Raw genomic sequence first — 40,610 nt, 5'->3', positions numbered from 1 at the left:
CGGCGGCATGGGCCCGAGCCCGCGCCGCGAGAAGGTCGATCCGTGGTTCCTCAAGCCCTACGAGCCGACCAGCGCCCCGCGCAAGGACACCGCCGCGCCGGTGGCCCAGGCCAAGCCGGGCAAGCAGAAGCTGGCTTTCCTGCTGGGCGGCGTGCCGAAGCAGTGAGCGGTGTGCGCTGAATGAACGAGGGCCGGGGTGCGATGCATCCCGGCCCTTTGTGTTTGATGTTTCGCGACGCCCGTCGTAGGGTGGGCGGGTCTCCCGCCCACGCGGTGATAGTTGGCAGCAAGGTCATCGAGCCGGAACACGGAGCCGATACCAACCAAGGCGTCGGCGGCGGAGCCGCCAACCCAACAGCGTCAGGCCATCAAGGCGCTCTCTTGAGCGCCGCCTTGATCCGGTCCAGCAGCTCCTGGTGGTGATAGGGCTTGGCCAGCACGTCCAGCCCCTCGCCGCGCCCGCCGCGCCCGGGCAGCTCGTCCATGTAGCCGGTGGTCACCAGCACCGGCAGCCCGGGCCGCTTCTGGCGCGCCGCGGCGATCAGCTGCAGGCCGTTCATCCCGCCCGGCATGATCACGTCGGTGAACAGCAGGTCGACCTTGGCGCCGCCGTCGAGCAGCGCCAGCGCGCGCTCGCCGCTGGGCGCCGTCAGCACCTGGTAGCCGGCCATGCTCAGCATGCCGTCGGCCAGCTCGCGCACGTCGTCGTTGTCCTCGACCACCAGGATGTGGCAATCGCCGCCGCGCGGCAGCACCGGGGCTTCCTCGTCCGCCGCCCCGGCGCCGGGGCGGGCCTGCTCGCTGACGGGGAACACCATCCGCACCCGGGTTCCCTCGCCGGGCGCGCTTTCGATGTCGAGCTTGCCGCGCGACTGCTGCACGAAGCCGTGCACCATCGCCAGTCCCAGCCCGGTACCCGGGCCCTTGGTAGTGAAGAAAGGCTCGGTGGCGCGGCGCCGTACATCCTCGGTCATGCCTTCGCCCTGGTCGAGCACGCAGATGCAGACGTAGTCGCCGTCCGGCAGCTTGAGGTCGCGCCGGCGTTCCGCGCTCAGGATGGTGGTGCCGACCGTCACCGCGCCGCCCTGCGGCATGGCGTCGCGGGCGTTGATCACCACGTTCAGCAGCGCCATCTCGAGGTAGACCGGGTCGACCGTGCAGGCCGGCAGGCCGGGCCGCAGGTCCAGGCGCAGCGCCAGTTTGTCGCCCAGGGTGCGCACCAGCATGTCGGAGAACTCGACCACCAGGCTGTTCAGGCTCAGGCTGCGCGGCTCCAGGCGCTGCTTGCGCGCGAAGCTGAGCAGCTGCTGGGTGAGCTTGCCGGCCTGCATGGTGGCGCGCTGGGCGCGCCGGATCGGTTCCAGCGCGCCGCTGCCCGCGCCGGCGCCGAGCAGGGCCACCTCGAGGTTGCCATTGATGACCTGGAGCAGGTTGTTGAAGTCGTGCGCCATGCCGGCCGAGAGCTGGCCGATCGCTTCCATCTTCTGCGACTGCAGGTAGGATTCCTGGCGCGAGCGGCGTTCGGTGATGTCCATCTGCGAAGCGAAGAAATAGAGCAGCTTGCCGTCCTGGTCGAAGATCGGCCCCAGGTAGAGACCGTTCCAGAAGGGCGTGCCGTCGGCCTTGTAGTTGAGGATGTCGACGGCGACCGCGCGCTGTTCCGCGACGGCCTGGCGCACCTCGGCCACGGTGGCGCGGTCGGTATCCGGCCCCTGCAGGAGGCGGCAGTTGCGGCCCAGGACATCCTTTTCCTCGTAGCCGGTGAGGTCGAGGAAGGCGTTGTTGGCGAACACGATCGGATTGTCTTCCTGGCGCGGATCGGTCACCACCATCGGCATGCGGGTCATCTCGACGGCGGCGAAGAAGATATTGCCGCGCTCCTCCAGGCCGCCGTGCTCGATATAGCTGGCCTGCCAGTGCTTGACGCCGGGATTGCCGAGCGGATTGGCGATACTGCCCTCGACCTCGCCGTCGGCCGGCACGCCCATGCTTTGGCCGCCGCCCTGGACGTCCAGCGGTTTTTTGAGCGTATCGTCTTTTTCGGGGCCGAGTACCATGAAGCGCAATCCTGGCGAAAGTTTGGCTCCACTCTAGCGGGTTTGGCCTGTGCGGCTCCGTTCGAGAGCGCACACAGGCCCGGACTCCGACCTGCCTCTAGCCGCCGTCGCCGATGCTGACCTCGGCGATGCCGATGCCCAGTGCGCGGTCGTCCGCCCACTGGCCCAGGCTGCGCGGCGTGGTCGGGCGCGGCACCTCGATCGCCAGGCTGCGCTGGGCGCCGTCCGTGTACAGGCGCAGCTTGACTTCCTGCAGGCTGGGGCCGAGCCGGAACTGCGCGCTCTCGCCGCCGATGCGCAGGGTGAAGGGCAGCGTGGTGTTGTCGGCGAAGGCCTGGGCCTTGAGCAGCACGTCGGCCACTTTCGGCAGCGGACGGTCGAAATGCAGCACCACCTGCTTGCCGGTGGACCAGCGTCCCCAAGGCTCGGCGACCGACAGGCCGTCGGCGCCGCGCACTAGGCCGCCGTAGGGACGGGACAGGTGGAAGGCGCCGAGCGAACGGAAGTCGCCGGCCAGGCGCCACAGCGCATAGTCGCCGGTCACCGCCGCCGGGGTCGCCGCGCCTTCCGGCAGCGCGTGGCGGCCGATCACGAGCAGCCACTTGTGGCGCGCCGGCAGCTGGTAGGCATCGATCGGCGCGTCCTTCGGCAGTTCCAGCATGCCCGTGTCCTGGTGATCGATGTGGAACTGGGCGCGCATGATGTCCATCATGGCGCTGCCCGCCACCGTGACCTGGCCATGTTCGGCTTTCGGGATGGTCCGGTAGGCCAGCTTGCCGGCCGCGTCGGGCGGCCAGTCGCGCCGCACCTGGCTCAGGTAGCGGTCGTTCTCGAAGGCGCCGATGGCCAGGGTGAAGGGCACCGCCGCGAACAGGAACAGCGGCGCGGCGAAGCGGCTGCCGGCCGCCCACAACAGCAGCACCGCCAGGTTGACGGCGGCCAGGGTCCAGCCCTGCCAGGACTGCAGGTTGAGCGCGGCGATTTCCGGTCCGTCGATCGGCGTCGGCGAATAGCGCGGCAGCAGCACCAGGGCGGCGAGGACCGCGGCGCCGACCAGGGCCGCCACCAGCCAGGCCAGGCGCGGATGCTGGCGCCGCTCCTGGTGCCTGCCGAGCGGCGCGGCGGCGATCAGCAGCAGCAGCGGGAACACGAAGCTGTAGTAGCGCAGGTGCAGGCGCACCACTTCGAGCGGCCCCAGGCCGGCGATCGAGGCGGTGTACATCACGGTGACGCCGGCGGCCGATCCCAGCATCAGGAAGCTGTACAAGGTCAGGCGGTTGAGCGCGGCGTCCGCCTGGCGCCGTGCTGCGCCACTGACCAGGGCCAGGGCCAGCATCGCCATCGGCAAGGGCAGCAGCACGGCCAGCACCATGAGGTGGCCGCGGCCGTTGACGAAAGCCGGCGGCGCCAGGGACAGCAGGGAACGGCCGGCGCCGGAGTGGGCGGCGGTGGCGTAGAAACTGCCGAACAGGCTCAGTCCCGGCTCGCCGGCCAGCACATAGCCGACCCCGAACTTGGCCAGCACGGTGGCGACCGCGGCCAGCACGGCCGAGATGAAACCGTCGGTCAGCCAGGCGCCGCGGGGTTCGCGCAGCCAGGCGGCGCAGGCCAGGTAGAGGCAGAGGGCGGGCAGCAGGAACAGGGCGTGCACCTTGACCAGGCTCATCACGCCGAGCACGGCGCCGCTCGCCAGGCCGAGGCGCGCCGCGCTCCAGCGGGTATGGTTGAGGGCCATCCAGCTCAGGACGATGAAGCCGAAGTAATACATGGCTTCCGGCATGAACAGGGCCGTATACAGATTGAAGGGCGCGAGCAGGGACAGCAGGGTGACGGCCACCGCCGCCGCGGGGCGCGCGACACGCCGCCCGATCAGGTAGACGAAGGGGCCGGCGCCGACGAAGAGCAGGGCATTACCGATGCGCACGCAGTCGAGGAAGCCGCTGCCGCAGGAGGTGCTGGCGCTGAACAGCCAGAGATAGAGGTAGGACGGCACGATGGCTTCGGCCAGCGGCTGCAGGCGCGCCATCTTGCTGTAATACCACTCGTCGGCAAAGATCACCGGATTCAGGCCCAGGTGGCGGTGCAGCAGCCAGGCGAACACGGCGGCGAGACCGGCCGCCAGGCATAGCCAGGCGAGGCGGTCGCCGGCGGCGCGCGGGAGGGAAGCGGAAGCCGGAACGGCCGGGGTGGGTTGTGTTCTCATCATGGCGGCAAGGGGGCGGCGCGCCATGCGCGCAGCGCCTCGTTCATTGATTCCCAGGTAAAGAATTGGCGTTTTTCATAATACAGCGCACCCGCATGCGGGCGCTCCCTCAGGCGGGCCGGGTCCACCGGCTGCAAGGCCTGGACCCCGCGCAGCAGGTAATGCAGCAGCACGAAGGGGAACAGCCCGATCCAGGTGACGCGCTGCGAAGGATAGGACAGGCACAGGCGCAGGTAGCGCAGCCGCTCGCGCCAGGGAATGGCGCGCGCGCTCACGGGACCGTTCTGCGGCAGCGGCGCCAGCACCCGGAACAGGGGGCCGGGCAGGCCAGCGGCCTGGTACAGCGAATACTGCCAGGTGCGCGCCAGCAGGCCGTGGCGGCCGGCCGCGTCGAGGGCGAGCGCGTGCAGGGCGTCGTGGTCGTGGTGGCCGCCTTCCCAGGCCGTCACGTGCAGCGAGTCGACCTGGGCGAACGCGCCGATCCAGGCGGCGATCCAGGCGCCCGCCGCGTGCAGGTGCGCGGGCAGGCGCGCGTCGCCGATCCCCAGTTCCTGGCCGGCGAACGCCACGTCCTCGCGCGCCACGCCCAGGCGTGCCAGGACGGCGAGCGATTCGGCGTTGCGCCGGGCCGCCGTGGCGCCGGCTGTCGCGCCGTCGGTCAGGTAGGCGCAGGCGACCCGCAGGCCGCGGCGGCGGCAATCGGCGATACGCGCGAAGACGCCGAATTCGTCGTCCTGGTGCGCGAACAGGAACAGCGCGGCCGCGGGCTCAGTAGGCATCGAAGTCGAGGAAGCTGAACTGGATGCGGCTCGGGTCGAGGGCGCCGACGCGCGCGCTGAAGGAACGGTAGATCAGGTTCAGCGGCGAGGGCCGCAGGCGCATCGGGATGCTGAGGTAGTTGCCGTAGCGGCTGGAGGCGTCGGGCGCCAGGCCGATGAAAAGGCGCAGCGGCGACAGCATCGGGCCGCCGGCCCGGGGCGCCGCCGGCTGCTCCAGTTCGGCGTAGGCGGGCAGCCCGGCGCCGAAGGCGGCCGCGTGGAACTGGCTGCGTCCGTCCCGGCTGCGCGACCACACCGGATTGTGCGGGTTGGCGCAGCGCCAGGCCAGGGCCGCGTCGCTCCAGCTGCGCTCGAAGGACAGCTCGCGCGCCGGCGCCTTGGGCGCATGGCGCAGGGCGCCCAGGCCGATGCGGGCTTCCAGAGGACGCACCAGCTGGAAACCCAGCTTGCGCACGAAGCCGGGGGTGCTGTTGGCATTGGCCACGCCGTAGACGCCGTCGTAGCCGCCCGCCATGCCGGCCTCGAAGGTCATGGCGGCCAGCTTCGTGAACAGGCCCTTGCCCTGGTAGTCCGGGTGGGTGGCCGTGTTCAGCGACAGCAGCACCGGCACCTCGCGCCCTTCGACCCAGGCGCGCGCCGGCACGCACACGTAGTGCGCCGCCAGGCGCTCGCCATCCCAGGCGTCGAAGCCGACCGGCTGGCCGTCGGGATTGTCGACGTAGAGCCAGGACAGGTAGGCGGGCGTGAACTTGGCGACGCCGGGGAAGCAGGCCCCGAACAGGTCGCTGTAGCGGGCCAGATGGTCATGGTCAACCTGAACGGGAGCGAAGCGCATCACTTGAAGATCCAGTATTTGCTGAGCAGGTAGCCGTTCACCGCCACCAGGGGCAGCGAGACGATCTTCCCGGCCAGCGGGTTGTCGACGAAGGAAGCGGCCAGCGTCACGCAGGCGATGGTCAGGAGGTAGTTCAGGCCGACCACGCACAGGTAGCGCGCGAAGTTGGCGGCCGACGCCGCCTGCTCGAAGGTGACCCGGCTATGGAAGGCGTAGTTCACCAGCAGGCCGGTGCCGAAGCCGGCGCTGGCCGCGGCCGTGTGGTGCACGCCGCTCGCCAGCAGCAGCTGCATGGTGCCGACATCGACCCCGGCGCACAGCAGGCCGCCGATGAGGAACACGGCGAACTGGCGCCGGCGCAGGGCGTCAATCATTGCGGACCTGCTGTTCGCGGCGCCGGAACAGGGTGCGCTTGTGCAGGGGACGGCGCGGGACCGAGGCGATGTCGTAGGCAATGAAGGCCAGGATCAGCTGCACGCCCATGATCACCGGCAGCGCGGCCACCATCACGGTGCCGGCCGGGGTCGAGCTGCCGGCGCGCGCCGAGCTGATCCAGTGCGAAATGCCGTAGGCGCTGCCGAACAGCGTGAGCAGCACGCCCAGCGGCAGTTCGAGCGAGGCCAGCGACATGTTGCGCAGGTAGTAGTTGTAGAACAGGCGCTTGAAGAAGTTGCGCACGTTCTTGGCCAGGAACTCGGTGACCACCTTCGACACCTTCAGATTGCTGACCTCGTCGCCGTAGAACGCGTCCATCGGCACGTCGACCGCCACCGCGCCCAGGGTATTCAGGCGGAACAGCATGTCGCTCTCGAAGAAGTAGCGCTTGCTGATCTTGTCGAAGGGCAGGAAGCGCGCCGCGTCGGCGTGGATCGCGGTGTAGCCGTTGGTCGGATCGAACAGGTCCCAGTAGCCCGAGGACAGCTTGGTCATGAAGGACAGCATGGCGTTGCCGAACAGGCGTACCGGCGGCATCGACCCCAGGCGCTCCAGGTTGAAGAAGCGGTTGCCCTTGGTGTAGTCGGCCTCGCCGGCCAGGATCGGCGCGACGAAGGTCGGGATCAGGCGCGCGTCCATCTGGCCGTCGCCGTCGATCTTGACGATCACGCGCGCGCCGTCGGCGATCGCGGCGCGGTAGCCGGTCAGCACGGCGCCGCCCACGCCCTGGTTCTCGGCATGCTCCAGCACCACCACGCGCGGATCGCTGCAGTTGGCGCGCACGAAGTCGCCGCTGTGCTCGGGACACTTGTCGTCGATGACGTAGATGCGCGCCACTTCCGGCCCGATGCCCGCGATGACGCCGAGGATGTGGCGGATCACGCGGTAGCTCGGGATCACGACCGCGATGGTGTCGCTGCCGGCGTCCGCGCCGGGAATGCGATGCGCGCTTGCGCTTGCGCCGATGGTTTGCGGTGCGTTCATGGGGCGCTGTCTCCGGTGCCCGGCAGGATGCGGTACCACTGCTGGCGCACCAGGGCATCGAGCACCTGTTGCGCGCTCTGGTCCCAGGTCAGCCATGGCATGTTCGATGAGGGCGGCGCCTTGCCCTCGGCGTGCAGGGCCAGCCAGCGGGTGACCGCGCCGGCCAGGTCCTCGGGCGCCAGGCCCTCGAAGTAATAGGCGTGTTCGCCCGCGACTTCGCGGAACACGGGCAGGCTGCGCGCCAGGATCGGAATGCCGTGCTGGGCCGCCTCGATCAGCGGCAGGCCGAAGCCTTCGCCTTCGGACGGGGCCAGCAGCGCGGAGGAGCTGGCGTAGAGCTTGAGCAGCATCTCGTCCGAGATGCCGGGCAGCCAGAACAGGCGCCGGCCTTTTTCAGGGTGGCTTGCCATGCGGTCGACCAGCTTGTCGACCATCCAGCCCTGCTTGCCGACGATGACCAGGTTGGCGTCCACGCCCTGCCGCCACAGCAGCTCGAAGGCGGCCAGGGCCTGAGTATGGCCCTTGCGCGGCTCCACCGTGCCCACCATCAGGAAGCTGGGGCGTTCGGCGAGGGCCTGCAGCACCTGGTCCGCGTCCGGCGGCAGGCCGAAGCTCGGGGCGCTGGCGTCGATGTCGGCGCCCAGGTGGAAGTGGCCCAGCTTGAGCGGGGCGCGGCGTTTCAGGTTCTGGCGCCCGATCCAGTCGGCCAGCTCGTCGGCGACGGCCCGCGAGATGCACAGCACGCCGTGCGACACCTTGTGCACGGTGCGCAGGAAGTCGCCGAAGTACTGTTCGGTCCCGAAGGGGAAGACCTCGGGGCGCAGCATCGGCAGCACGTCGAACACGACGAACACGACCTCGAGCCCGCGGTCGCGCATCGACAGCAGCTGGGCTTCGTTCTGGGTGGTGCCGGTGGTGAACAGGTCGAGGCCGAAGAAGACGTCCCCCGGACGCAGCTCGGCCGGCGCGTCTTCCATCGGCAGGTCCGGTTCGCCCACCAGCTTGATGCCGAAACGGCGCGCGTAGTGGTAGGGGCGGTTGCCGCCCAGCGAATACACGGGTTCGATGCGGAAACCCGGCGGCGGAACGGCGATCATGGACAGCAGGATGCTGCGAACCACGCGCTGGATGCCGGTCTTGAGGTCGGACTGGATCAGGGCCGAGACATCCACCAGCAGCTGGCGCTGGGCGGACGGCGGGCGGTTGAAGGCGATCGCGGCGGCCAGGTCATGCAGCTCGGATGCGGGACAAAGCGGGGCGGCCGCGCGCACCGTGGCGGCGTAGGCCGCGTGGCGGCCGCGCCGCGCCAGCCGCTCGATGGCGTCGTGGTACAGGGCGCCGACGTGGGCGGGTGCGTGCTCGCGCGCCATGTGCTCCTGGGCGCGCTGCGCCAGGCCGGCGCGCAGCGCGCCGTCGCCGCGCAGGCGCTCCAGGGCCGTGGTCAGCTCGTAGTTGGGGAATTCGTCCTGCAGCTTGATCAGCAGCTCATCCGCGATCGACGCGGTCGATCCGTGCGCGTTGACGATGGTGGGCACGCCGTACAGCAGGCAGTCGAGCACCGAGGCCGAAGTCTCGCCGCGGGTGCTGCTCCTGAGCTGCACCGCGCAGTCGCAGGCGGCCAGCCAGTCGGCATAGGCGGCGGCGTCGACGAAGCCGGTGATGCGGATGCGTTCCGCAGCCGGGCTGGCCGCGATACGGTCCATCAACTTGGCGCCATAGGGGCCGGGATCGTTCTCGCCGACGAACACCAGGTGGCAGGCCGGGTCCTGGGCCTGTGCCGAGGCCAGCCAGGCGTCGAGCAGCTCGGCATTGAGCTTGGTGCGGCCCAGCATGCCGAAGGTGCAGACCGCGTAGTCGCCGTCCTTCAGGCCCAGACGCGCACGCGCGGCGGCGCGGGCATCAGGCGTGCCGGATTCCGGAGGGCGGCCGCGCAGCAGCGGGATCGTGGCCCAGCCGTCGGCGGCGCCCGGGCCGTACCAATGCGTGGCCAGCTCCTTCGGGAAATCCGAATGGACGATGACGCCTTGCGCGCTGTCCAGCACACCCTTGTTGAGCGGGTACTTCCAGATGGCCGGGTTGCGGCCGTCCTTCATGTGGTCGAGCAGGCCGCTGTAGCCGTGCGACTCGTACAGCGCGCGCAGGAAGCCCTTGTCCAGGTAGCCTTCTCGCTCCAGGTTGTCGAGCACGCCGGAGAAATAAAAGTCGTGCAGCACCACCACGCCCGGCACCTCGCGCACCAGTTCGAACATGTGCTGGTGGGCGTGCGAATTGCCGAAGTGGTAGAGCACGCGGTCGACCGCGTGCGCGTTGGCGCGCAGCCAGTCGGGATCGCGCAGAGGCAGGCCGGCGAGGCGCGCGTCGTCCACCTTGTCCTGGGCCACGACCAGCTCGATGTCGTAGTACTTCGCCAGCTCCGGCACCAGTTCGGCGCTGTAGTCGGCGATGCCGGATTTCTGGGGCGGGAGCGGCGACACGTAGGCCAGGCGCGGGCGCGCGGCCGGCGCCGCGGGGCCATTGTGCTCGGCGACGGTCGCGCTCAGGGCGGTCCACAGCTGGTGCGGATCGGCGCCGCGCGGATCGGCATGCAGTGTGTGCCAGGGCGCCTCGCCAAGGGCGCCGGCGGCGCGCGCGCCGCGCTCGATGGACAGCGTCACGCCAGGTTCCAGGCCGCCCAGGGCGTGGCGGCGCAGCAGCTCGCGCGTGCGCCCGCCGGAAGGGATGTCGAAGGCGCGCACGCGCGCCGGGCCGAGGGCCGGCTCCAGGCGCAGGCTCTCCAGCGCCACCGGGTCGTGCAGCGGGGCCGCGGCCCACAATTCGTGAGCGCCCGGGTTCTGGCGCGCCAGGGTCAGGGCAAGGGCGACGGCGGCCGGGTCGACGCGGCCATGGTGGCCCAACAGGTCGATGACGATGCGCATGGTTCAGGAATCCGTATGAAGGCGGCGGGCGCGCTGCAGGTCGGCCAGCACGGCGCGCACCGATGCCGGCAGGCCGCGCAGCTCGTCGGGCACCGGGGCAACGCCTTCCGGCAGCGGCTCGGGCGGGGTTTGCTTGATGGCGGACAGCGAGGCGGACACGCGCCGGTTGAGCGCCGGGAAGCGCAGCAGGACCGGGATCAGGAGCCGGCGCAGCGCTTCGCTGCGCGTCAGGCGGGTGACGATGCGGCGCAGGCGCTGCGGCCGGCGCAGCGCCTGCACCAGGCGCCCGGCCAGGCGCAGCGGGCGGGTCACGCGCCACGAGGTGCTGGCATGGATCGCGATGATGGTCGCTTCCATGCTCTTGGCCCAGGCCAGCAGTTTCTCGGCATTGGCCTGTTCCAGTGCCACGGTCTGGGTCAGGGCGCCGATCTGTGCGTCGGCGTGCATCTTTTCCTGGGCCGCCTGCTCGACGCGGGCGTTGGCCACGTCGAGCCGCTCCTGCAGCTCGCTGGCATGCTCGAGCGCGTCGCGCAGCGCGTCGTTGGCCGCGCGGCCGTTGCGCCAGGCCGCGTCCAGGTGGTGCGAGATGAATTCATCGAACACATTGGGCTGGATGCCGAACTTGTCCAGCAGCTCGGAATGTTCCTGGGCCACGTAGTAGCGGTTCAGGCCATCGAACCAGGCATAGCGGTAGCCCTGGCCGAGCACCAGCGGCTCCCAGCTCGCGTGGTTGGTCTCGCGGCTGTTCGGCAAGGTCGCCTCGATCACCAGTACCCACGGGCGCCAGCGCGCGAAGTCCATCCCGCGCAGCACTTCGCCCTCGAAGCCTTCGACGTCCACCTTCAGGAAATGGATCTCGCCGTGCACATGCTCGGCGCAGACCGAGGCCAGGGTGCGCACCGGCACCTTCAGCTCGGTGACTTCGTGGCCTTCGGCGCGGTGCAGTTCGGCCACCGATTCCTCGGGCGAGGCCCAGCCGCGCACGGCCGGCACGTCGTACAAGGTGAGCTCGCCGTTGGCGGCGCCGGCCGCGATGGCCAGGTTGACGTCGCGCGGGCGCTGTTCCAGGAAGGCCTGGTGGAAGGAGGGCAGGGGCTCGATGCTGATGCCATGCCAGCCGCGGTCGTAGAAGGCCTTGGTGACCGAGTGCTCGACCGGATCGTTGGCGCCGACGTCGATGTAGAAGCCGCCCTGCACGTGGCCGAGGGCGCGCCACAGCAGCACGTCCTCGCTGTTCTGGGAATAGGAAACGAAGTAGTCCTGGTTCATGCGCTGGCGTCCTCGAACAGGTTGCCGAAGCCGGCGCGGCGCGCCAGGGCGGCGGCGGCGGAAGGCTTGTCGTACACGAACAACAGTACCAGGGCCTGGGCCAGCAGGTCGTCGGCGTGTGCGCCTTCGCGCACGAAGACCGCGTCACCCCAGCCCAGGCGGTCGCGCGAGCGCTGGCCGGCGCCATCCACGCTCGGATAGCGGCACAGCGAGTAAAAGTCCAGCAGGTAGAAGCCGGCCGCGCGCAGCAGGGTCTCGATCTCGGAGAACAGGCCCTGGCCGGCATAGATCGGCGCGAACGAGACTTCGCAGTGCACGACGTTGGTGCGCGCCAAGACGGCGCCCGCATGCCGCAGCACCGGCAATTCGAAACCCTGGATGTCGAGTTTCAGGAAGTCGACCGGACCGGTCTGCGCCAGGACGTCGTCGAGGCGGCTGGTCGCCACGCGCTCGGTGCGCAGGGTGTGCAGGTGCTCGAGGTCGAGCAGCTGGCCGGTGAGTTCGCGGTTAAAGGGCAGCAGCGAGCAGGTGGCGTCGTCGTTGTTGATGTGGAAGGTCTGTTCGGCGCCGTCGCCGATGAAGGTCGGGTAGAGCGTGACCCGGCTGTCCGGGTTGCGCAGGCGGCTGGCCTCGATCTTTTCCTGCTGCGGCTCGAAGCCGATGATCCGGTAGGGCAGGCCCTGGCGGGTCAGCGGCGCGTAAATGTGCTCTTCGGTCTCGAGCTCCTGGGCGCCGATGTCGACCACGGTGAGCGGGCGCGCCAGCAGCTTCGCGGCGGCCGCGGCCACGCCGCGCTTCAGGTCTTCCAGGCTGCCCTGGTCGCCGTGCGACTGGCGGTATTCCTCGGACGCCATCAGCGCGGCGACGAGTTCCTGTGCGCCGGCGCCTTCGGCCAGGCGCGCGCCCCAGTACTGCAGGCCGGCCGGATCGGGTTCGCGGCCCAGGAAGCCGCGGTACAGGCCGCGCACGACGGCGGCGTGGTCGGCGGCGCGATTTTCGGCATGGTCCTGGTCGGGATGTGCGCTAGTGTCGGACATGGATATCGGTAGGTTGGGTCAGCGGACGCTGAACTGCAGCTGCGGATGCAGGTTGACCAGGCCGCCCCAGGTGATGGAAGCGGGATTCGGGGCAACCACGAAGCTGTGCACCTCGTGCAGGTAGTTCAGCACTTTCTCGAACGAGCCTTCGCCATGGCCGCCGGCGCCCAGGCCAACGGTGATGGTGTATTCGTCCGGGAACAGCGACAGGTTCAGGGAAAAGCTGGCGGACAGCACCGCACCGGCCGCGGCCGGCCCAGGCGCGCGCCGCATGCAATAGCTGTTGGTCTCGAACAGGGTGGCGCCGAAGCGGTTGCGGATCTTGAAGCCGACGTGGGGGTCGAGCACGCCCTCGTGCAGCAGGTAGTCGATCTGCAGCGCCGCCGGCTCGTCCGCCACCAGTGTCGCGCGCTCGTGGCCGTGGCGGTCCAGCAGGCGCACCCCGACGCAGTCGGCCGCCGGGGTGGTGATGCTGCCGGTCTTGCCGGCCAGTGCGTGCATGTGCTCGCGCGCGACGGGTTGGGCGGGGGCGGTGTGGATCTGGATCGCGTCGGGCGCCTGGTCGGCGCGCCCCAGCAGCTCGGCCTGGTACAGGTCGAGGGCGTCGGCCGGCGCGCCGTCGAAGGCGACGCGGCCGCCGCGCAGGAAGATGCAGCGGTCGCAGATATTGAGGATGGTGCCGGCGCTGTGCGATACGAACAGCAGGGTGGTGCCGGCCTGGATGAAGCGCTCGATGCGGCTGTAGCACTTCTGCTGGAAGAACACGTCGCCCACGGCCAGCGCCTCGTCCACGATCAGGATGTCGGGACGCACGCAGGTGGCGACGCTGAAGGCCAGGCGCACCTGCATGCCGCTCGAGTAGACCCGTACCGGCTGGTCGATGTAGTCGCCGATGTCGGCGAACTCCAGGATCTCGGGCATGCGCGCCTCGATCTCATCGACGCCCAGTCCCAGCAGCTGGCCCGCCAGCACCGCGTTCTGGCGGCCGGTGAAATCGGGATGGAAGCCCATGCCCAGCTCGAGCAGGGCGGCCACGCGCCCGTGCAGGGTGACGGCGCCGACGGTGGGCTGGGTGGTGCCGGTGATCAGCTTGAGCAGGGTGCTCTTGCCGGCGCCGTTGACGCCGATCAGGCCGACCGATTCGCCCGGCCGGATGGTGAAGTCGATCTCCTGCAGCACCCACTTGAGCGCATGGCGCGGCCGTCCCGGCAGCATCCAGTCGGCCACCCGCGCCCAGCGCGAGCGGTACTGCTTGTAGGCCTTGCCCAGGCCTTGTGCGATGATCGCGCCCATTACAGCTCGTCCACCATTTCGCCGGCGCGCTTGCGGAACATGCGCAGGCCCAGCACGCACAGCAGCAGGGCCAGCACCAGCACCGGCGCCAGTGCGCCCCAGTCGGGCCATGCGTTCTTCACCAGGATGCCCTGGCAGGCCCCGATCAGCGGCGCCATCGGGTTGAAGGCCAGCAGCGGGCGCACGTGTTCCGGCAGGATCGAGGCTGGGTAGACGATGGGCGTGAACCAGAACCAGAACTGCATGGCGATGGTCATGAACTGGCCGACGTCGCGGAAAAAGACATTCAGGATGCCGCTCACCATGCCGATCCCCAGGGCCAGCAGGACCATCAGCAGCAGCACCGGCAGCAGGGCGGCATAGGCCAGGCCGGGGAAATTGCCGCTGGCGAGCAGGAAGACGGTGAACAGGCCGAAGATGATGCCGAAGTTGACGAGCGCGCTCAGCACCGCGATGACGGGCAGGGCGATGCGCGGGAAGCTGACCTTCTTGAGCAGGTTGGCCTGCTCGATGAACACGTTCTGGCCGCGGCCGACGATCTCGGCGAACAGGCCCCAGGTCAGGATGCCGGCGCACAGGTAGACCGAATAGGCCAGGTTCGAGTCGCTGCCGGGCAGGCGCGCGCGCATGACCTCGGCGAAGATCACCGTGTAGACCAGGATCATGGCGAGCGGGCTCAGGAGCGACCAGAGGGCGCCCAGGATCGCGTTCGCGTATTTCGACTGGAACTCGCGCTTGACGCTGCCCAGCACGAAACCGCGGTAGGCCCACAGGCCGCGCAGCATCAGGGGCATCATGGGGTAAACGGTGTGGGAAACGCCCCGCGCGGGGCCGGCGTTGGGGTTGGTGTCATCATAAGCAGGACCGGTGAGGGCGGAATTATACTCCACGGTCCAGCTGTCTTATTGTTCAATTGTAACGACTTGTCATGGCGCCGGGACAGGGTCCCTCCATGCCGGGGCCGCTCAGTCGCCCTGCGCCAGGCGCTGCAGGCCGGTGGGATCAAGGATGATGAGGCGGTGCGCCTCTTTCTGGACGATGCCTTGCTGGGCAAGGGTGAGCAGCGCGCGGGTGACGGTCTCGCGGCTGGTATTGATCATGTTGGCGATGTCCTGGTGGGTCGGGAGGTTCTCGACCACGCGCTGGCCGTCCTTGTCCAGGGTGTGCTGCATCAGCGAGATATAGGTATAGATCCGGCGCGTCGTATTGTTAATGCTGAGCAAGGCACGGAATTCGGAGTCGCGCTGGATCTTGTGCGCCAGGTGGCCCAGCATCTTGCGCGCCACCGAGGGCGAGTGCGAGAACAGGTGCAGGGCGGTGCTGGCCGGCAGGAAGGCGACCAGCACCTCGGTGGTGGCGACCACCGACGCCGAGCGGGTCGAGCTGTTGATCAGCGCGATCTCGCCGAAGAAGTCGCCCGCGGACAGCATGCGCAGGCCCACCGCGCGCCCGTCCTCGGTGACGTCGATCACCTGCAGCTGGCCGGACAGCAGGAACAGCAGGGCGTCGCCGTTGCCGCCCTTGTGCAGGACCACCGCGCGCTTCGGGAAATGGCGGTAGCGCAGTTCACCCTTGACCTTGAGGATCTCTTCGTCGGTCAGCTCGGACAAGAGCGGGATCTTGCGCAGGTGAACCTGAATCTGGCGCTCTTGCAATTCGGGCGCGGCAGCCGGTGCGGGCTGCTCGGAACGCGGGGAAAGCTTGGCGGTGGAACTCATCGATCGGTCAGGTCTCGTCAAAAGGGCCCATACAGGAACACGGGAAGGGCCACGGCGGCAATGCCGGCTGCGTTGGCGCCCATGTCGCGCCAGCAGAAGCGCCGTTCAGGCACCAGGGCCTGCAGGCATTCGACCAGCAAGCCTCCCAGCAGCAGGCCGGCCAGCCACAGCAGCGCCTCCTGGCGTTCCTGGGCCAGGCGCATGGCCAGCGCGGTGAGCACTGCAAAACCCGCGAAATGCAGGAGCTTGTCGTTCGGCAGGGGAGGCAGCCAGCTGTTGGGCACCAGGCACCCAAGGCCCAGCAACACCGCCGTGCAGATGAACAACCACGCTTCCAGCATCATCGGCTTTGTTTCCATCTTTATATCAAAGCCGGATTGTACCGTCACGCTCAGGGGTAACGCCACTGCCAGCTCAGCTGCAGCTGACGGTTATTGTACTGAAAGATGCTGATGTTTTCCCGGTTGCGTACCGCCCGTCCCTCCAGCACAACACTCTGGTATTTGCTGATTTGCCAAGCCAGCCCGGCGCGCACTACCTGGGTACGCTGCGAGCGGATCTGGTCGATCAGGAGTTCGGGCGAATAGGCGCTGGCGCTGTCCCAGGACTGGCGGGTATAGGACAGGTCGCCGCTCAGGTTCCAGCCGAGCGGCCGGCGCAGCGAGACGGTCAGGTAATTGCCGTGCCGGTTGCCGCCCGGGCGGTCGCCGCGCGCCTGGTCGCTGAGCAGGCCGCCGGTGGCGCTGGCCGCCAGGACGCCGAGCTGGTGCGTGACCTGGGCGCGCGCTTCGAGCACATTGGCATTGAAGGCCGGCAGCGAGACATAGTCGGTGTGGGTGGCGCTGGCGGTCAGGTAAAGCTGGGTGCGCGGCGGCAGCGGCAGGGGTGGCGCCAGGCGCGCCTGCAACTGGGTCTGTTTCTGGTAGAGGCGGCCGCCCAGGGTGGTCACGCCGGCGGTGCCGGTGGTGCGCAGGGCCCATTCGCCGAAGCGCCAGGGCGACTCGATGCCGGCATATAAAGCGGCCGTGTCGTAGCCGCGCATCTGGTCGTAGCGCCGCCCCAGCACCTGCACGAAGCCCAGGCTGCCGTTGGCGGTCACGTCGCGCACGTAGTCGGCGCTGACCGTGGTGTATTGGTCGCGCTGGGGCAGGAAGTCGGCCAGCAGGGGCAGTTCGATGTCGCCGTCGGGGCCGGTCACGATGAAGGTGGAATTGCTGGCGCCCTGGTTGACGTTGTCGTCGATCCCGCGCCCCAGGCTCACCGACAGCGAGCTGGACGGACGCCAGGCCTGGCAGCCGCTGTCGCGCGCCTCGGAGATCAGTTCCAGGATCTCGCGCGAGGGCGAAAAACGGGTCTCGACGTTGGCGAACAGCCGCTCGGCTTCGTCGCCGTGGCCCAGGCTGCACTGGATCAGCGCCAGGTCGAGCCAGGCGCCGGCGTGCTCCGGTTCCTGTTCGATCAGGCGCGACAGCGCTTTCGAGGCATCGCTCTTGCGTCCTTCGGCGAGCGATTGCAGGGCGGTCTGGTACAGGGCTTGCTGGGGCGTGACTTCGCCTTCGGCCGCCGTATCGGCAGCGGTACCGGCCGGCAGGTCGGCGCCGGCCGTTTGCGCACCCGCCCAGCCGGGCAGGCAGGCGAGCAGGAGCGTCAGGAGTACGGGAAAACGGGCGCTCATGCGGATATTCCTGGTACTGCGGAAGCCGGCGCCGCGCCGGACGGGTTCAAGCTGGAATCGAGGGTGTACAAGGGAGTCGGTTTTTCTTTGCCACGCAATAGGCGCTCTCCCAGCGGGAGGAAGCGGTGGCGCCGGCTGCGTTCGACGGCGCCGGGGCCGATGATGATGTGATGGGAAAAGTCGCGCGCGACCTGCTCGAGGCGGGCGGCGGTATTGACGCTGTCTCCGACCGCAGTATAAATGCTGCGGAAGGAAGTGCCAAAGTCGCCCGCCATGGCCTCGCCGCTTTCGATGCCGATCCGCACCCGCAGCGGCTTGTAGCCGGCGCGCACGCGCTCCTCGCTCAGGCGGGCGACGCGCAGGGTGATCTCGCGCGCCGCGTCCAGCGCCAGGTCGGCGTGCTGCTCGAGCGGCAAGGGCGCGCCCCAGAAGGCCATCATGCCATCGCCCGTGTACTTGTCCAGGGTGCCCTGGTGCCCGATCACGGGGCCGGTCAGGCAGTCGAGGAAGTCGCGCGTCAGGCGCGCCGCTTCTTCCACCGGCAGGGTCTCGACCTGGCCGGTATAGCCTTCCATGTCGGCCACCAGGGTGGTGACGTCGCGCTGGCGCGGACGCAGCGGGTCCTGCTCCTCGCTGCGCAGCAGCTCCTCGACCACGGCCGGGGCCACGTACTGGCGCAGGGTCTGCAGCAGGTGGCGCGAACGGCGCTGGGCCTGCTGCCACTGGTAAGGCACGGCCACCGCCAGCAGGAACAGGTTGGTGGCCAGCGGCCCAACCGGCGCGAACAGCGGATCGTGGGGTGCGACCAGGTAGGCCAGGCCCAGCCACAGGGCCGAGCTGGCGCCGAGCATCGCGATGCCGGCCGCGGCCGACAGGCGTGGCAGCTGCACGGTACACAGCACCACCGACACCAGCGCGAACAGGCAGGCCAGCAACCGTCCCGGCCACGGGGCGGGCGTCAGGCCGGCCTGGCGGTCGAGCAGGGCGGACAGGATGGTGGCTTGCACCCCCAGGCCCGGACGGCTGGCGGCGAGCGGGGTGGTGACCCGGTCCCCCATGCCCAGCGAGGACGAGCCGACGATTACCAGGCGGCCGCTGGCGCTGGACGGCACGATGCGCCGCTCCAGGATGTCGGCGGCGCTGACGACCGTGTAGGCGGGCCAGTCGCGCCGGTAAGGTACGCGCAGGTAGCCGTCGTGCAGGGTGGCGCCGTCGAGCGCGAGCGGCTCCTTGCCGGTGCAGCAATTCACCAGGGCCAGGGCCAGGGCCGGATAATGGCGGCCCTCGTACTCGGTCACCAGGGGCACGCGGCGCAGGGCGCCGTCCGGGTCGGGCACGAAACCGATCGCGCCGATGTGCGGGGCCGCGGCGAGCGCAGCGTAGTTGCCGATGAAGCCGGTGGCCGGGACGCCGCGCTGGCCGGGGTGGGGCGCCGCCCCGCCGCCCAGGTGGCCGTCGCGCACCGGCTGCGGGCGTGTGCGCGCGAAATCGAAGTCGAAGGCCTGGGCCGGCACCAGCGGGCCATGCCGGGCCAGCACGGCCAGGCGGGCGTCGCCCGGGGTACTGGAACTGGACGGGAGCACGATATCGAGGGCAATGCCGCGCGCGGCATAGTCGGTCAGCAGGATCTCGGCCAGGTCGGCCAGGCGTTCGCGCGGCCAGGGCCAGGGCCCGAGCTCGTCGAGCGAGGCCTCGTCGATGTCGACCACCAGGATGCGCGGCTCGGGCGCATCGCTGACCCGCAGGCGCAGGAAGGCGTCGCGCAGCCATTCGTCGGGCAGCACCGAAAGCTGCAGCTGTGCGAAACCGGCGCCCAGCCCGCCGTTGCGGGAAAGCGACAATTGCGGCAGGGATCCGTATTGCGACCAGACGGTCGCCAGGAAGGCGAGGGCCGCGATGACCCAGCGTCCGCGGGGTCGGGCTTGTGTTCTCGGTTCAGCCACGCGCGGCAGTGTACGAGCGTACTTTCGGTTAGTAAGCTGCCAGTATAACGCGCACAGTTGCTACCGCGCATGTGTTTTTCCTTGCCTTTTTGTAAATGCTACAAACTGTAACTCTTCAGGGACGGGAGCGGCTTTCCGATAGAATGTGATAGTCGTCACAGAACCGTGCCCGCACGACGGCTACATTGGCGGTTAAAAGGGGAATATCTTGCGAAACATACTTATTACAGCATTGCTTGCATGCGCGGCACCGCTCGCTTGCGCGGCCGATGCGGGCAAGATCATCTTCGTCGCCGGCAAGGCCAGTGCGGGCGAGCAGCCCGCGGTCGAAGGCGCCGCCGTCCAAGAAGGCCAGATGCTCAGCACGGGCAGCGATGGCTTCATCTATGTGAAGACGGTCGACAACGGCCTGTTCATCCTGCGTCCGCAAACCAAGGCGCGGATCGTTACCTATCATATCGACCAGGCCAACCCGGCCAACACCCGGATCAAGCTCGAGCTCCTGAGCGGCGTGGCGCGCAGCAAGTCCGGCGAGGCCGTCAAGCTGGCGCGCCAGAATTTCCGTTTCAATACCCCGGTCGCGGCGATCGGCGTGCGCGGCACCGACTTCACCGTCTTTACCGACGACGATACCTCGCGCGTGGCCGTGATCTCGGGCGGCGTGGTGGTGAGCGGCTTCACGGGCGGCTGCCGTCCGGAAGGCGGCGGGCCCTGCGAAGGCGAGGCCAGCCGCGAGCTGAGCGCCGCCCAGCGCGGCCAGCTGGTGCAGGTGCGCCGCGGCCAGGCCGCGCCCCAGGTGCTGCAGGCCAATCCGCTGTCGCCGGACCAGGTCTCGCCGCCGCGTAGCGACGAGCCGCTGGCGCGCAGCGGCACTGCCGGCGCGCCGAGCGCGAGCGTGGAAGCCATGAAGAATGCCGGGCTCAACGAGGCTATCGACAAGGTCGTCAACACGCCGTCGCCGGGGGGCGAGAAACCGGTTGATCCGGTCGATATGCCGCCGCCGGTGGTCGGAGTGCCCGAGCAGCCTGAGCGCGCCATCGTATGGGGGCGTTGGCAGAAAGTCGGCGCCTCGGCGCCGACCCTGAACTATGCCGCAGAGGGCGGCAAGAGCGAACTGATCGCATTGAACGGTGTTTTCGCGCTGTTCCGTACGCCGGGCAAGGATTATGTCGCGCCGAATAACGGCAGCGTCGGCTTTACCCTGCGCGGCAGCGAAGCTTATGTGAATACCGAATATGGGGCCGGCGTAATTACCTCGGCTCCGGCGACCTTGTCGAATGGCGCGCTGAACGTCAATTTCGGCGCGCGTACGTTTGCCACGAATATGGACCTGACGACGCGCGGTGGCGAAGTATTCGCTTTACATGCAGATGGCAGCGTGACCAGCGACGGGAAGTTAATCGGAAATGCGGCATCCGGCCGTCTTGGTTTCTTGAATCTCCACGGCCTGCTCAGTAGTGAGCGCGGCGGCTCGGCGGCCACGATTTTCGACGGTCGGCTTGACGATAAGCGTACGGTGAATGGCGGGGCGACCTGGCGCTGAAACGACATTAACGTGAATTTAAAAACCCTGGCTTTTTGCCGGGGTTTTTTTATTGTTGACATCTGTATGTCATTAGCGAATTGTTTCATTTGTTTCGGGATGTAACAGGCATCAAGGGAAGGGCTTGGCTTCGACGCGGGAAGAATTCCGTGGGAATTGGAGAGAAATGCCGCCGGCTGGACGGAAGTGCTTCCAGTTTGTCCGGAATTTGTGAAATTTTTGAATAAGATTGTCTGCTTTGTGATGGCCGTCACATATCGGTGCCGCTACCTTCTGTCATCATGCGGACCGTTGGACTTACAGAGGCACCCCAAGTATCTCTGCAACATTGAATCAACATTCGATCGATCGATCTTTTTTGGAGCTTTATCAAATGGCAATCGTTACCGCACACGTTGCAGCAGTTCAAGAACTGTATGTCGCTTACTTCAACCGTCCGGCTGATGTCGCTGGCCTGGACTACTGGACCAACATCGTTGCTAGCCAAGGCAGCACCGCTGCTGTGTCGGCAACCTTCGCTACTTCGCCAGAATACGTCGAAGCGTTCGAAGGCATGGACAGCGAAGAGATCGTCGACACGATCTATCAAAACCTGTTCGGCCGCGCTGCTGAAGCTGGTGGCAAGAAGTACTGGGCTGACCTGCTGACCGCCGGCACCATCAAGGTCGACACCATCGTCGCCGAAGTCGCCAACGCTGCCCTGACCACCGACGCAGAAGCTGTCGAGAACAAGGTTGCTGCCGCTACCGCCTTCACCAACGCCCTGGACACCCCGGCTGAGCAAGCTGGCTACGCTGGCGAAGATGCCCTGGCCCTGGCCAAGGAATTCATCACCGGCGTGACCACCGACGCATCGCTGGCCGCCGCTATCGCTCCGGCAGCCCTGGCTGCAAGCGTTGCCGGCGTTGTCGCTGCTGGCACCCCGTTCACCCTGCCGGGCGCCCTGGCGAACATGCTGGCTGCACAAGAAGCCAAGGCCGACGTGCTGGCTGACCTGGCAGAAAACGAAGCTGTCGCCGCTCAGCTGGACGCCAACGGCGACGACGATGTCGAAGCCGCTATCGAAGACGTGGTCGCTGCCACCGAAGGCGATATCGACGCCATCCTGCCGGGCTTCTCGACCGCATCGGCTGCAATGAAGGCCGCTCTGATCGCCGACGAGGAAGACGACCTGGCAACCGCCATGGAAGCCGCTGAAGGCACCCTGGCTGACGCGGAAGATGCTGTTGCCGAAGTCGAAGGCCTGGCTGAAGCCATCGCCGCAGCTGAAGAAGCATCGGCAGCTCAGGACGACGCGGAAACCGCTGCTGGCCTGGCCCTCAATGCCCAGAACGCCGCACTGGCCAACCTGGACACCCTGAACACCGGCGCAGTCGTGCTGACCGCTGGCACCAGCGTGACCGTCAATGCCGTGGTCAAGATCGAGTTCGACGCTACCGCTGAAGAGTACGAGCTGGCTGCAGGCGTGACCGAAGCCAACACCCCGGGTGTAACCGAAGCCCTGGAAGCGCTGAACGCGAACCTGGCTGCCGAGGCTGCCCTGACCGCTGCTAACACTGCGGAAACCAACGCACTGACCGCTGCCGACATCCTGGACGCATCCGACGACGGCACCCTGCTTGGTGACGTGGCTGACGCCTTCGAGTTCACCGACCTGGACACCGACGAACTGCCGACCTACGACCAGATCCTGGCTGAACAGTCGATCTTCGCTGACCGTATCGATGCGCTGGACGCTGTTGCCGGCGGCGCTGGCCAGTACGAAGCCGACCTGGCTACCCTGGCAGGCGCTGTCGCCGGTGCTGCTGACGCGACTGCAGCCGATGTCCTGCTGGACGCTGCCGTGGCCGATGGCTACATCACCGCTGCTGACGCTGCTGTGATCCTGGCTGCCTACAACGTTGCTCCGGCCGGTGTGACCACCGCCCTGGTCGAAGAAAACAGCTGGCTCGGCCGTTCGGATGCGCTCGACGCAGCCGTCACCGCCCTGCTGGCGGCGGAAACTGCTGAGGCCGACATCGGCAACCTGGCCGACGATCTGGCCGCTGCGGAAACCGCAGTGGGCGGCATCGCCGATGACGTGGAAGCCCTGGCTGAAGCCGTGGCTGCCTACGAAGAAGCGCAAGCCCTGGCTGACAGCGTCGCCGCTGCTGACGCAGCAATCGCTGCCGCCGCCAAGGTCATTACCGAAGAAGGCTTCGCTACCCCGATCGTCGTGGAGAACGCGATCACCGTGGCAACCGCCAAGGACGACATCTTCCTGGCAGGTTCGGCTGACGTGCAGATCCGCAGCATGGGCGTTCTGGGTCAGGACACCCTGTACGTGGGCACCACCCTGAAGTACAACGACACCGTGATCGGTTCGGGCACCGGTGAAACCGACCTGGACGAAGCTGGCGACAACGCCGTTCTGGAATTCTTCCTGAACGACATCGGCACCGGCGTCGAAGTTATCCTGGAAAACAAGTCCTTCGGTTCGGAATCGGGCGGCGCTGCTGACCTGACCGTGATCACCCTGGTCGGCGTTGACCTGGAAGACATCACCGTCGCCAACGGCTTCATCACCGTCGGCACCCCGGCTGCCTAATTTCTCGCCCGCTTCGCGGGCTTGAATGAAGCGTCAAACCCGCCACCGCAAGGTGGCGGGTTTTTTTTCGTCTGGCGCCGGCGTGGGGCAAGCGCAACTTTTACTGGTCAGAATTGCTACAGTTTGTGACGTGCATCACATGACTCAGCTGTTTTGATTCATAATAGCGACGCTGAACAATTTCCGGGAAGACCGGAGCTTGCGGCCGGTTCGCGCCTGTCCGAACTGCTGATCACCACGGTCATAGCCATATGAAAAAACTTCTTAACGAAAAAAACGAGATCGAACGCGCGCTCATCGCCTTCAAGCGGACGTTCCTGACGGTCGGCGTGTTCAGTGCGATCATCAACCTGCTGATGCTGACGCCCTCCCTGTACATGCTGCAGGTGTATGACCGGGTGCTGGCCAGCCGCAACGAAATCACCCTGCTGATGCTGACCGTCCTGATGCTGGGCGCCTTCCTGTTCGTGGCGGCGCTCGAAGTCGTGCGTTCCTTCGTGCTGGTGCGGGTCGGCGCCAAGTTCGACATGACGCTCAACAAGCGGGTCTATACCGCGGCCTTCGAGCAGAATCTCAAGCAGGCCGGCGGCAATGCCGGCCAGTCGCTGAGCGACCTGACTACCTTGCGGCAGTTCCTGACAGGGAATGCCTTGTTCGCCTTCTTCGACGCCCCCTGGTTCCCGGTTTACCTGATCGTCATTTTCCTGTTCGAGCCCATGCTGGGCCTGTTCGCACTCGGCGGCACGGTTATCCTGGTCATCCTGGCCATCGTCAATGAGAAGATCACCCGCCAGCCCCTGTCGGAAGCCAATTCGATGGCCATCTCGGCAAGCACCATGGCGACCAACAACCTGCGCAATGCCGAAGTCATCGAATCGATGGGCATGCTTCCCAACCTGATGGGCCGCTGGTTCAAGACCCATGGCAAGTTCCTGTCCTTGCAGGCGGATGCGAGCCAGAAGGCCGGCAGCATCGGCGCCGCCACCAAGTTCTTCCAGACCGCCCTGCAGTCGCTGGTGTTGGGTTTCGGCGCACTGCTGGTACTGGAAGATAAGATTACTCCCGGCATGATGATCGCCGCTTCCATCCTGGTCGGCCGTACCATGCAGCCGGTCCAGCAGGTGATCGGTGTCTGGAAGAGCTGGAGCACCACGCGCAGCGCCTATGAACGCCTGACCCGCCTGCTCGAGACCAACCCGGCGCGGCCGGCCGGCATGGCCCTGCCCAAGCCCCAGGGCGCCCTGACCGTGGAAGGTGTGACCGCGGCTCCGCCGGGCGTGAATACACCGATCGTGCGCAACGTCAACTTCGGCATTGCTCCGGGCGACGTGCTCGGCGTGATCGGCCCGAGTGGTTCCGGCAAATCGACCCTCGCCCGCCTGCTGGTCGGCGTGTGGCCTTCGATGGTCGGCAAGGTGCGCCTGGACGGCGCCGACATCTACCAGTGGAACAAGGCGGAACTCGGCCCGCATATCGGCTACCTGCCGCAGGATATCGAGCTGTTCAGCGGTACCGTGAGCGAGAACATTGCCCGCTTCGGTGAGGTCGATGCGGAGAAAGTCGTCGAGGCGGCCAAGCGCGCCGGCGTCCACGACATGATCCTGCACCTGCCCAAGGGCTACGACACGCCGCTGGGGGACGGCGGCGCAGGCCTGTCCGGCGGCCAGAAGCAGCGCCTTGGCCTGGCGCGCGCCATGTACGACGATCCGGCCCTGCTGGTGCTGGACGAGCCGAACTCGAACCTCGACGATGCAGGCGAGCAGGCGCTGGTCAACGCGGTGGTGGACCTGCGCAAGCGGGGCAAGACCATCATCCTGATCACGCACCGCCCGAGCGTCCTGGGCGCCACCAACAAGCTGCTCATGATGCGCGACGGTTCGGTCCAGGCCTTCGGCCCGACCCAGCAGGTACTGGCTGCGTTGCAGGAAGCCAGCAAGAAGGCGCTCGAAGCCGCGCAGCAGCAGGCTGGCCAGGCTGGACCGGCTCCCACTGCGCCGGCCGGTCCGGCTGCATCGCTCAGCGCCGCTGCGCGCGTGCGCCGCGACGCGGCCGCTGCCGCCGCTGCCAAGGCGTCCGCTGCGCAAGGCGCATCAGCCGCGCCGGCAGCGCCATCCTTTGCTCCCCAGGCTGCGGCGGCGCCCGCGCCTGCATCCTTTGCGCCGGCGGCCAACAATGGAGAACAGAACTGATGAAGTTGTTGAAGAACGATAGTGCGGAAGTCATTACCCATGATGTGACGCCGCTCGAAGTGAATACCGACGCGCGCGCGTTCAGCCGGATCGGCTGGTTCGTGGTGCTCGTTGGTGTTGGCGGTTTCCTGCTGTGGGCCTTGCTGGCGCCGCTGGACAAGGGTGTGCCCCTGTCCGGCACCGTGGCGGCCGAATCGAACCGCCAGGCTGTCCAGCACCAGGTCGGCGGCACGGTACAGCAACTGCTGGTACGCGATGGCGATGTGGTGAAAAAAGACCAGGTGCTGGTACGCATGAACCCGGTGGTCGCCCAGTCGGCGGTCGAGGTCACGGAAGCCCAATATCTGTCGGCGCTGGCCAATGTGGCGCGCTTGAGCGCCGAGCGGGACGGCCTGAAGAAGATCGCGTTCCCGGCCGAGCTGGAGAAGCGCCGCCTGGAGCCGCGCGTCATCGAATTGATGAACCTGCAGGACCAGCTCCTGATCTCGCGCCAGAGTTCTCTTCAGAATGAGCTTGGCGGCATCGACGAGAATATCGCCGGCCTCAAGTTGCAGATTTCCGGCCTGCAGGAATCGCGCGACAGCAAGAAGGAGCAGGTTTCCATCCTCAAGGAACAGCTGGCCGGCATGCGCGACCTGGCCAAGGAAGGCTATATTGCCCGCAACCGCCTGCTCGACCTGGAGCGCACCTACGCCCAGTTGAACGGTCAGATTTCCGAGGATATCGGCAACATTGGCCGCTCGCAGCGCCAGGTCGTGGAACTGAGCCTGCGCCGCGCCCAGCGTATCCAGGATTACCAGAAGGAAGTACGCAGCCAGCTATCCGAATTCCAGAAGGAGGCCGATGCCCAGGGCGCACGCCTGGACGCGCAGCGTTTCGAGCTGTCGAACGTCGAGGTGAAGGCGCCGGCCAGCGGCACGGTAGTGGGCCTGGCCGTGTTCACGAACGGCGGCGTGGTGCCGCCCGGCTTCAAGATGATGGACATCGTCCCCAACAACGCGCAGCTGATCGTCGATGGCCAGCTACCGGTGAACCTGGTCGACAAGGTCCATCCGGGCCTGCCGGTGGAGCTGATTTTCTCGGCATTCAACACCAACAAGACCCCGCACATCGACGGCGAGCTGACCCACGTGTCGGCCGACCGCAGCGTTGACGAGCAGACCGGTATTCCGTATTACCTGGTCAAAGTCAAGGTGACGCCGGAAGGCGCGCGCAAGATCGCCCGGCACAAGATGGACATTCGCTCCGGCATGCCCGTCGAGCTGTTCGTCAAGACCGGCGAGCGCACCATGATGAACTACCTGCTCAAGCCGATCATCGACCGTGCGCACTCGTCGATGAGCGAGGATTGAGATGAGCGCGACCACCAAGACTCGCCGAGTGGCGGCGCTGCGTGCCGGCGTGATCGGCGCATTGCTGGCGCTGGGTGCCGGCGGCGCCGGCGCCGTGACCCTGCAGCAGGCCTACGAGGCCGCGATCAGGCACGATCCGCAGTTTCGCATGCGCTTCTACGAGAACGAATCGGGCAAGGAAAACCGCGTCCTCGGCCGCGCGCACCTGCTGCCGAGCATCTCGGGCAGCTATTCCTACGGCAGGAACGTGGCGGACCAGGAATTCATGCGGCAAACCATCATCGGGCCGGTCCCCGTGCACGAGCACCCGAAATACACCAGCCGCTCGGCCGTGGTGCAGCTGCGCCAGCCGCTGTTCAACATGGACGCCATCATGCGCTACCGCCAGGGCAAGGTGCAGACGGCCCAGAGCGAGGAGACCTACGAGGCCGCCATTGACGACGTCTCGGTGCGCGTGGTCAGCGCCTACCTGGACGTGCTGTTCGCCCAGGACCAGCTGGCGCTGGCGAAGGTGCAGCGCGACGCCCACCTGGAGCACCAGAAGGTCAACCAGCGCCTGTTCGAAAAAGGCGAGGGGACCAAAACCGACATGCTGGAAACCCAGGCCCGGCTCGACCTGGCTGAAGCCCAGCTGATCGAGTCGCAGGACAACCTGACCGCGGCGCGCAATACCCTCGAAGGCGTGATCGGCATGGATCCGGGCGAGCTGACCCAGCTCGGCGCGGATTTCCGCCCTGGCGAGCTGAATCCCGCTTCGTTCGAGGAATGGAGCAAGCTGGCGCTGGCGCGCAACAACCAGCTGGCCGCGGCCCGCCTGGCGGTCGAGAATGCGCGCCTGGAAATTGGCCGCAACAAGGCCGGCCACCTGCCGCGCCTGGATTTCGTGGGTTCTTATAGCAAGAGCGACAGCGAATCGCTGACCAACCTGGGCCAGGAAAACACCAATCGCCAGGTCGGTCTCCAGCTCAATATCCCGATCTACGCGGGCGGCTCGGTGAACGCCACCACGCGCCAGGCTGCCGCCAACTACGGCCGCGCCAAGGCCGAGCTGGATGCACGGACCAATGAAGTCCTGGTCGAGCTGCGCAAGGCGCATAGTGTGGTGCTGAGCAGCGGACGCAAGGTCGACGCGCTGATCAAGGCGGTCAACTCCGGCAAGCTGTTGATGACCGCCACCGAGCAGAGCATCAAGGGCGGCGTGCGCATCAACCTCGACCTGCTCAACGCCCAGGCGCAATTGTTCACCAGTCAGCGCGACCTGGCCCAGGCGCGCTACGCCTATCTGCTGGGCGTCCTGCGCCTACGCGCGGCTGCCGGCACCCTGCAGTCGGATGCGATCCGGGAGATCGCGGCGTACTTCCGCTGACCCCTTGGCGAACCCGGCCGGCGCCGGGTTCGTCAAAATTATCTTCAGTCAATTTAACTTTATCTTTTGGGAAATATCGCCTAAAAGCAATCATCCCGCACACTCTTCAGTATTTTGCGCCGCTTTTTTTGTGGTTGGAGTAGCATCAATCCACCAATCTAAAGGAGGCTCAAATGGCAGATACCAATACTATCGCGGTGCAGAAGCTCTATGTCGCTTATTTTGGCCGCCCGGCCGATCCGGGCGGCCTGCAATACTGGACCAATGCACTGGCCAATAATCCCAACGCCCTGATGGAAATGTCGCGCCAATTCGGCATCTCGAACGAATACCGCGATACCTATGCCGGCATGAACAACCGGGCGCTCGTGAACGAAGTCTATGACAACCTGTTCGGACGCCAGGGCGATACCGCCGGGCTGAATTACTGGACCGACCTGATGGACCGGGGTGTCATCACTATCGATGCGGTGGTGAACGACATGTCCAAGGCCGCGGCGGGGAATACAGACGGGGTGATCTTTGCCGGCAAAGCCAACGCCGCAGCCGTCTTCACGCAGCGCCTCGACCTGCCGAATGAAATCGCGGCTTATCAAGGCACGGCGGCGATCAAGACCGCAGTCGATTTCGTCGCCACCGTCAAGGATCTGCAGAGTGCATCTTTGGCCCAGGATCAGGGCTATGTGGACAGCTGGATCGAACGCATGGTCACAGGCGGCACCGGCATGGAAGACGTCACCCTGGTAGGCTCGCCGACCGGTTTCGAACCGCCACTGTTCTGATTTCGCACGGACCTGGCGTCCGCGCAAACATGAAATCTTATTTCAAACGCTGCGCCGCGTTGAAAGAAAATTTCATGCTTCCGCTTGTACCGAAGTGACTGCATTGTGCCCGGCGGCCGCATCCCCGGCGGCTTCCGGCGCGCAGTGCGGGCACGAGACTCCCACCACATACTGCGGCGACAATTGCTGGCGTGGCGTGACCACGGCGCGGCAGGCAAAGCACTGCGCGGTCTCGGTCGGTTCCAGCTTGGGATTGAGGGCGGTGCGGTAGTCGAACACGAAGCAGTCGCCCGTGTAGTGGTCGCCGCCCACCTCCTCGAAATACTTCAGGATGCCGCCGTCCAGCTGGTAGACGCGGTCGTAGCCGATATCCTTCATGTGGATCGCCGCTTTCTCGCAGCGGATGCCGCCGGTGCAGAAGGTCACCACGGTCTTGCCGGCCAGCTCATCCTTGTGCTGGGCCGCCACCGCGGGAAACTCCGTGAACTTGTCGATGCGGTAGTCGAGCGTGTTCTCGAAGGTGCCGACGTCGACTTCGAAGGCATTCCGGGTTTCCATCATCACGACCGGCACGCCTTCGTCGTCATGGCCCTGGTCGAGCCAGCGCTTGAGCGTCTTCGGGTCGACCGAGGGCGCGCGGCCCAGTTCCGGCTTGATCAGCGGCATGCGCATGGTGATGATTTCCTGCTTGATCTTCACCAGCATGCGCTTGTGCGACTGTTCCGCCGACAGGCTCTCTTTCCACTCCAGGTCAGCCAGGCGGGCATCGCTGCGCACCCAGGCCAGGTACTGGTCGATGTGCTCGCGCGTGCCCGACAGGAACATGTTGATGCCTTCCGGGGTGAGCAGCACGGTGCCTTTCAGGCCCAGCTCGTTGCACAGCGCCTGGTATTGCGGGCGCAGTTCTTCCAGGTTTTCGAGCGTGACGAATTTGTAGGCGGCGATGTTGACGTACTGGGTGGACATGGCGGAATGCGGTGAAAAGACAGGCCGATATTATAAGGCAGGGTGGGGGACTTGCTGCTGGGATTGCCCATTCCAGGCCGGTCGGCGTCCTCGGCGAGCAACAATGATAGAGGTTTGCTATCCGTAGTCACTTGTCGTGCTGATAAGCAACAAGCATACACACCCGCCTTCATCGCTTCCGCCGAGCAAGGTAAAATGTCAGGATGACCTCCCCGATCTTCACCCACCTGCGTGTCCACTCCGAGTACTCCATCGTCGACGGCCTGGTCCGTATTGACGAGCTGGTGGGGGCTGCCGCCAAGGACCGGCAGCCGGCGCTGGCCGTCACCGACCTGGCCAACATGTTCTGCCTGGTGCGCTTCTACAAGGCGGCGCGCGGCAAGGGGATCAAGCCGATCGTGGGCGTGGACGCCTGGATCACCAACGACGACAACCGCGACAAGCCGTCCCGCCTGCTGATCCTGGCCAAGAACCACACCGGCTACCTGCAGCTGTGCGATTTGCTGTCCAGGGCCTGGCTCTCCAACCAGTACAAGGGCAAGGCGGAGATCCGCATGGAATGGCTGGAAGCCCTGGCCACCAGCGTCTCGACCCTGGAACCGGATACGCCCCAGGACAACGCCCTGATCGTGCTGTCGGGCGCCCAGTTCGGCGACATCGGCCAGGCCATCGACAACGGCGACCTGGCGAAGGCCGAGGCCGCCGCCCAGCGCTGGGCGCGCATCTTCCCGGGCCATTTCTACATCGAGATCCAGCGCGCCGGCCAGCCGAACCAGGAGCAGCAGGTGCGCCATTCGGTGGCGCTGGCTTCGCGCCTGGGCCTGCCGGTGGTAGCGACCCACCCGGTGCAGTTCCTGAGCAAGGACGAATACATCGCCCACGAAGCACGCGTCTGCATCGCCGAAGGCGAGATGCTGGCCAACGCCAAGCGCGTGCGCCGCTTCAATGAAGAGATGTGCTTCAAGTCGCAGGAAGAGATGGCGCGCCTGTTCGCCGACCTGCCGGGCGCGCTCGCCAACTCGGTGGAGATCGCCAAGCGCTGCAATGTGACCCTGACCCTGGGCAAGCCGCAGCTGCCGAACTTCCCGACGCCGGGCATGACCATCGACGAATACCTGGTGGCGGAAACCAAGCGCGGCCTGGAAGAGCGCCTGGTGCAGCTGTATCCGGATCCCGTCCAGCGCGAAAAGGAACGTCCGCGCTACGAGGACCGTCTGAAGTTCGAGAACGACACCATCATCAAGATGAAGTTCCCGGGCTACTTCCTGATCGTTGCGGAGTTCATCCAGTGGGGCAAGAACAACGGCGTGCCGATCGGCCCCGGCCGTGGTTCGGGCGCGGGCTCGCTGGTGGCCTACGCGCTGAAGATCACCGACCTCGACCCGCTCAAGTACAACCTGCTGTTCGAGCGCTTCCTGAACCCGGAACGCGTCTCGATGCCCGACTTCGACATCGACTTTTGCCAGGAAAAGCGCGAACTGGTGATCCAGCACGTGAAAGACCTGTACGGCCGCGATGCGGTGTCCCAGATCGCCACCTTCGGCACCATGGCGGCGAAGGGCGCGATCCGCGACGTCGGCCGCGTGCTCGACTTCGGCTACAACTTCTGCGACGGCGTCTCCAAGCTGATTCCCTTCAAGCCGGGCAAGCAGGTCTCGATCGCCGAGGCGATCGAAGAGGAACCGCTGCTCAAGGAGCGCCTCGAGAACGAGGAAGAGGTCAAGCAGCTGCTCGACCTGGCCCAGCAGGTGGAAGGCATCACCCGTAACATCGGCATGCACGCCGGCGGCGTGCTGATCGCCCCCGGCAAGCTGACCGACTTCTGCCCGCTGTACACCCAGTCGGGCGACTCGGGCGTGGTCTCGCAGTACGACAAGGACGACGTTGAAGCCGTCGGCCTGGTCAAGTTCGACTTCCTGGGCCTGACCACCTTGACCATCCTCGACCGCGCGGTCAACTACATCCGCGCGCTCGATCCGGCCGACGCCGGCTTCAATCTCGAGACCCTGCCGCTCAATGACCGGCCCTCGTACAAGCTGCTGTCCGACGCCAAGACGGTCGCGATCTTCCAGCTCGAGTCGCGCGGCATGCAGGGCATGCTGAAGGACGCGCGTCCCGACCGCTTCGAGGACATCATTGCGCTCGTCGCCTTGTACCGTCCGGGCCCGATGGACCTGATTCCCGACTTCTGCAAGCGCAAGCACGGCGAGAAGTTCGACTATCCCGATCCGCGCACCGAGTCCATCCTGTCCGAGACCTACGGCATCATGGTCTACCAGGAGCAGGTCATGCAGATGGCGCAGATCGTCGGCGGCTACTCGCTGGGCGGCGCGGACATGCTGCGCCGCGCGATGGGCAAGAAGAAGGCCGAGGAGATGGCCGAGCACCGCGAGATCTTCCGCGCCGGCGCCGCCAAGGACGGCCTGTCGACCGAAAAGGCCGACGAGATCTTCGACTTGATGGAGAAGTTCGCGGGCTACGGCTTCAACAAGTCGCACGCGGCCGCCTATGCGCTGCTGTCCTATCACACGGCCTACCTCAAGGTCCACCACACCGCCGCGTTCATGGCAGCCAACATGTCGCTGGCCATGGAAGACACGGACAAGATCAAGATCCTGGTCGAGGATTCGATCGACGTCTGCAAGCTGACCATCCTGCCGCCGGACGTCAACGAATCGCAGTTCCGCTTCACGCCGGAAGGCCCGCCGCGTTCCGTCACCGGCAAGCAGGTGGCCAACATCCGCTACGGCCTGGGCGGCGTCAAGGGCGCCGGCCAGGGCGCGATCGAAGCGATCATCGCGGCGCGCACCAGCGGCGGCAAGTTCAAGGACCTGTTCGACTTCTGCAAGCGCGTGGACCGCAAGCAGATCAACCGCCGCACCGTCGAATCCCTGATCCGGGCCGGCGCGATGGACTGCTTCGGCGTCGACCGCGCGGTCTTGCTGGCCTCGGTCGCCTTCGCCATCGAGGTGGCGGACCAGGCGGCGGCGTCGGCCAACCAGGTCAGCCTGTTCGGCGGCGACGACAGCGACCTGGTCGCCCCGCCGGAATACGTCAAGGCCACGCCCTGGACCGACCGCCAGAAGCTGGCCGAAGAGAAGATCGCGCTCGGCTACTACCTGTCGGGCCACATGTTCGACTCGTATGCGCTTGAAGTGCGCCGGTTCGCCAAGACCAAGCTCAAGGACCTGGAGCCCTCGCGCGATCCGCGCATGCTGTGCGGCGTGATCACCGGTGTGCGCACCCAGATGACCCAGCGCGGCAAGATCCTGATCGTGGCGCTGGACGACAAGACCGGCGTGGTCGAGGTGACCATCTACAGCGAACTGTTCGAGGCCAACAAGAACATCTTCAAGGAAGACGAATTCCTGCTGGTGGTGGGCAAGGTGTCGGAAGACCGCTTCAACGGCGGCCTGCGCATCACGGCCGAGAAGGCCTTCGACATCGCCGCCTCGCGCATCCAGTACGGCCACAAGCTCGAGATGGACCTGGCCACCACGACCAGCCCGGCCAAGATCGCCGAAGTGCTGCAGCCCTATCGGGTGCAGGACGGCCTGCCGGTCAGCCTGCGCATCAACCCGCAGGGCATCGAGTGTGTGATGCAGCTGGGTGACGACTGGCGCGTGGCGCCGTCGGATCAGCTCAAGCACGCGCTCGAGCTTACGCTTGGGGCGAAGGGTGTGGCGGTGGAGTACTGATCCGGGCTTTGGTTGGGAAATTGGGCCCCCGCCTTCGCGGGGGTGACGTTGTTTGATTGCACCGTTAGCTCAAAAACCGTCGTCCCGGCGAAGGCCGGGATCCAAGTTTGCGTAAACAGCCGCTACCGCTTCCTCTTCTTCGGTACCACCCTGAACGTCGCCCCCAACAACCACAATCCCCCCAGCGTCAGCAGCATCCCCGCCCCCGCACTGCCCACCACCAGCGGATGATTGAAATCCGTCCGCTCCCGGTAATCCATGATGTGCAGCATCCAGAAGAAATCGAACAGCCGCCAGGTGCTGTTCCGGTGCGGCAGCACCTCGCCCGTCTGCGCCGACACGTAGATGACCGTGGCATCCGCGTCCAGCACATGGATGCGCCAGACCTTGCCCTCGTGCCCGCGTACCTCCGGCGTGGACAGCAGCAGCTGCGGCGCCAGCATCGGCATGCCGCCGCGGTAGGAGGCCGCCGCCAGCCGCGCGGCGATCCCGGCATCGACTTCCACCGGGCGCCCGTCGCGCGCGCCGGCGAGCCAGGTGGTTTTCCCCTGCGACAGCCGGTATACGGGCAAGGCGTCCAGCCAGGCGCTCGCGATCCGGTCGACGGGCCGCTGCTGCGCCGCGAGCACCTGCCCGACCGGCAGCGCATCGGGAATCCAGGGCCGGGCCGCGGGCGCCGGGGCGCGGGTGTGCATGCCGTGCACCTTGTGCATGTCGAGCAGGCTCATGACCAGGCCACTGCCCATCCAGAGCAGCACCTGCAGGCCGATCAGGAGCCCCAGCCAGGTGTGGGCGACGCGCAGCAGGCGGGTCATCGCCTGAGCTTCCTGCGCAGCCGAGGTCGCAGCCAAAGCGCCAGCAGCCAGGCGCCGCTGAACGCCATGGCGCTGCCCGCGATGGCGCTGGCCTGCAGCAGGCCGTTGTTGACGTTTTCGCGCTCGTCGTAATCCATGATGTGCAGCATCCAGGCCAAATCGAACCAGCGCCACAATTCGTGCCGGCGGGTCAGCAGCTCGCCCGAGTAGGGCGAGTAATACAGGGTGGTCGAGACCGCGTCGTCGAAGCGGGCCGCCCACAACGGCGCGGGACGGGCGCCCACCTCGCGCGGCGCGGTCGTGAGCCAGTCGACGGCGCGCAGCTGGCCGTCGCCGAGGTAGGCGGCCCGGGCCAGCTCTTCCACTTGGGCGCGCGTGAGCGGCGCCAGCGGCGCCCCGCTGGCGGCGTCCAGCAAGCTGATCTCCTTGCCGCGGCGCAGCTCGACCACTTCACGCCCGCCCAGTTGCTTGAAGGCGAATCCGCTCATGCCTGGGTAGCGCGCCGCCAAGGTGGCGGGATCGATGCGCGGGGATGAAGGCAGCAGGGCAGGGCGCTCGTTGCGCGCGAGGTGGTCGCCGTGCACGGCCTCGATCGGCACCGCCACCATATACAAGCCGCCAGCCATCCAGAGCAGGGCCTGGACGCCGACCAGCAGCGACAGCCATTTGTGGATGCGCCGCACCCACAGCGGCCAGCGGCTGGGTCGCGCCGGGGGCATCAGGCGGCTGCGCCCTGGTGCTCGCGCAAGCCGCGCGTGGCCTGGGTAGTCTTGTCCAGGACGCGCCCTTCGACCACCTTGCGGTTGCTGCTTTCCTCGTCGCGCCTGGCCTCGCGGTGCCACAGGTGCAGCACTTCGGTGGCGAAGGCGCCGTCCTTGCGCCGCACGCCGGCGTGCAGCAGGCGCACCACCAGGTCGGAATCCTCGTGGCCCCAGCCGACGAAGCTCTCGTCGAAGCCGTTTACCCGCAGCAGGTCGGCGCGCCATACCGCCAGGTTGCAGCTCTTGATGCGGCGCCAGCTGAACTTGCGGTGCACGCGGCCCAAATCGGGCCAGCGCAGCAGCAGCTGCAGCAGCTTGTTCACGTCGCCGCGCAGGCGGTAGCGCAGCTTGTCGGCAAAGCCCATGGCCGGCAGGTCGAGATGCTCGGCCAGCGTCTTCTCGGTCAGGGCGGGGCTGAGCAGGATGCGGCTGCCCGACACCAGGAAGCCCGGCCGCGCCAGCGCACGGTGGCGCGCGATGAAGTCGCGCTGCGGGATGCAGTCGCCGTCCAGGAAAATGATATAGTCGCCGGTTGCCGCCAGGGTGCCGCGGTTGCGCGCCATCGCGGCGCGAAAGCCGTCGTCGGGCTGCCACACATGCTTGAGCGGCACGGGCGAGCGTTCGCGCAGGCGGTCGATGCATTCCCGCGTGTTGGCACCGGAGCCGTCATCAGCGATAATGATTTCAAAATTCTTGTCATCCTGCAAGAAACAGGCTTCCACCACCGCCGCCAGGGCGTCCGGCCGGTTGTACGTCGTGATCACGACCGAAATTGTCGGTGCTTGCTGCATGGCTTCCAGAATAAAACGCTCAAGGTGGCAAGAATATCCCACAAGAACCTGAATGAACAATAAGCCATTGCAGTCATGGGCGCCGATGCAGCTGTGGATCGGCTTCCAGGTCTTCCTATTTCCCTTCATTAGCCTCATCACCCCCTCCGGTATCGGCTTTTCCAGCCTTTTGTTCGTGCTGTCGCTGCTGTTCGTGCCGCGCAAGGCCTGGGCGGCGTTGGCGCCGTATTGGAAGGACGTTCGCTGGGTGGTCGCCGCTTTCGTCTTCCAGCTGGCGCTGGCGGCGGTGTGCGTGCTGCTGCGTCCCGAGGCCGACCTGTCGCGCCTGGACAAGCCTTCGCGCATGCTGATGGGCTTGAGCGCCACCATGCTGGTGCTGCTGGCGCGTCCGCCGCGCGCCGTCCTGTGGTGGGGTGTGCTCGGGGGCGCCGTGGCCGCGCTGCCTTTCATCCTGTGGCAGCGCATCGGCCTGGGCATCGACCGGCCGGGCGGCTTCCTGAACGCGATCACCTTCGGCGACCTGGCCCTCTGCCTCGGCCTGGTGGGCCTGGCGGCGGCGGTCGATTACCGCCACAGCACCCGCAAGGCCTTGCTGCCGGCCCTGGGCGCGGTGGCCGGGCTGGCGGCCTCGCTCGCCACCGGCACCCGCGGCGGCTGGATCGCGCTGGCGCTGGCCGGGCTGCTGTTCCTCAGCTACGCGCAGATGCTGCACAGCCGCCGCGTGCGCCTGCTGCTGGTCGGCAGCTTCGCCCTGGTCGGCGCCACCTTCTTCATTCCCGCCACCGGCATGCAGCAGCGCGCCGAGCAGGGCGTGACCGACGTGCGCACCTGGATGAACGGCGGCAGCGCCTTCAGCAACGTCGGCATCCGCCTTGAATTGTGGAAGGGCGCCGCCATGCTGATCGCCGAGCGTCCTTTCACGGGCCTGGACCAGGCCGCGGTGCGCGCGGAACTGCGGCGCCACGTGGAGGACCGCGCACTCGACCCCGTGGTCTTGCCCGCCGAACACCTGCATAATGACGTCCTGCAGGCGCTGGCGACCGGCGGCGTCTGGGGCTTGCTGGCCTGGGCCGGCATCCTGCTCGCGCCCTTCCTGTTCTTCTCGCGCGCACTGGGGCGGGGCGTACACATGGGCATGCCGCAATTCGGGCCGGCCCTGGCCGGCATGCTGGTGGTGCTGTCCTACTTCAGCTTCGGCCTGACCGAAGTGATCTTCTGGTCGCTCAAGGGCTGCATGTTCTATGCGCTGATGGTCTTCTTGCTCATGGGCTTCTGCCTGATTGCGAAAGAAAAAAGTGGAAAATAAAGTCGTCGTCAAGCGCCTGCTGGCGCTGATCAAGCCGTACCAATCGCGATCCTGGATGGCGCTGCTGTCGATGGCGCTCACTGCCGCCACCCAGCCCTTGCTGGGCAAGGCGCTGGAACTGCTGCTCGATCTGGGCTTCAAGAAAAAAGTGCCGTTCAGCCTGTGGTGGATTCCAGGCGTGCTGGTCTCGATCTTCATCCTGCGCGGGATCGGCACCTTTTCCACTTCCTACCTGAATAACTGGGTGCTGTCGCGCGTGCTGAACGACCTGCGCGCCATGGCCTTCGAGCGCGTGCTGCGCCTGCCGGTGGCGCGCTTCCAGGAGGAGACCACCGGCAAGATCATCAACACGGTGGTGAATGACGTGCGCCAGGTGGTGGACATGATCCAGTCGGTATTCGTGGCCTGCGTGCGCGACGTGCTGGTCGTGGTTGGCCTGCTGGGCGCGCTGCTTTACCTGAACTGGAAGCTGACCCTGGTCGCCATCGTGGTGGTGCCGCTCACCGCCGTGATCGTGCGCACCACCACCGGCCGCCTGCGCCGCCTCAACCGCGAAAGCCAGCGCGTCACCGCCGAGATGACCGGCGTGGTCGAGGAAGCCGCGCGCGGCCACCAGGTGATCCGCGTCTTCTCGGGCGAGCGCTACGAGCGCGCCCGCTTCCACGCCCGCAGCGAGGCGCTGCGCGGCTTCGCCCAGCGCATGACGGTGGCCTTCGCCGCCACCACCCCGATCACCCAGATCGCCACCTCCATCGCACTGTCGCTGGTGATCGTGCTGGCGATCCGCGCCGAGATGACGGTGGGCGAATTCACCAATTTCGTGACCATGATGCTGATGCTGCTCACGCCGCTGAAGTCCCTGGCCGAGGTCAACGGCCCGATGCAGCGCGGGATCGCGGCCGCCGAGACGGTCTTCCAGATCATCGATTCGCCTGCCGAACTCGACACCGGCAGCCGGGAACTCGGCCGTGCGAAGGGCCACCTGGTGTTCGAGCGCGTGGCCTTCCGCTACCCGAACGCGGCCAGCCTGGCCCTGGACGAGGTCTCGCTCGACATCCAGCCGGGCCAGACGGTGGCCCTGGTGGGCATGTCGGGCGGCGGCAAGTCTACGTTTGTGAACCTGGTGACGCGCTTCTACGATCCGGAAGGCGGCCGCCTGCTGCTGGACGGCCTGCCTTACCAGGACATCAAGCTGGCCAGCCTGCGCGCCCAGCTGGCGATGGTGAGCCAGAACGTGGTGCTGTTCGACGACACGCTGGCGGCCAATATCGCCTACGGGGTGGAGCGGATCGACCACGAGCGCCTGGCGGCGGCGGTCAAGGCCGCGCACCTGACGGATGTGGTGGCCAAGCTGCCGGAAGGCGTGGAGACGCGCATCGGCGAGAACGGCTCGCGCCTGTCGGGCGGCCAGCGCCAGCGCGTGGCGATCGCGCGCGCGATCTACAAGGACGCGCCGATCCTGATCCTGGACGAGGCCACCTCGGCGCTGGACAACGAGTCCGAACGCGCGGTGCAGGCGGCGCTCGACACCCTGATGGCCGGCCGCACCACGATCGTGATCGCGCACCGCCTGTCGACCATCGAGCGCGCGGACCGCATCGTGGTGATGGAGCATGGGCGGATCGTGGAGCAGGGGACGCATGAGGAGCTGCTGGCTTCGAATGGGATGTATGCCAACCTGTATCGCTTACAGTTTGCGGCGGTGGAAGAGAAGTGAACGCGGCTGTTCGCCGGCTGCTTGAACATGGTTCCGGCCTTCGCCGGAACGACGTTGAGTGAGTCAACCGTTACCTGTAAGACCGTCATACGCGCCACTGGCGCCTATGACTCCCCGCGAAGGCGGGGACCCAAGTTTGCAAGCACACCACCTGCCACAAAAAAACCGCGCCTCCCCGAAGGAAGAGCGCGGCAACTTGGCAGAACCCTGTCGTGTTACTTGGAACCTATCCTGGCGCGCCTGGAAAGCGCAGCCGGCGTTGCTCGTCGTTGTGTGGCCAGCCACACTGCCTCCTCCCGCCTACCGGGATAGGTTCTCAGCTGGCGTAGTGCGCCGCCTCCCCCGGCCGTTCGCCGTCGAATCCGTGTGCGCGCTGCTCCACCGCTTCCACATAGCGCTTCAGCGCGTCGTCCAGTGACGGCAGCAGCATTGCGCGCTCGCTGCCCAGCGCACTGAACCGTGGCCGCCTGGCGGCATAGCCGCAGGACGCCATCGGCACTTCCTCCAGCCGGCCCGGATCCACCCCGGCCGCGGCGCAGGCGCGCCGGGCCAGCTCGGCCCAGCTCACCGCCTCGGCATTGGTCAGGTGCCAGACGCCGCGCTCGCGGTCGATCAGCAGGTCGAGCGACACGTTCACCAGGTCGGGCACATAGGTCGGCGCCACCACCATGTCGCCGGCCGCCTGGAAAGGCTGGCCGTGGTCGAGCGCGTTCAATGCCTGGGTGACGAAGTTGTGCTGGTCCCAGGGACCGAAGAAGGACGAGGTGCGGATCACCAGCGCCTGCGGGTCGGCGTCCAGCACGCGCTGCTCGGCCTCGGCCTTGCTGCGGCCGTAGACGCCGAGCGGATTCACCGGGTCCGACTCGACATAGGGCTGGCCCTTGGCGCCGTCGAACACCAGGTCGGTCGAGAAGGTCATGAAGCGCAGCGCGTGGCGGATGCAGGCCAGCGACAGGATGGTCGGTCCCAGGGTGTTTTCGCGCATGCAGCGTTCGCTGTCGCCTTCCGCCTCGTCGACGCGCACGTAGCCGCCGGCATTGATGATGGCCCAGGGCTTGAAGCGCAGGATCGCATTCTCCACCGATGCCGGATCGGTGATGTCCATCTCCTGGCGCGTCAGCACGTGGTAGGCCAGGTTGCGTTTTTCGCAGATGCGCGCGAAGGCCGAGCCCAGGGTGCCTGTGGCGCCCGTGATCAGGATCGGCTGCACGTGGGCCGACTTGAACTGGCCGCGCACGGCCAGGTCGGCCACCGCGGTGCTGGTCGCCACCGGCTTGCACAGGAAGCGCCCCGGACGGCGCCACCAGCCTTCGCCCTGCAGCACCGGGTTGCTCAGCGGGCGGCCGCTGGACAGCTCGCGCATCAGGGTCGCCACCGCGGTCGGACGGGGCGTGCCGCCGCGCACGTCGAAGGGACCGGGCTCGTAGTAGCCGCGGCACTCGGTCACCAGGCAGTTCCAGTCGAAGGAGCCGAGCAGGGCCCAGACCGTCACGGCGCGCACGTCGGCGCCCTGGTTGCGCGCCTTCTGGGCCGCGTTCCAGATCTCGACCAGCCAGCGCAGCTGGTCTTCGCGGTTGGCGTCGATATGGGCCTC

29 protein-coding genes (1 of these 29 only partly in view) are annotated in these 40,610 nt (G+C 67.0%); 9 read left to right on the top strand and 20 right to left on the bottom strand.

Going from position 1 to position 40,610, the window contains the following annotated elements; genetic code table 11:
* Positions 1 to 368: 368 nt before the first annotated feature.
* From V7778_RS15970 to V7778_RS15900, 15 genes are all read right to left on the bottom strand, one after another.
* On the bottom strand, positions 369 to 2,057 hold the full coding sequence (locus V7778_RS15970) for a PAS domain-containing protein (protein ID WP_335557030.1): 1,689 nt from the start codon (positions 2,055 to 2,057) through the stop codon (positions 369 to 371).
* Between the two features lie 97 nt (positions 2,058 to 2,154).
* Positions 2,155 to 4,287: a DUF7024 domain-containing protein gene (locus tag V7778_RS15965; RefSeq protein WP_335557028.1), complete on the bottom strand. Its 2,133-nt coding sequence runs from the start codon at positions 4,285 to 4,287 to the stop codon at positions 2,155 to 2,157.
* Positions 4,260 to 5,039 carry a PIG-L family deacetylase gene (locus tag V7778_RS15960; RefSeq protein ID WP_335557027.1) on the bottom strand — a complete coding sequence of 260 codons (780 nt, stop codon included), beginning with the start codon at positions 5,037 to 5,039 and terminating at the stop codon, positions 4,260 to 4,262. Before V7778_RS15960 ends, V7778_RS15965 begins: the two co-directional genes overlap by 28 nt.
* A complete protein-coding gene (locus tag V7778_RS15955) occupies positions 5,029 to 5,874 on the bottom strand; it encodes a GNAT family N-acetyltransferase (RefSeq protein ID WP_335557025.1) in 846 nt (281 codons plus the stop codon). Before V7778_RS15955 ends, V7778_RS15960 begins: the two co-directional genes overlap by 11 nt.
* Entirely contained in the window at positions 5,874 to 6,248 is a 375-nt protein-coding gene (locus tag V7778_RS15950) for a GtrA family protein (protein WP_335557024.1), read from the bottom strand. The genes V7778_RS15955 and V7778_RS15950 overlap by 1 nt, the downstream gene beginning before the upstream one ends.
* Positions 6,241 to 7,293, bottom strand: a complete 1,053-nt coding sequence (locus V7778_RS15945) for a glycosyltransferase family 2 protein (protein ID WP_335557022.1) — start codon at positions 7,291 to 7,293, stop codon at positions 6,241 to 6,243. Before V7778_RS15945 ends, V7778_RS15950 begins: the two co-directional genes overlap by 8 nt.
* Positions 7,290 to 10,208, bottom strand: coding sequence for a glycosyltransferase (locus V7778_RS15940; protein ID WP_335557020.1), 2,919 nt, complete (start codon positions 10,206 to 10,208; stop codon positions 7,290 to 7,292). The genes V7778_RS15945 and V7778_RS15940 overlap by 4 nt, the downstream gene beginning before the upstream one ends.
* A 3-nt stretch (positions 10,209 to 10,211) precedes the next feature.
* Entirely contained in the window at positions 10,212 to 11,477 is a 1,266-nt protein-coding gene (locus V7778_RS15935; RefSeq protein WP_335557018.1) for an FkbM family methyltransferase, read from the bottom strand.
* A complete protein-coding gene (locus V7778_RS15930; RefSeq protein ID WP_335557016.1) occupies positions 11,474 to 12,514 on the bottom strand; it encodes an FkbM family methyltransferase in 1,041 nt (346 codons plus the stop codon). Before V7778_RS15930 ends, V7778_RS15935 begins: the two co-directional genes overlap by 4 nt.
* Positions 12,515 to 12,532: 18 nt before the next feature.
* Positions 12,533 to 13,807, bottom strand: a complete 1,275-nt coding sequence (locus V7778_RS15925) for an ABC transporter ATP-binding protein (protein ID WP_335557014.1) — start codon at positions 13,805 to 13,807, stop codon at positions 12,533 to 12,535.
* Positions 13,807 to 14,604: an ABC transporter permease gene (locus V7778_RS15920; RefSeq protein WP_335557012.1), complete on the bottom strand. Its 798-nt coding sequence runs from the start codon at positions 14,602 to 14,604 to the stop codon at positions 13,807 to 13,809. The genes V7778_RS15925 and V7778_RS15920 overlap by 1 nt, the downstream gene beginning before the upstream one ends.
* A gap of 168 nt (positions 14,605 to 14,772) precedes the next feature.
* Complete coding sequence (locus V7778_RS15915; RefSeq protein WP_335557010.1) at positions 14,773 to 15,525, bottom strand: Crp/Fnr family transcriptional regulator; 753 nt, start codon at positions 15,523 to 15,525, stop codon at positions 14,773 to 14,775.
* A 17-nt stretch (positions 15,526 to 15,542) separates the two neighbouring features.
* On the bottom strand, positions 15,543 to 15,884 hold the full coding sequence (locus V7778_RS15910; protein WP_335557009.1) for a hypothetical protein: 342 nt from the start codon (positions 15,882 to 15,884) through the stop codon (positions 15,543 to 15,545).
* A gap of 32 nt (positions 15,885 to 15,916) precedes the next feature.
* A complete protein-coding gene (locus V7778_RS15905) occupies positions 15,917 to 17,200 on the bottom strand; it encodes a tetratricopeptide repeat protein (RefSeq protein WP_335557007.1) in 1,284 nt (427 codons plus the stop codon).
* On the bottom strand, positions 17,197 to 19,041 hold the full coding sequence (locus tag V7778_RS15900; RefSeq protein ID WP_335557005.1) for a CHASE2 domain-containing protein: 1,845 nt from the start codon (positions 19,039 to 19,041) through the stop codon (positions 17,197 to 17,199). Before V7778_RS15900 ends, V7778_RS15905 begins: the two co-directional genes overlap by 4 nt.
* Positions 19,042 to 19,351: 310 nt before the next feature.
* On the opposite strand from V7778_RS15900, the gene V7778_RS15895 reads away from it, so the two are divergent.
* From V7778_RS15895 to V7778_RS15870, 6 genes are all read left to right on the top strand, one after another.
* Positions 19,352 to 20,686, top strand: coding sequence for a FecR family protein (locus V7778_RS15895; RefSeq protein WP_335557003.1), 1,335 nt, complete (start codon positions 19,352 to 19,354; stop codon positions 20,684 to 20,686).
* Between the two features lie 373 nt (positions 20,687 to 21,059).
* Complete coding sequence (locus tag V7778_RS15890) at positions 21,060 to 23,273, top strand: DUF4214 domain-containing protein (RefSeq protein WP_335557001.1); 2,214 nt, start codon at positions 21,060 to 21,062, stop codon at positions 23,271 to 23,273.
* Positions 23,274 to 23,524: 251 nt separating this feature from the next.
* Positions 23,525 to 25,462, top strand: coding sequence for a type I secretion system permease/ATPase (locus V7778_RS15885; protein ID WP_335557000.1), 1,938 nt, complete (start codon positions 23,525 to 23,527; stop codon positions 25,460 to 25,462).
* Positions 25,462 to 26,814, top strand: a complete 1,353-nt coding sequence (locus V7778_RS15880) for an HlyD family type I secretion periplasmic adaptor subunit (RefSeq protein ID WP_335556998.1) — start codon at positions 25,462 to 25,464, stop codon at positions 26,812 to 26,814. The genes V7778_RS15885 and V7778_RS15880 overlap by 1 nt, the downstream gene beginning before the upstream one ends.
* Position 26,815: 1 nt before the next feature.
* Positions 26,816 to 28,180, top strand: a complete 1,365-nt coding sequence (locus V7778_RS15875) for a TolC family outer membrane protein (protein ID WP_335556996.1) — start codon at positions 26,816 to 26,818, stop codon at positions 28,178 to 28,180.
* Between the two features lie 173 nt (positions 28,181 to 28,353).
* On the top strand, positions 28,354 to 28,962 hold the full coding sequence (locus V7778_RS15870; RefSeq protein WP_335556994.1) for a DUF4214 domain-containing protein: 609 nt from the start codon (positions 28,354 to 28,356) through the stop codon (positions 28,960 to 28,962).
* Between the two features lie 72 nt (positions 28,963 to 29,034).
* Here the strand turns inward: V7778_RS15870 and V7778_RS15865 are convergent, their stop codons facing one another.
* Positions 29,035 to 29,928, bottom strand: coding sequence for a sulfurtransferase (locus V7778_RS15865; RefSeq protein WP_335556992.1), 894 nt, complete (start codon positions 29,926 to 29,928; stop codon positions 29,035 to 29,037).
* Between the two features lie 203 nt (positions 29,929 to 30,131).
* Here V7778_RS15865 and dnaE point away from each other — a divergent pair, with 203 nt between their 5' ends.
* Positions 30,132 to 33,626, top strand: coding sequence for a DNA polymerase III subunit alpha (gene dnaE, locus V7778_RS15860; RefSeq protein WP_335556991.1), 3,495 nt, complete (start codon positions 30,132 to 30,134; stop codon positions 33,624 to 33,626).
* A 122-nt stretch (positions 33,627 to 33,748) separates the two neighbouring features.
* Here the strand turns inward: dnaE and V7778_RS15855 are convergent, their stop codons facing one another.
* Genes V7778_RS15855 through V7778_RS15845 form a run of 3 tightly spaced genes read right to left on the bottom strand, consistent with a single transcriptional unit; the run spans position 33,749 to position 35,993 of the window.
* The gene (locus V7778_RS15855) at positions 33,749 to 34,441 is read right to left on the bottom strand and encodes a hypothetical protein (RefSeq protein ID WP_335556989.1); all 693 of its coding nucleotides are present in this window, start codon (positions 34,439 to 34,441) and stop codon (positions 33,749 to 33,751) included.
* The gene (locus tag V7778_RS15850; protein ID WP_335556987.1) at positions 34,438 to 35,160 is read right to left on the bottom strand and encodes a PepSY domain-containing protein; all 723 of its coding nucleotides are present in this window, start codon (positions 35,158 to 35,160) and stop codon (positions 34,438 to 34,440) included. Before V7778_RS15850 ends, V7778_RS15855 begins: the two co-directional genes overlap by 4 nt.
* Positions 35,160 to 35,993, bottom strand: coding sequence for a glycosyltransferase family 2 protein (locus V7778_RS15845; RefSeq protein ID WP_335556986.1), 834 nt, complete (start codon positions 35,991 to 35,993; stop codon positions 35,160 to 35,162). The genes V7778_RS15850 and V7778_RS15845 overlap by 1 nt, the downstream gene beginning before the upstream one ends.
* 52 nt (positions 35,994 to 36,045) lie before the next feature.
* Here V7778_RS15845 and V7778_RS15840 point away from each other — a divergent pair, with 52 nt between their 5' ends.
* Together V7778_RS15840 and msbA are read left to right on the top strand one after the other, a co-directional pair.
* Positions 36,046 to 37,299 carry an O-antigen ligase family protein gene (locus V7778_RS15840; RefSeq protein ID WP_335556984.1) on the top strand — a complete coding sequence of 418 codons (1,254 nt, stop codon included), beginning with the start codon at positions 36,046 to 36,048 and terminating at the stop codon, positions 37,297 to 37,299.
* Entirely contained in the window at positions 37,289 to 39,016 is a 1,728-nt protein-coding gene (gene msbA, locus V7778_RS15835) for a lipid A export permease/ATP-binding protein MsbA (RefSeq protein WP_335556982.1), read from the top strand. The genes V7778_RS15840 and msbA overlap by 11 nt, the downstream gene beginning before the upstream one ends.
* A gap of 316 nt (positions 39,017 to 39,332) precedes the next feature.
* On the opposite strand, the gene V7778_RS15830 is transcribed toward msbA, so the two are convergent.
* Positions 39,333 to 40,610: the 3' portion of a family 1 glycosylhydrolase gene (locus V7778_RS15830; RefSeq protein WP_335556980.1), read on the bottom strand. It continues 987 nt past the right edge of the window; only the last 1,278 of its 2,265 coding nucleotides appear in the window; the start codon falls outside the window, past its right edge — the gene reads right to left on this strand; its stop codon occupies positions 39,333 to 39,335.

This window comes from Massilia sp. DD77 (assembly GCF_036961685.1).
Classification (GTDB): domain Bacteria; phylum Pseudomonadota; class Gammaproteobacteria; order Burkholderiales; family Burkholderiaceae_D; genus Telluria.
Note: the sequence above shows the minus strand (reverse complement) of the source record. Positions and strands in the feature narration are given on the sequence as shown.

Excerpts from the sequence above, each read along its gene's own strand:
- V7778_RS15970 (WP_335557030.1), bottom strand. The coding sequence starts at position 2,057 with ATGGTACTCGGCCCCGAAAAAGACGATACGCTCAAAAAACCGCTGGAC.
- V7778_RS15965 (WP_335557028.1), bottom strand. The coding sequence starts at position 4,287 with ATGGCGCGCCGCCCCCTTGCCGCCATGATGAGAACACAACCCACCCCG.
- V7778_RS15960 (WP_335557027.1), bottom strand. The coding sequence starts at position 5,039 with ATGCCTACTGAGCCCGCGGCCGCGCTGTTCCTGTTCGCGCACCAGGAC.
- V7778_RS15955 (WP_335557025.1), bottom strand. The coding sequence starts at position 5,874 with ATGCGCTTCGCTCCCGTTCAGGTTGACCATGACCATCTGGCCCGCTAC.
- V7778_RS15950 (WP_335557024.1), bottom strand. The coding sequence starts at position 6,248 with ATGATTGACGCCCTGCGCCGGCGCCAGTTCGCCGTGTTCCTCATCGGC.
- V7778_RS15945 (WP_335557022.1), bottom strand. The coding sequence starts at position 7,293 with ATGAACGCACCGCAAACCATCGGCGCAAGCGCAAGCGCGCATCGCATT.
- V7778_RS15940 (WP_335557020.1), bottom strand. The coding sequence starts at position 10,208 with ATGCGCATCGTCATCGACCTGTTGGGCCACCATGGCCGCGTCGACCCG.
- V7778_RS15935 (WP_335557018.1), bottom strand. The coding sequence starts at position 11,477 with ATGAACCAGGACTACTTCGTTTCCTATTCCCAGAACAGCGAGGACGTG.
- V7778_RS15930 (WP_335557016.1), bottom strand. The coding sequence starts at position 12,514 with ATGTCCGACACTAGCGCACATCCCGACCAGGACCATGCCGAAAATCGC.
- V7778_RS15925 (WP_335557014.1), bottom strand. The coding sequence starts at position 13,807 with ATGGGCGCGATCATCGCACAAGGCCTGGGCAAGGCCTACAAGCAGTAC.
- V7778_RS15920 (WP_335557012.1), bottom strand. The coding sequence starts at position 14,604 with ATGATGCCCCTGATGCTGCGCGGCCTGTGGGCCTACCGCGGTTTCGTG.
- V7778_RS15915 (WP_335557010.1), bottom strand. The coding sequence starts at position 15,525 with ATGAGTTCCACCGCCAAGCTTTCCCCGCGTTCCGAGCAGCCCGCACCG.
- V7778_RS15910 (WP_335557009.1), bottom strand. The coding sequence starts at position 15,884 with ATGGAAACAAAGCCGATGATGCTGGAAGCGTGGTTGTTCATCTGCACG.
- V7778_RS15905 (WP_335557007.1), bottom strand. The coding sequence starts at position 17,200 with ATGAGCGCCCGTTTTCCCGTACTCCTGACGCTCCTGCTCGCCTGCCTG.
- V7778_RS15890 (WP_335557001.1), top strand. The coding sequence starts at position 21,060 with ATGGCAATCGTTACCGCACACGTTGCAGCAGTTCAAGAACTGTATGTC.
- V7778_RS15885 (WP_335557000.1), top strand. The coding sequence starts at position 23,525 with ATGAAAAAACTTCTTAACGAAAAAAACGAGATCGAACGCGCGCTCATC.
- V7778_RS15880 (WP_335556998.1), top strand. The coding sequence starts at position 25,462 with ATGAAGTTGTTGAAGAACGATAGTGCGGAAGTCATTACCCATGATGTG.
- V7778_RS15875 (WP_335556996.1), top strand. The coding sequence starts at position 26,816 with ATGAGCGCGACCACCAAGACTCGCCGAGTGGCGGCGCTGCGTGCCGGC.
- V7778_RS15870 (WP_335556994.1), top strand. The coding sequence starts at position 28,354 with ATGGCAGATACCAATACTATCGCGGTGCAGAAGCTCTATGTCGCTTAT.
- V7778_RS15865 (WP_335556992.1), bottom strand. The coding sequence starts at position 29,928 with ATGTCCACCCAGTACGTCAACATCGCCGCCTACAAATTCGTCACGCTC.
- dnaE (WP_335556991.1), top strand. The coding sequence starts at position 30,132 with ATGACCTCCCCGATCTTCACCCACCTGCGTGTCCACTCCGAGTACTCC.
- V7778_RS15855 (WP_335556989.1), bottom strand. The coding sequence starts at position 34,441 with ATGACCCGCCTGCTGCGCGTCGCCCACACCTGGCTGGGGCTCCTGATC.
- V7778_RS15850 (WP_335556987.1), bottom strand. The coding sequence starts at position 35,160 with ATGCCCCCGGCGCGACCCAGCCGCTGGCCGCTGTGGGTGCGGCGCATC.
- V7778_RS15845 (WP_335556986.1), bottom strand. The coding sequence starts at position 35,993 with ATGCAGCAAGCACCGACAATTTCGGTCGTGATCACGACGTACAACCGG.
- V7778_RS15840 (WP_335556984.1), top strand. The coding sequence starts at position 36,046 with ATGAACAATAAGCCATTGCAGTCATGGGCGCCGATGCAGCTGTGGATC.